The sequence below is a fragment of the Pseudomonas sp. MWU12-3103b genome (assembly GCF_023100615.1).
Classification (GTDB): Bacteria; Pseudomonadota; Gammaproteobacteria; order Pseudomonadales; family Pseudomonadaceae; genus Aquipseudomonas; species Aquipseudomonas putida_A.
Genome location: NZ_JALMEY010000001.1, coordinates 511,176 through 565,862 on the forward strand (window position 1 = coordinate 511,176; position 54,687 = coordinate 565,862).

Genomic DNA, 54,687 nt, shown 5'->3' on the forward strand with positions numbered 1-54,687 from the left:
CGCTGCTGGACATCGTGCGCTACCTGTTCGTCTCGGCGATGACCACGGTGTCGGCGGCGATCTTCCTCTACAGCCCCGACACCATCCTCGCGGCGGTGGCGGTGCTGAACATGGATGACGCCGGCAACGTCGGCGGCGCGGCGGCGATGTCGACCCTGATTCTGTTCACCTCGGCGGGCGTGTCCTTGCTGCTGGCGTGGGCTTCGCGCGGCTTGCTGCGCCGTTCCCAGGCCTGGCGGCAAACCGCGCCCGGTCACTGATTTTCCCAACCTCAACTCAAGACAGGAAAACGATCATGTTCAAGCCTATGGCCCTGGCCGCTGCTGTGCTCGCTACTTTCAGCCTGAATGCCTTCGCGGCAAAAACCGAGTTGACGGTGTACACCGCCCTCGAAGCCGAGCAACTGACCGCTTACAAAGCCGCGTTCGAGAAGGCCAACCCGGACGTCGAGATCAAGTGGGTGCGTGATTCCACCGGGATCATCACTGCCAAACTGCTGGCCGAAAAGGCCCGTCCACAGGCTGACGCGGTCTGGGGCCTGGCCGCTTCGAGCCTGGCGATCCTCGATCAGCAGGGCATGCTGCAAAGCTACGCACCGAAGGATCTGGGCAAGATCGGCGCGAACTACCGCGATGCTGCCAACCCGCCAGCCTGGGTCGGCATGGACGTGTGGGCCGCGACTATTTGCTTCAACACCGTGGAAGCCGAGAAGCAGGGCCTGAGCAAACCGGTGAGCTGGCAGGACCTGACCAAGCCTGAGTACAAGGGCAAGATCGTCATGCCGAACCCGGCGTCGTCCGGCACCGGTTTCCTCGACGTCAGCGCCTGGCTGCAAACCTTCGGTGAGAAACAGGGCTGGGCCTACATGGACGGTCTGCACCAGAACATTGGCCAGTACGTTCACTCCGGTTCCAAGCCTTGCAAATTGGCCGCTGCGGGCGAATTCCCGATCGGCATTTCCTTCGAATATCCGGCGGTACAGCTGAAACGCCAGGGCGCGCCGCTGGACATCATCCTGCCGAAAGAAGGCCTGGGCTGGGAGATCGAGGCGACTGCCGTGATCAAAGGCACCCCGCATGAAGATGCGGCGAAAAAACTCGCGGATTTCTCCGCCAGCGCCGAGGCAATGGATCTGTACAAGGAGAACTTTGCGGTTCTTGCGCAGCCGGGTATCGCCAAGCCACAGACCGAACTGCCGGCCGACTACGAGCAGCGCCTGATCAAGAACGACTTCGCCTGGGCCTCGAAGAATCGCGACGAGATCCTGACCGAATGGCGCAAGCGTTATGACGGCAAGTCCGAGAAAGTTGTCGCCAAGTAAGATCTTTATCGACTGACAGGGCCTCTTCGCGAGCAAGCCCGCTCCCACATTCGACCGAGTTCCACCGGAAGGAATGCGATCAAACTGTGGGAGCGGGCTTGCTCGCGAAGGCGGTCTCCCATTCAGGGAAAATCTCCATGACTCAACACAAAGACCTGCTGATCGTCGGCGCCGGCATCCTCGGCCTGTCCCACGCCTACGCCGCCGCCAAACGCGGCCTCAAGGTCAGCGTTTTCGAACGCACCGCCACGCCCCTCGGCGCTTCGGTGCGCAACTTTGGTCAGGCGCTGGTCACCGGTCAGCCACCGGGGCCGATGCTTGAACTGGCCAAGGCCAGCCGCGAGATCTGGGGTGACTGGGCGCAACTCGCCGGTCTGCAGATCAAGCGCAACGGCTCGTACCTGTTCGCCCGCAGCGAAGCCGAAGAACACTTGCTCGAAGCTTTCTGCAACGGCCGCGCCGTGGAGCACGGGTACAACGTCGCTTTGCTGCGTGGCGCCGCCCTGCGTGATCTGTATCACGGTCAGTTCAGCCACCACCGCGCGGCGCTGCACGGCATGGACGATCAACAGCTGTACTCGCGTGAAGCGATTCCGGCGTTGATCGACTATCTGCGCCGCGACCTCGGCGTCGAGTTTCACTTCAGTACGCTGGTGCGCGACGTCGAACCGGGGCACCTGCACAGTACCGCCGGCAGCTTCACGGCAAAGCAAATCATCGTCTGCTCCGGCCACGATTATCAGACCCTGCTGGCCGAACCGATTGCCGCGCTCGATCCGCAGATCTGCCGCCTGCAAATGCTCCGCGCCAAACCGCAGATCGAGCTGAATCTGCAACACGCCTTGCTCACCGGTTTGAGCTGCGTGCACTACGGCGCCTTCGCCGATTTGCCAGAAGCGGCGGCGGTGCAGGCGCAGATCCTGCGCGAACAACCGCACCTGCACGACAACGGCATTCACCTGCTGATCAGTCCGACGCCGTATGGCGAGCTGATCATCGGCGACTCGCACCATTACGGCAGCGATCCGTCGCCGTTCAACGCCGAGCAAGTGGACAACTGGATGCTCGAACTGGCCGAGCACACGCTGGGCTGCAAGGTGCAAGTGGTCGAGCGCTGGCAGGGCGTCTACGGTGCCCGTGGGCCGGGGCCGTTCTCATTCCTGCGCCCGGCACCGGGCTTGAGTGTGGCGCTGATGCACACCGGCGTCGGTATGAGCGTCGGTCCGGCACTGGCCGAGCGCAACGTGGCGCAATTGCTGGAGGAAATGTGATGGCGGGGCATGCGCAAGTCGTTGACCGGGTGTTTGCGCTGTATGAACGCTTTGGTGCTAGTGATTACATCGGTGAGCCGGTATCGCAGATCGAGCACATGTCCCAAGCTGCTGAACTGGCGATCGCCGAAGGCTTTGATGATGAAGTGGTGCTCGCCGCGTTCTTCCACGACATCGGTCATTTGTGTGCCGAAGGCGCAGAGAACATGGGCGGTTATGGCGTGGTCAGCCATGAGCGGCTGGGGGCGAATTATTTGCGTGAGGCGGGATTCAGTGAGCGCCTGGCGCGGCTGGTGGAATATCACGTGCAGGCCAAGCGCTATCTGACCTTGCGTGAGCCTGGGTATTTCGAGCGCCTGAGTGAAGCGAGTCGCCGCACGCTGGAATATCAGGGCGGGGTGATGACGGAGGCTGAGGCGGACATGTTTGAGCGGGATCCGTTGTGTGCGGTGAGTTTGCGGATGCGGCAGTGGGATGAGTTGGCCAAGGAGAGGGAGGTGCCGGTGATGGATTTGGGTGTGCTGAAGCGCAAGGCTGAGGTTTTGTTGTCGGCTGAGTGATTGCAACCCTCACCCCAGCCCTCTCCCGGAGGGAGAGGGAGCCGACCGTGTTGTTCTTGGGCCCTACATCGATCTGAAATATCCAGTCGAACTCAGGTTTTGAAAAGCCAGAAGATCTGCTCCCTTCCCCCTCTACCCCTTGGGGGAGAGGGCTGGGGTGAGGGGGTAGCGATCTAAAGCTCAAGCACCCGATCAACCAACGCCTCAATCTGCTCCTGCCGCTCCGCCTGATTCAACTTCGCATGCGGATTGAGTGAAGACCACTGCGGATGCGCCCGCGCCTTGCTCAGCGCATCCGGCAACTTGCCTTCGCGCCAGGTCTTGTCCTGCGGGGTGGCGACCTGAACCGCCTCCATCGCCGCATGCCCGCGCTGATCCAGCGCCAGCAACAGTTGGCGCTGCCGCAACGCCAACAGCCGCAACACCCCGTCATCCACGGTCAACTCCCGCTGGCCCCTGATCTTGCCGAGCAGGCGGCTGCCATAACTGCGCGCGGTTTGCAGCGCACCACCGGCAATCGCACCGGCCAAAGCCGCCGCACCGAGGGTAATCCCGCCCACCAGCAAATCCACGCCAGCCCCTGCCGCAGCGCCTGCCGCAATCCCTCCGCCCACCCGCACGCCGAGTTGCTTCAGGGTTTCCGGGTTGAACAGATCATCGCCCCAACGCCCATCGAGCAACGGCAGATCACTGGCCGCCGCATCCTGCGGGCGAAACGCATAGAGCTTGAGCAACGCTTCGACGCATTTCTGTTCACGCTGGCGCACGGCTTCGCGCAGTTCGCTGATCGCTTGCTGTTCCTGCTCGGCCTCGCTGACCACACTGCGTCGGCACGCGGCGCAGTCGATCAGCAATTCGGCGATCAAACGCGCCGCACTTTGTTGGCGCGCCAGGCGCTGGGCCTGTTGATCGGCGATCAAGCGCTCCAGTTGCGGACGGGCGTTTTCCAGCAACAGCGCAAGGCTTTCGTACAGGCGCCGCTCGCCATCTTCCGGCGGCGCAACGCTGTCGAAGCGCACCAGCGCATGCAGGCCGAGCCGCGCCAACGCTTCGCGCCAGTCCGGCTCGCGATGGTTGGCGCTGCTGACGAAATTCAGCACCGGCAACAGCGGCTTGCCGCAACTGGCCAGCACTTCGAGTTCGTCACGATACTTGGCCAGCACCGGTTCGCGGGCGTCGATCACATACAGACCGGCGTCGGACGCGAGTAGCTGTCGCAGCACTTTCGCCTCCTGTTCGAAACGCTGACGTGCTTCGCTGCCGTCGAGAAACCGCGCCAGTCGCGCCGGGCCGTCGAGACGTTCGCCGGGGCGCTCCAGACGCTCGAGGAAATCCAGCAGGGCGATGGCATCTTCCAGCCCCGGCGTGTCGTAAAGATCGAGCAACGGCTCGCCGTCCACCGACAACCGCGCACCCTCGACATGTCGAGTGGTGCTCGGCCGGTGCGAGACTTCGCCGAAGCCGACGTCGCGGGTCAGGGTGCGCAGCAGCGAAGTCTTGCCGACGTTGGTGTGGCCGACCACCGCGAGTTTCAACGGGGCTTTGCGGGCATCAGTCATGACCGCTCTCCAGCCAGTTCATCGGCGCGCAATCGGCGAACGGCAACTCCAGTTGTTGCAGCGCAACGTGCCAGTCGCCGAGACGGGCACTGTCCAGCGCTTCGCCGGGCGGTGCTTGCAGCAGCCAGACCCGGGTGGCGCTGGCGTTGCGCGCCAGTTCGGCGATCAGCGCGAGGCTGCCGCGATCCGGCGAGCGTCGCGGGTCGCAGGCGATCAGCAGGCGCGCCGGAGGGAAACGGCTGAGCTGTTCGAGCAGTTTGTGCCGTGATTCGCGGCTGTCGAGGATTCCGGCGTTGCTCACGGTTTTCGGCAGAGCTGGTGGCCATGGGCGCTGATCGTCGAGTTCGATGGCGACCAGCAAAGCACCCTCGCTGGCCTGTTCGCTGACGCTGCTTTCGACCCGATGCAACTGCTCCGGCGCGGCGTCGTTGATGCCGAGGCGTTCGCTGGTCGGCATCAGCCGTTCGCGCAACTGGGCGTAACCGGGCAGGTTCAAGTCCAGGGTCAGCGCGGCTTTGCCGCGATTCCAGCGCCAGAAACAAAACGCGGCCAGCAGCAGGCGCGGCAGCACGCCGTAGACCACCAGCACGCCGACCAGCCAGGTTGCCCAGGCCTGTCGTGCGCTTTCGATATCCAGCGCTGCGCCGCCGCTGGAGCGGATCATCTCCACGGTGGGCACGTTGAAGCCAAGCAGCGCCGGCAGCGCGCCGAGGGCTTGAGTCAGGTTGATGAAGGTGTCGGCGCCGAGAATCGTGGTTTCCCAGACGAAGCCGTAGCGCCGGGTCGCCATCAGCAACAGCAACAGCACCAGTGCGCTGAGCATCGCCAGCAACCACAGGCCATTGACCAGTGTGCCAAGTGCCCAGCGATTGAGTTTTTTGCGTTGCAGCATCAGCAGCAGGGCCGGTGCCAGTTGCGCAGCTTTCGCGTCACGGGCGAGTTTTTCACTGAGCCACAGCCACAAGCGCCCGAGGGTGGCGCCGTGTTCGCCGGCAAAGATCAGCCCCAGCGCCCAGCTCAGCAGCAGAATCAGGTTCAGTCCGAGCAGACTGCCCAAGGCCCAGAACACATTGACCGGCGTCTGGCTCAGCGCGGCGAAGGCCAGACCGGCGCCGCTCAGCAGCGCGAAAATCACCAGCAGCACCAGTGCCAGACGCGCGCCTTGCAGCCAGTGCTTGAGTGCTGCGCTCAGCCCGTCGCGCTCGGCCAGCCACACGGCGCGGCGCTGAATACGGCCCGGCAGATCGCCGCCGGCCGTGCGGGCCAGACGATTGGCTTCCAGATCTTCCAGGGGACCTGCGTGTTCTTCGCGCAGGCGGATGGTTTCAGTCAGCCAGAGGTTTTGCAGGGGAGTCAGTTCAGTCACGCGCCATTCCGTTGCTCGATTGAGCAGTGAGCATAACCGCTGTGGCGCTTATCGGGTCAAGCGAGGCTCTGGTATCCTCGCCGGCATGACTAAATCACTCCCCCTCAGCCTGATCGCAGCCCTCGGTGAAAACCGCGTGATCGGCGTCGACAACAGCATGCCCTGGCACCTGCCGGGGGACTTCAAATATTTCAAGGCCACGACCCTCGGCAAGCCGATCATCATGGGCCGTAAGACCTGGGACTCCCTCGGCCGTCCGCTGCCGGGCCGCTTGAACATCGTGGTCAGCCGTCAGCCGGATCTGCTGCTGGAAGGGGCGGAGGTGTATCCGTCGCTGGAAGCCGCCGTGATTCGCGCCGAGGAATGGGCGAAAGCGCAGGGTGTCGATGAATTGATGTTGATTGGCGGCGCGCAGTTGTATGCACAGGGGCTGGCGCAGGCGGATCGTTTGTATCTGACCCGAGTGGCGCTGAGCCCGGAAGGCGATGCGTGGTTTCCGGAGTTTGACCTGAACCAGTGGAAGCTGGTGTCGAACGTGCCGAATCCGGCTGAGGGCGACAAGCCCGCGTACAGCTTCGAAGTCTGGGAAAAAGCTTAAAAGCTTCGCGAGCAAGCCCGCTCCCACATTGGATTTGTGTCGATCACAGATCCAATGTGGGAGCGGGCTTGCTCGCGAAGAGGGCAGGTCAGGCAAAGAAGAATTTAAGCCTGAGCCAGCTCCGCATGCTCATCCGCATCCAGCAGTGCTTTATCGGTCTGCTGCATCACTTGGCTGGTAATCGCACCGGCGGTGATCGAACCACTCACGTTCAACGCCGTACGACCCATGTCGATCAGCGGCTCAACCGAAATCAGCAGGGCCACCAGTGACACCGGCAAGCCCATCGCCGGCAGCACGATCAGTGCGGCAAACGTCGCGCCGCCACCGACCCCGGCCACACCGGCCGAACTCAAGGTCACAATCGCCACCAGCGTCGCGATCCACAGCGGGTCCAGCGGGTTGATGCCGACGGTTGGCGCAACCATCACCGCCAACATTGCCGGGTACAGGCCGGCGCAGCCGTTCTGGCCGATGGTCGCACCGAACGAGGCGGCGAAACTGGCGATCGACTGCGGAATGCCCAGGCGACGGGTCTGCGCTTCGATGCTCAGCGGAATGCTCGCCGCGCTGGAGCGGCTGGTGAACGCGAACGTCAGCACCGGCCAGATCTTGCGGAAGAAACGCAGCGGGTTGATCCCGGCGGCCGACACCAGCAGGCCATGCACCACGAACATCAGGCCCAGACCGAGGTACGAAACCACAACGAAACTGCCGAGCTTGATGATGTCCTGCAGGTTGGAACCGGCGACCACTTTGGTCATCAGCGCCAGCACGCCGTACGGGGTCAGCTTCATCACCAGACGCACCAGACGCATCACCCAGGCTTGCAGGGTGTCGATGGCATTGATCACTTTCTGACCTTTCTCGGCATCATCCTTGAGCAGTTGCAGCGCCGCGACCCCGAGGAACGCGGCGAAGATCACCACGCTGATGATCGAGGTCGGCTTGGCCCGGGCCAGGTCGGCGAACGGGTTCTGCGGAATGAACGACAGCAGCAGCTGCGGCACATTCAGGTCGGCGACCTTGCCGGCGTAGTCGGTCTGGATGGTTTGCAGGCGGGCCATTTCCTGCGTGCCGGCGACCAGACCTTCGGCGGTGAGACCGAACAGGTTGGTCAGGCCGATACCGATCAGCGCCGCAATCGCGGTGGTAAACAGCAGGGTGCCGATGGTCAGGAAGCTGATCTTGCCTAGCGACGAGGCGTTGTGCAGACGCGCAACCGCGCTGAGGATCGAGGCGAACACCAGCGGGATCACGATCATTTGCAGCAACTGCACGTAGCCGTTGCCGACCAGATCGAACCAGCCGATCGAGGCTTTCAGTACCGGGTTGCCGGCACCGTAAACAGTGTGCAGGGCAACACCGAAGGCTACGCCGAGCACCAGCGCGAGCAGGACTTTTTTTGCCAGGCTCCAAGTGGTGTGGCGGGTTTGCGCCAGACCGAAGAGCAGGGCGAGGAACACCAGCAGATTGAGGATCAGCGGCAGATTCATGAAGACTCCGATAAGACTTGTGCCAGTCACCTTCTCGGGCAACTGCGAACCGGCAAGCCTAACAGTTTGATTTCCAATGAATTAATACCGAAATCGCAGGTTGTCCGTCGTTTTTGGAATAAGCACTTGTCGCTCTCGGCAATGCAACTGGCGTTGAGGAGACGTAAGCGGTCGCTGACAGACGAGGACTGTCACACTTATTTGTTAGCGTCGATGTCTTTCAGTCAGGGAGAAAACGCCGATGAAGTTCGCACCGAAAATGCTCGCTGTGGTTCTTGGATTGGGCTTGGCCGCTCACGCATTCGCCACCGACCTGAAGCACTGGCCGGCGGATCAGGCCAAGGCACTGGACGCGATGATCGCCGCCAATGCCAACAAGGGTAACTACGCGGTGTTCGACATGGACAACACCAGTTACCGCTACGACCTCGAAGAGTCGTTGCTGCCGTTCATGGAAAACAAGGGCCTGATCACCCGCGACAAACTCGATCCCTCCCTGAAACTGATGCCGTTCAAGGACACCGCCGACCACAAGGAAAGCCTGTTCAGTTACTACTATCGCCTGTGCGAAGTCGACGACATGGTCTGCTACCCGTGGGTGGCGCAGGTGTTCTCCGGCTTCACTCTCAAGGAACTCAAGGGCTACGTCGATGAGCTGATGGCGTCGGGCAAACCGGTGCCGGCCACTTACTACGAAGGCGATGTAGTGAAGAACATCGATGTGCAGCCGCCGAAAGTCTTCACCGGCCAGGCCGAGCTGTACAACAAGCTGATGGAGAACGGCATCGAGGTTTACGTGATGACCGCCGCCTCCGAAGAACTGGTGCGCATGGTCGCGGCCGATCCGAAGTACGGTTACAACGTCAAACCGCAGAACGTGATCGGCGTGACCACCTTGCTGAAGAACCGCGAAACCGGCGAGCTGACGACCGCACGCAAGCAGATCACCGCCGGCAAGTATGACGAGAAGGCCAACCTCGGCCTCGAACTGACCCCGTACCTGTGGACCCCGGCAACCTGGATGGCCGGCAAACACGCGGCGATTCTGACCTATATCGACGAGTGGAAAAAACCGGTGCTGGTGGGCGGCGATACCCCGAGCAGCGACGGTTACATGCTGTTCCACGATGTGGATGTGGCCAAGGGCGGCATTCACTTGTGGGTCAACCGCAAGGACAAATACATGACCCAGCTCAACGGCATGATGGCCAAGCATGCGGCGGCGCAGGCCAAGGAAGGGTTGCCGGTGACGGCGGACAAAAACTGGGTGATCGTCAAGCCTGAAGAAATCCAGTAAGCCCCCAATCCCTGTTGGAACTCAGATTCCAGAATCACTGACAGTCCCTTGTGGGAGCGGGCTTGCTCGCGAAGAGGGAGTGTCAGGCGGGAGATTTTTTGACCGGTAGACCGCTTTCGCGAGCAAGCCCGCTCCCACAGTTTTGATCTTCATTGTTTTTGGATCAGGCAAAAAAATGCCCCGCACTTTGGCGGGGCATTTTTGTTTTTGCGATTGACGCTTACAGCCCGTCGAGCATCGCCTTGTTACGCACCGCACCCTTGTCGGCGCTGGTCGCCAGCAGGGCGTAGGCCTTGAGCGCAGTGGTCACTTTGCGTGGACGTTGCTCGACCGGTTTCCAGCCTTTCTTGTCCTGTTCGACCCGGCGCGCAGCCAGTTCTTCATCGCTGACCAACAGGTTGATCGAGCGGTTCGGGATGTCGATCAGCACTTTGTCGCCGTCCTGCACCAGACCGATCGCGCCACCGGCCGCAGCCTCTGGCGAAGCGTGGCCGATCGACAGGCCGGAAGTACCGCCAGAGAAACGACCGTCGGTGAGCAACGCACAGGCTTTGCCCAGACCTTTGGACTTCAGGTACGAGGTCGGGTAGAGCATTTCCTGCATGCCCGGGCCGCCTTTCGGGCCTTCGTAGCGAATGATGACGATGTCGCCTTCCTTCACTTCGTCGGCGAGGATGCCGCGCACCGCGCTGTCCTGGCTTTCGAAGATCTTCGCGTTGCCTTCGAAGACGTGGATCGACTCGTCGACGCCGGCGGTTTTCACCACGCAACCGTCGAGAGCGATGTTGCCGTACAGCACGGCCAGGCCACCTTCTTTCGAATAGGCGTGTTCGAAGCTGCGGATGCAGCCGTTTTCACGGTCGTCGTCGAGGGTTTCCCAACGGGTCGACTGGCTGAACGCGGTCTGGGTCGGGATGCCCGCCGGGCCGGCCTTGAAGAAGTGGTGCACGGCTTCATCGTCGGTCTGGGTGATGTCCCACTTGGCGATGGCTTCTTCCATGCTGCGGCTGTGCACGGTCGGCAGGTCGGTGTGCAGCAGGCCGCCACGGGCCAGCGAACCGAGAATGCTGAAGATGCCGCCGGCGCGGTGCACGTCTTCCATGTGGTACTTCTGGATGTTCGGCGCGACCTTGCACAGTTGCGGCACGCTGCGCGAGAGACGGTCGATGTCGCGCAGATCGAAATCGATCTCGGCTTCCTGGGCAGCAGCCAGCAGGTGCAGGATGGTGTTGGTCGAACCGCCCATGGCGATGTCGAGCATCATTGCGTTCTCGAACGCCTTGAAGTTGGCGATGTTGCGCGGCAGCACGGACTCGTCGTTTTCGCCGTAGTAGCGCTTGCACAGCTCGACGATGGTGCGGCCGGCCTGCAGGAACAACTGCTCGCGGTCGCTGTGGGTCGCGAGGGTCGAACCGTTGCCCGGCAATGCCAGGCCCAGCGCTTCGGTCAGGCAGTTCATCGAGTTGGCGGTGAACATGCCGGAGCATGAACCGCAGGTCGGGCAGGCGCTGCGCTCGTACTCGGCAACCTTCTCGTCAGAAGCGCTGGAGTCGGCGGCGATCACCATGGCGTCGACGAGGTCGAGGCCGTGGGAAGCGAGTTTGGTCTTGCCGGCTTCCATCGGACCGCCGGAAACGAAGATCACCGGAATGTTCAGGCGCAGAGCGGCCATCAACATGCCCGGGGTGATCTTGTCGCAGTTGGAGATGCAGACGATGGCGTCGGCGCAGTGGGCGTTGACCATGTATTCGACAGAGTCGGCGATGATCTCGCGGCTCGGCAGCGAATAGAGCATGCCGTCGTGACCCATGGCGATGCCGTCATCCACGGCGATGGTGTTGAATTCTTTCGCTACGCCACCGGCGCGTTCGATTTCCCGGGCAACCAGTTGACCGAGGTCTTTGAGGTGCACGTGGCCCGGCACGAACTGGGTGAAGGAGTTGGCAATGGCGATGATCGGCTTCTTGAAGTCGTCATCTTTCATCCCGGTGGCGCGCCACAGTGCGCGGGCGCCGGCCATGTTGCGGCCGTGGGTGGATGTTTTCGAGCGGTAATCTGGCATGGAGCACTCCGGGCGGCTAATCAGGTATCAAAAGGGAGTGAGCTTCTATTGACGTCTGGAACACTCAGAAATGGCCGTGTGTCCCGGATGTTGCCGATGACTTTGCGGGATCGCCGCTTGCCTCAGCCTGAGCTCATAAACCCGCCGGGGGATGAATGGCGATGAATCAGCCGATTCTACACCGCTGGCGTCTGGAGGGAATGGCGCAAAGCGTTGTTCCAGTGCTGACGGTGCGTATGGCATGACGACCGGCAGGCTCAATCGCTGCCAGAGGGCGTGACGGCGCCGTTTTCGATGACGCTGGCGCGATGGCTGATCCTCTTGTTCAGCGCCAGCGCGATGCAACTGAGCAGGACAAAACAGTAGCCGAGAGTGGCTTGCAGGTTGCCTGGACTCAGGCTGATCAGCGCACTGATCAACCCGCCGCAGATGAAGATGATCGTGCTACCGGCCGAGGCCGAAGTACCGGCGTTCTCCGGGAACAGGCCCATGGCGCGTGAGGTGGCGGCCGGGCGTGCAATGGTGGTGCCGGCGGTGCAGATCAGCATCGGGATCAATACCGTGACGGGCGAGAGTGCGAAGTACTGCGACAGGAATAGCATCACCAGCCCTGCCAGCAGAATCAGGCTCAACCCGGCCACGATCTGTTGCGCAGAGCTGATGCGCCGGCTCAACAGCGTGGCGGCAATCCCGCCGGTCACATAGGCCGCACCGTAGATCAGCAGGATCAGTGAGAAGTCATAGGCTGAGAGCTGCAACTGATCCATGAAGATCAACGGCGAAATGACGATGAACGAGAAGTGGCAGGCGAACGCGAAAGCCGAGATCAGCCAGTAGCCGACGAACTCGAAATCCGCCAGCACTCGCCGGTAGGCGCTGAGGAAGTTGAGCGGTGTGCCTTTGGCGACTGGCCGACCGCCGTCCAGAAACAGCCAGGCCTTGAGCAACACCACCGCCGCCAGTGCGATGAACAGCCAGAAGCTGCCACGCCAGCCCAGGGTCGCCTGCAGAAAGGTTCCGGCCAGCGGTGATATGGAGATGAAGATCCCGGTGGCGGTCACCATCAGGATCCGCAGGCGATCGCGCTCTGCGCCCTCGAACAGATCCTGCACCAGCGCCTGTGACAGGACGAAACAGCCACAGCCGATGGCCTGCACGATGCGAAAGGCCATGAACAGCGTGTAGTCATTGGTCATTACGCAGCCGATGGCGCCGAGGATCGAGACAGCCATGCCGGCGAGCAGCAAGCCCTTGCGCCCGATGACGTCGGACAACGGCCCGATCAGCAGTTGGGCAAAGGCGATGCCCACCGCGAACAGGCTGATCGACAGGGCGATGTCGGTCGGAGTGCTGGCGAAGTGTTCGGCCAGCGCCGGGAACGACGGCAGCAGGACGTCCAGCGGAAACACCCCCAGCAGCACCATGGCCAAAAGCAGGCTGATCGCCCCGCGTCGTTGTCGGGTCGTTACCACCGTTCTTCCTTCAAGCATCGATCAGTCCTGCCTTGGCGAAAAGTTTGCGGTTGTTGGGTAGCGCGAAGAATCCGGCTTTTTCGAGTGCAGCAAGCGTAGCCGTGGCTCCGGATCGGGCACGCTGGCGGCTGGCCTGTTCGTTGGTCAGGCTGTCGAGGATTTCCTTGATCGCACCTTCGCCAATGCCAGCGCGGCGCAGGCTTTGGTGCAGCCATTGCTCGTCGACTTCGAAGAAGGTCGCCAGGGTCTCCAGCAAGGTTCTGGCCGCAAAGGCGCGCTGGCGGCTGTTCAGGGTCAACCAGAGGTAGTGAAAGACCTCGGAAAAAAAACGGCTGTGGCGCGCTTCATCAGCGAGGTGGTCGCGCAGCATGTCGTTCACGCTGCTGACCAGCGTTTCCCGACACACATCCAGCAACTCCCGGGCAATGATGGTTTCGGAGACGAAGCCGAGCAGAAACCATGCCAGCGGGCGTTTGCTCTCCGGCGTTCGGGCGATCTGACCCGTCAGACGGGTGATGCGCAGCGGCATCTGTGGACGACCGGTGAAACCATGCAGTTCGGCGATCTGTTCAGCCAGATGATGGGAGAACAGTGCGTGATAACCCTCGTCGGTATAGAGCTGCAGCGCGGCGGTTTTCATCCTTGACGGAATGTACGCGGGCAACTCGCCGTGGACGATGGTTTCCACGGCGCGGTTGACGATACGGTGTTCAAGCAGCGTGGTGTAGTCGAGAAAGTGCACCAGGTGGTTGGCAGCCAGCCGATGCATGACCCTGCTGCCTGCGGCTTCGATGGCCGGGTGGGACAGATACGGCAGGAATGCCGGCGGAAACCAGAAGCGGGTTTGCAGTTGCAATTGCAGGTCTGCCGGCAACTGGTAGTCGTGCCGGCTGGTGCGTACCGAAGCGTGGTTGTTCCAGTCGCCGAGGGTGAATCGAAGCGCCCAGGACTCTGGCGCTTCGGGCTGATCCACGGTTGATGCGCTCATTTGCGCGTCTCCTGCAACAGGTCGCGCATTTCCTGGCACATCGCCTGACCGTCGCTGGCGCCGCAGCCGACAAAGAACAACGGTTGTTCAGCGCTGCCTTCGAGTTTGAGCAGGGCTTCGACCTGGCGGTCGGCAAATGCCCCGGTCAGCCACGTTCCCAGGCCCAGCGCTGTGGCCACCAGTTGAAAGGTTTGCGACAGATGACCCGCCTCGACAAACGCCATGCGATAGGCGCGTGAGTGTTCATACTTCCACCAGAGCTTGTCGAAACGAGCGGTGATGAACAGACCCAGTGGCAGGTTATTGATGAAGTGCTGACCCGCCAGCAAATGACCCAGCGCGGGGTCGGGCAAAGGATTGACCCGGCTGAGTGCGTGTTCTGCCGGGTGATAGGCGTAGACACCCGGTTCGAGGCCCTCGATATTGCGTGCCAGAAGAAACCCTTCACAGGCATTCAATCCTCCACCCGACGGGCTGCTGCGCCGGGCACCGAGGCCTTCGGCGATGCTCTCGTCGCGGTCATTGTCGCGATGGCGAAGAAAGCCCAGCGAGAGGTACAGCAGTGTACCGACATCATTGAGGGTGATCGCTGCGCCAGTGAAAGAGCGGCAGGTTTTTCTCAGGCGCAGGACATTGCCCAAGCTGGCAACGGTCAGGGCCGCGGAGGCGGGCAGGGCGATTCGAGGTTCGTCTTGAGGTGTCGACCGATCTAGTGCAGGGGCCGGTGTAGTCAGCACCGCGTTGCAATGGTTCAGGTATTGCCTGGACCACTCGTGAATATTCTGGGGTATCTGTTCGCAGGGAATGTTCTGGGTGCCAATATGATAAATCTTCGACAATTCATCCCAGCCCCATGGCGGACTGTCTATTTTTGCAACGGTTAATATGCCCGCGTTCAGAAGTTGTGAGTCTATGATGTTACGTCTGTCGAACTGTTCCGGATTGTTGATAAGTTGTGCAAGTCGACAGGAGTAAGTCAGATCAAGTTCATGTTGGGTGTGGTCTTTATAGTTCCAGACTATTTGTCCGGGCGTGCGCGGCAATATGAATAAATAGGGATTGATATGCATGTTGTGTTCATCGCTCTGGAACGGGTCGGAAGAACGCTGGGGTGCCGGCAATCCCCAGCGTTCTGGCTCACTTAGCGGGCTTTAGGCGCAACCAGGAAGGCCAGGTTTGCGATTTGGTTGGTTTCCAGAGTAATTGCTTTCATAAGTATGAACTCCTTGTTCATTGAGAGTGAATGTCACCGTCGTGGTGACAACTTAATAATAGGTTGTAATGAATTATTGGCAAGCGATACTTGGGTAGGAAATTTCTATTAATTTTGTCGGAGTGGGCGTGCTGCAAGGGCAAACTTGTAAGTATTAGATGTTGAAATGTAATTCGCAGGGAAATGTCCTGCATGCATGTAGGAAGTTAGTTGTAGGAAAGAGGAAGAAATTCGACGACATTGCATCGCCGTAAAGCCAACGGGAAGCCCGCAGGCTCCCCGTTTCATGGGCCGATCAGCTGTTAGGCAGCAGGCGGCAGGTGATGCTCTTGATGTAGCGAGTCTCGGCGATGGCCGGGTGTACCGGGTGGTCCGGGCCCTGACCGCCGCGCTCGAGCATCTGGATGTTGCGGTCCAGGTGACGGGCGCTGGTCAGCAGGATGTTTTGCAGATCGTCCTCTGGCAGGTGCATGGAGCACGAAGCGCTGACCAGAATGCCGTCCTTGGTCAGCAGGCGCATGGCTTGCTCGTTCAGACGACGGTAGGCGCCTTCACCGTTCTTCATGTCTTTCTTGCGCTTGATGAACGCTGGCGGGTCGGCAACGATCACGTCGAAACGTTCTTCACTCGCCTTGAGTTCCTTCAACGCTTCGAAGACGTCGCCTTCGATGCAAGTCATCTTGTCGGCGAAGCCGTTCAGCGCGGCGTTACGCTCGACGCCGTCGAGGGCGAAGCCCGACGCGTCGACGCAGAACACTTCGCTGGCACCGAACGCCGCAGCCTGCACGCCCCAGCCACCGATGTAGCTATAGAGGTCGAGGACGCGTTTGCCTTTGGCGTAGGGGGCGAGGCGGGCGCGGTTCATGCGGTGGTCGTAGAACCAGCCGGTTTTCTGGCCGCCGATGACCGGTGCTTCGAATTTCACGCCGTTCTCTTCCAGGGCCACCCACTCCGGCACCAGACCGAACACGGTTTCGACGTAGCGGTTGAGGCCTTCGGCGTCACGGGCGGCGGAGTCGTTCTTGAACAGGATGCCGCTTGGCTTGAGCACTTGGGTCAGTGCAGCGATCACGTCATCTTTGTGCGCTTCCATGGTTGCCGAGGCAATCTGCACCACGAGGATGTCGCCGAAACGGTCGACCACCAGACCCGGCAGCAGGTCGGAGTCGCCGTAAACCAGGCGGTAGAACGGCTTGTCGAACAGGCGCTCGCGCAGCGACAGGGCCACGTTCAGGCGGTGTACCAGCAGCGACTTGTCCAGTGCCAGTTTGATGTCACGCGACAGCAGACGCGCGCAGATCAGGTTGTTCGGGCTCATGGCGACGATGCCCAGCGGCTTGCCGCCCGCGGCTTCGAGGATCGCCTGATCGCCGGCCTTGAAGCCGTGCAGTGGCGTGGCGGCCACATCGATTTCGTTGCTGTAGACCCACAAGTGGCCGTTGCGCAGGCGACGGTCGGCGTTGGCTTTGAGGCGCAGGCTAGGCAGGGACATGACGTCGCTCCGGAAAAAAGAGCGGGAGTATACCGTGTTGCTCGGCCCGATTGGCTGGTGAGTGGACATGTGGCAAGTCATTGCCGGTGGAAGACATTACCTGTGGCGAGGGGATTTATCCCCGATCGGCTGCGCAGCAGCCGCAAACCCCCAACGCAGTTTTCTGACTGACCGCGTAAGTCGATTTGGGACAGCTGGGCTGTCCATCGGGGATAAATCCCCTCACCACATAAATTCACTAGCCCACAGATCAGGCTGACAGGGCGCTGATCAACTCCTTGTTGAACGCTGGAATATCATCCGGCTGACGGCTGCTGATCAGGTGGCCGTCTTTGACCACTTCTTTATCCACCCAGTTGGCCCCGGCATTGACCAGGTCATCCTTGAGTGTCTTGAAACTGGTCATGGTCTTGCCATTGACCAGCCCGGCGGAAATCAGCAGCCAGCCGCCATGGCAGATCACTGCAATCGGTTTGCCGGCGGAGGCGCCGGTCTTGACCAGATGCTGGGCATCCTGGTCGATGCGGATGGTGTCGGAGTTCTGCACGCCGCCCGGCAGGACGATCGCGTCGTACTGCTCGCTGCTGGCGCCTTGAAAGGTCTGATCGACCTTGAAGTCATCCGCCGGTTTGTCGTGGTTCCAGCCTTTGACCTTGCCGGCCTCGGCCGAAAGGATGTCGACCTGGGCGCCGGCCTGCTCCAGTGCTTGCTTGGGCCCGGTCAGTTCGACCTGTTCGAAACCGTCTGTTACTAAAATGGCGACGCGTTTGCCAGTGAGGGAAGTAGCCATCGATAAGCTCCTGAGTCTGCGGGAAAATACCGCCGAGCCGGTGCTTGATTGTCCGGTCGGCCTTACAAAGTCCGAAGCCTGAGCGTGAATGAAAGTTCCTGACAATTGCCCACTGGTGTGTCTTCGTGCGGTTTTTAGAGGTTAGAATCGCCGCCTGTCCCAGAGTGTGTACTTATGTCCCAAGAGCTGACCACCGAACAGATTCAACAATCCCTGCAAGGCATCAGCGTGCCCGCGCAGCCGCAGATCATGGTGGATCTGCAGATGGAGCAGTACATGCCCGACCCGGACCTGGAGGTGATCGCCAAGCTGATCGCCCAGGATCCCGGTCTGTCCGGTTCTCTGCTGAAAATCGTCAATTCGCCGTATTACGGCCTGAGCAACAAGATCACTTCGATCCAGCGTGCGGTGAACCTTTTGGGCAGTCGGTCGATCATCAACCTGATCAACGCGCAGTCGATCAAGGGCGAGATGAACGACGACACCATCGTCACCCTCAACCGTTTCTGGGACACCGCCCAGGACGTGGCGATGACCTGCCTGACCCTGGCCAAGCGCATCGGCACTCAGGCCGGCGACGAAGCTTATGCCTTGGGGCTGTTCCACGACTGCGGCGTGCCGTTGATGCTGCAGCGCTTCCCCAATTACATGTCGGTACTGGAAAAGGCTTACGCCAATGCCAGCGCCGAATGCCGGGTGGTGGACACCGAGAACGCCGAGTTCAATACCAACCACGCCGTGGTCGGCTACTACACCGCCAAGTCGTGGCGCCTGCCGGAACACGTCAGCACGGCGATCGCCAATCACCACAATGCGCTGGCGATCTTCAGCGACGAATCCTCGCGCAACAGCCAGATGAAGAATCTGCTGGCGATCTTGAAGATGGCCGAGCACATCTGTGCGTCTTATCGGGTGCTGGGCAACCAGACCGAAGACCACGAGTGGAACAGCATTGGCCCGCTGATTCTCGATTACGTGGGCCTGTCGGACTACGATTTCGAAACCCTCAAACAGACGATCCGCGACCTCGGCGCGCATTGATTCGAGGACACCATGCCTGAACTGCCGGAAGTCGAAACCACCCGCCGGGGCATTGCTCCGCACCTGGAAGGCCAGCGCGTCAGCCGGGTGATCGTGCGGGATCGTCGGCTGCGCTGGCCGATCCCCGAAGACCTCGATGTGCGTCTTTCCGGGCAGCGCATCGTGCTGGTCGAGCGGCGGGCCAAGTATCTGTTGATCAATGCCGAAGTCGGCACGTTGATCAGTCACTTGGGCATGTCGGGCAACTTGCGGCTGGTGGAAGTCGGGTTGCCGGCGCTCAAGCATGAGCACGTCGATATCGAGCTGGAATCCGGTCTGGCGCTGCGCTACACCGATCCGCGCCGCTTCGGCGCGATGCTGTGGAGCACCGATCCGCTCAATCACGAACTGCTGATACGCCTCGGGCCGGAGCCATTGACCGATCTGTTCGACGGTGAGCGCCTGTTCCAGCTGTCGCGCGGGCGTTCGATGGCGGTCAAGCCGTTCATCATGGACAACGCGGTGGTGGTCGGCGTCGGCAACATTTACGCGACCGAAGCGCTGTTCGCCGCCGGGATCGATCCGCGCCGCGAAGCCAAAAGTATCTCCCGGGCGCGGTATCTGAAGCTGGCGATCGAGATCAAACGCATCCTCGCCGCAGCCATCGAGCGCGGCGGCACCACGTTGCGGGATTTCATCGGCGGTGACGGGCAGCCCGGCTACTTCCAGCAGGAACTGTTTGTCTATGGTCGCGGTGGTGAGCACTGCAAGGTCTGCGGTACTGGCCTGCGGGAAGTGAAGCTGGGGCAACGGGCCAGTGTGTTCTGTCCGCGCTGCCAGACCTGAGGCAAAAATCTGAAAAAGTCCTACGGTCTATAGTGAGTGGTCTCACTGTTCAGCCCGAAGGATCGTGCCATGAAGTCCTTGCAAGTCCTCTTTGCCACACTGTTGCTGTGTTCCAGCCTGGCCGTTCAGGCCGCGGAGCATGGCAGCGGTGATCCGCGCTACACCATCCAGAACCCTCCCGCCTACGCCATGATCGGCGATTTGCTGATTGCCCGACCTTTATTGGTGGTGGCAACGGTGCTGGGTGCGGGGGTGTTTGTAGTGTCATTGCCGTTTACCGCGCTGGGTGGCGGGGTAGGTGATGCGGGGCAGGCGCTGGTGGTGGATCCGGCGAAAGCGGCGTTTGTGCGGTGTCTGGGGTGTACGGGGGAGGGGTTTGAGCAGCGCGAGTGAGCTGATCAGGGTTTTGCGCTGCTGCTGATGGCCCTTTCGCGAGCAAGCTCGCTCCCACATTGGAGCGCATTTCAAATGTGGGAGCGGGCTTGCTCGCGAAGAGGCCCGGAAGAGCGCTACAAAACGTTCAGATCAGGCCTTGCCGGTAATCTTGCGGTACTTTTCCATCAACTGTTCTTCAGTCTCAGGATGCGCCTCGTCCAGCGGAATGCAATCCACCGGGCAGACCTGTTGGCACTGCGGCTCGTCGTAGTGGCCGACGCACTGGGTGCACAGGTTCGGGTCGATCACGTAGATCTCTTCGCCTTGGGAAATCGCGGCGTTCGGGCACTCGGGTTCGCAGACGTCGCAGTTGATGCAATCGTCGGTGATGATCAGGGACATGCTAACTCCAGCCGGGGCGGCAGGCCCGGGCGCTATAAATCAATGCGCGCAATTGTGCCGCATTGGCGCCCGCAGTGCACGCGGGCGCCGTTTGAACGGTCGTTACTTCTTGAAGCGCAGGGTCAGGGCATCGGCCACGGCCGGGTGCACGAACTTGCTGATATCGCCGCCCAGCGCGGCGATTTCCCGCACCAGCGTCGAGGAAATGAACGAATAACGCTCGGACGGGGTGAGAAACAGGCTCTCGACGTCCGGGGCCAACTGGCGGTTCATGTTGGCCAGCTGGAATTCGTATTCGAAGTCCGACACCGCACGCAGGCCACGCAGGAACACATTGGCGTTCTGCTCCTTGGCGAAATGCGCCAGCAGCGTCGAGAAGCCGACCACTTCGACGTTGGGCAGGTGTTTGGTGACCTCGCGAGCCAGCTCAACCCGTTGTTCCAGCGGGAACAGCGGGTTTTTCTTCGGGCTGGCGGCGACCGCAATGATCACGTGATCGAACAGGCGCGAGGCGCGTTCGACCAGATCGCCATGCCCTTTGGTAATAGGGTCGAAGGTACCTGGGTACAACACTCGGTTCATCGCGTCGTCCTGGCGGGAGTCCGTTGGGGAGTCGGATGGTATCGCAGCCGTCCCGGTCGGCCAAGTCGCCTGTTGGGTAAGAAAGCACTATAGACGACGCGATAAACCGGTTTTTTCACGGATTTCTCAGCCGATCGGCGAGGGCAGTCGCCAATTGTGCTGTCAGCCCATACACCGACAATTGCGGGTTGGCGCCAATGCTGGTGGGGAACAGCGAGCCATCGTGGATCGACAGATTGCTCAGTTGATGATGCCGGCCAAGGCTGTCGGTGACCGCGTTTTTCGGCTCTTCGCCCATCGCACAACCGCCCATCACGTGGGCACTGCCCAGGCGCGTGCGGTACAGCTCAAGGCTCAAACTGTCGATCAAAGTGCGGGCTTCGGCCAGGGTTTTCACGTAGCGCGCATCCGCGTGCATCGGCATCACGGCTTTGGCGCCGCCGGCAAACTGGATCTCGGCCATGCTGTGAAAGGCGCGGCGCAGGCCCTCCCAGGCATAAGGCGAGACTTGATAGTCGAGCACCGGCGAGCCATCACCGCGCAATTCGACACTGCCGCCGGGGCTGTCCGGATGGAAACCGTCGCGCAGCAACGCGAGCATCGCGTGGGTGTGCGGCAGGTCGGCCATGTGTTCGGCATTCTGCTGGCCGAAACCGCCGAGCAAGGTCGCGGCCAGTGCCGGTTGCAGCGGTGGCACTTCGAGTTTGTAGCCCATCGGCCCACTGGTGCCGTCCTTCCACTGGAAATGATCCGAGTAGATCGACTGCGGCGCGCCGTAGAACGGATTGATCACCTCGTCGAAACGCCCGGCGGACATGTTCACCAGATGCAGGAACGTGCGTTTGCCGAGGCGCTGATGCGGATCCGGTGCATCCGAGCGCAGCAGCAGTGCCGGGCTGTTGATGCCACCGCCGGCCAGCACGTAATGCCGGGCCTTGACCGTGATGGTGTGGCCGGTCGGCGCGACGCAACGCTCGTCCATCGCCACGCATTGCAGGCCAGTGATCTTATCGCCACTGATCAGCAGTTTTTCCGCGCGGGCCAGGTACAGCAACTCGCCGCCCTTTTCCAGGGTCGCCGGGATGGTGGTGACCAGCATCGACTGCTTGGCGTTGGTCGGGCAGCCCATGCCGCAGTAGCCGATGTTCCAGCAGCCACGCACGTTGCGCGGGATCACGTGCCAGCTGTAGCCGAGCTGTTCGCAGCCCTTGCGGATCACGTCGTTGTTGGCGTTGGGCGGGACCATCCACGGCGCGACGCCAAGACGCTGTTCCATTTTTTCGAACCACGGCGCCATCTCGGCCGGGCTGTGGCCTTTGACGTTGTGCTCCTTGGCCCAGTGCTCGAGGGTCGGCTCGGGCGTGCGGAAACTCGAGGTCCAGTTGATCAGCGTGGTGCCGCCCACCGCACGGCCCTGGAGGATGGTGATCGCGCCGTCCTTGCTCATGCGGCCGATGCCTTCCTGATAGAGACTGCTGTAGGCCTGGTCTTCGAGCATCTTGAAGTCGGCACTGGTCTTGAGCGGGCCTTCTTCGATCAGCAGCACTTTGTAGCCGGCGGCGCTGAGGATTTCTGCCGTGGTGCCGCCACCGGCACCGCTGCCGATGATCGCCACATCGGCTTGCAGCGTCAGGTCGCCGGTCAGTTGGGCGCCGTTGTAGGTTTTCCAGCCACGGGCGAGGCCTTCGCGGAACGGGTCGGGTACGGGCATTGATCAGGTTCTCTTTATTATTCTGGGAGCGGTGGTGTGGTGGCTGGCGCCTTCGCGAGCAAGCTCGCTCCCACATTGAAATGCATTCCCTTGTGGGAGCGAGCTTGCTCGCGAACGGCGCGACTCGATTTCAGACGGCAGGCGGGCCGGGGTAGCCGCAATGGCCCCAGGACTCGGCGCGGGTGTACCAGGCCATCATCACCATCTGCTGCAATGAGCTGTGGCCCATGCGCAGCAGGCTCAATGAACTGTTCTGCCAGCGCTCGAGGAAGTGGCGCATCGCCTCGGGGCTGGCGTTTTCCCAACTGCCCCAAATGCCCGTGAGCGGGCCACGGGTGACCGCCATGCCGAGCACGTCGAACAATTGCCGGGTGAGTTTGAGCATTTCCGGCGACAGGTGATCGAGGCTGTAGTCCAGCGACTTCAGGGTGCCATCCACCGCACCGGGCATTTTCTCGGCGGCCACGGCGCCTTCGAGCATCACCGGAATCAGTGCGCGCAGAAACAGCAGGTCGCCGTCGCGCAAAGTGACGAAGCCGTAGGCCGCGACACTCGATGAACAGCCACTGAGGCTGGCGCCGAGGCCGGCGGTGGCGAGAAACGCTGTGGCGCCAAGGCTGAACTTCAGCAGGCCACGGCGCGACAGGGCAGGTGTTTCGGTCAGGCTTGGGTGCATTGTTGTTATTACCCGGCGGTGACGACGATTAGCGGATGAACAGCTTCTGGATCAGTTTCTGAATCGATTTGCCGTAGGGCGGGTAAATCAGCTTCGCGGCATTGAAGCGCTGTTTGATCAGCACACCCTTGGCCTTGCTGAAGGTCAGGAAGCCTTCGTGGCCGTGGTAATGACCCATGCCCGACGGGCCGATGCCGCCGAACGGCATGTCGTCCTGCGCCACGTGCAGCAGGGTGTCGTTCAGGCACACGCCGCCGGAGTGGGTTTCGTGCAGCACGCGGTTCTGTTCGCGTTTGTCGTAGCCGAAGTAGTAAAGCGCCAGAGGACGCGGGCGCTGATTGATGTAAGCAAACGCCTGATCCAGATCCTGATACGGCACGATCGGCAGCAACGGGCCGAAGATTTCGTCCTGCATCACGGTCATCTCGTCAGTGACATTGAGCAGCAGGCTGTGCGGCATGCGCCGGCCCTGGCCCTGTTCGAACAGCGGGATCAGCAGCGCGCCCTTGCTCGTGGCGTCGCTGACATAACCGTTGAGCCGGGCCAGTTGGCGCTCGTTGATGATCGCGGTGTAGTCCGGGTTGTCGGCGAGGGTTGGATAGAAATTGTTCACCACCTGACGATAGGCTTCGACGAACGCGCCGACGCGGTCTTGCGGCACCAGCACGTAATCGGGGGCGACACAGGTCTGGCCGGCATTCAGGGTTTTACCGAAGGCGATGCGTTCGGCGGCGTCCTTGAGCGGCACGTCGCGAGAGACGATGGCCGGGGACTTGCCGCCCAGTTCGAGAGTCACCGGAGTCAGGTTTTCCGCCGCAGCGCGCATCACATGTTTGCCGATGCTGGTGGCGCCGGTGAACAGCAGGTGATCAAAACGCAGCCGGGAGAACGCCACGCCGATGTCGGCCTCGCCCAGCACCACGCAGACCAGATCTTCGGGGAAAATCCGTCCCAGCAGGGTCTTGAGCAACTGGCCGGTGGCCGGGGTCGATTCGCTGAGCTTGAGCATCACCCGGTTGCCCGCTGCCAGCGCGCCGACCAGTGGACCGATGGCCAGATACAACGGGTAGTTCCACGGGACGATGATGCCGACCACGCCAAGCGGCTGGTACACGACTTTCGCCGACGCCGGCTGAAAGGCAATGCCGACTTTGCGCCGCGACGACTTCATCCAGCCTTTGAGGTGGCGGCTGGCGTAATGGATCCCGTGCAGGCTGGGCATCAATTCGGCGAGCAGGGTTTCATCGGCGCTGCGATGACTGAAATCCGCGCTGATGGCCTCGACCAGCGCCTGCCGCTCATGGCTGAGCAAGTCGCGCAACGCCTTGAGCCATTGCTGGCGCTGATCTGCCGGTGGCATCGGGTTGGCGGCATAGGCGGCGCGCTGTGCCGCGAACAGCCGATCCAGCTCTTCCAGGGGCTGTTGCAGCGTTTGCAGATAAGCAATGTCGGCAGTCATCGTCGGCTCCGGATTTATTGTAGTGATGACGTTCTAGAGTCTATGCTCTAGAAAGTCAAATGACTTCCCGACACAGCTTTGTTTTATCCCATTCCGGTTAGGTCGTAAGATGCTCCTCACCGCACTCTGAATTAAAGCTCAAGCCATGGCCCCACGAATAAAAACCAGCGAGCGCATCGTGCAGAACAGCCTCGAACTGTTCAATCAGCAGGGCGAGCGCAGCATCAGCACCAATCACATCGCCGCCCACATGGAGATTTCTCCGGGCAATCTGTACTACCACTTCCCGAACAAGCAGGCGATCATCGCCGTGCTGTTCAGTGAGTACGAGACGCTTGTGGACAGCTTTCTGCGCCCGCCGCAGGGGCGTGCCGCCACCGTCGAAGACAAGCGCTATTACCTCAAGGAGCTGCTGTCGGCGATGTGGGGCTACCGCTTTCTGCATCGCGATCTCGAGCACCTGCTCGACAGCGACCCGGACCTGGCCGCGCGCTACCGGCGCTTTTCCCAGCGCTGCGTGATTCAGGGCATGGCGATCTACGAAGGCTTCGTCGCCGCCGGCATCCTCAAGATGGATCGGGTGCAGATCGAATCCCTGACGATCAATGCCTGGATCATCCTCACCTCGTGGGTGCGCTTTCTGTGTACCACCCGGGAAAACTCCAACCACCTCAGCGAACAGGCCATCAAGCGTGGCGTGTATCAGGTGCTGGTGCTGGAAGCCGGGTTCGTCACCGATCAGGCGCGCGAGGAGGTCAATGCCTTGTTCGACGAGTTCTACGTGCCGCTGGCCCAGGCCCTCGAGGAAGGGCGGTAACCCATTTCGAAGTCGCTCACAGGAGTCCGTTATGCCGATTGCGCAACTGCTCAGCCCGAATGCACTGGATGCCCGCAAGGAGCAGCCGGGGCTGGTGATTCTCGATTGCCGTTTTGCCCTCGAAGACCCGGACTACGGGCAGCGCAGCTATGCCGAAGGGCACATTGCCGGCGCCCGCTTCGCCGACCTTGAGCGTGACCTCAGTGGCAAGGTGGTCAAAGGCGTCACCGGACGTCACCCGTTGCCTGAGCCTGCGGCGCTGATCGAGCGTCTGCAGGCGTGGGGCATCAATGCCGACAGCGATGTGGTTTTGTACGACGACGGCCCCGGTGCCTATGCGGCCCGCGCCTGGTGGTTGCTGGCGTGGCTGGGCAAGCGCGATGGGGTGTTCATTCTCGACGGCGGGCTGAAGGCCTGGCACGCGGCGGGTCTGCCGCTGAGTCTGGATGCGCCGTCGGTCAGCCGGGGCAATTTCAGCGGTCAGCCGGACATGAAACTGCTGCTGAGCGCCGAACAATTGCACAAGCGCCTCGGTCAGCCGTCCCTGACCCTGATCGACGCCCGGGCCTTGCCGCGCTTCAAGGGTGAAGTGGAGCCGATCGATCCGATTGCCGGGCACATTCCCGGCGCGCAATGTGCGGCGTTTACCGAAAACCTCGGCAGCGACGGACGCTTCCTGCCGGCGGAGCAGCTCAAGCAGCGCTTTGCGGCGAAACTAGGTGATCGTTCGCCAACGGAACTGGTGGCTTATTGCGGCTCCGGGGTGACGGCGTGTCACAACCTGTTTGCGTTGTGCCTGGCGGGGTATCCGCTGGGTTCGCTGTATGCCGGGTCGTGGAGTGAGTGGATCAACGAGCCTTCCCGAGGCATCGCCACGGGCGAATAAAGTCACCATACCCCCAATGTGGGAGCGGGCTTGCTCGCGAAAGCGGTGTGTCAGTCAACCATGATGTCTGCTGAAACATCGCTTTCGCGAGCAAGCCCGCTCCCACAGGGGTTAATCGTCACCGATAGATTGTCGGGCACTGCGATACGCCGCCGGCCCCACGCCATACACCTGCTTGAACTGCCGGCTCAGATGACTCTGGTCGGCAAAGCCCAACTGCATGGCGACTTCCACCGGCAGGCAACCGTGCTGCAATAAACCCCGGGCCGTGGCGATTCGCTGTTGCATCAGCCAGGTGTGTGGCGGCATGCCGGTAGCGCGGCGGAACACCCGGGCGAAGTGGAAGGGCGACAGATTCACTGCGGCCGCCAGCTCTTCCAGCGACGGCGGCGCAGCGAGTTGCGCATGTAGCAGCTCCTTGGCCATCACCACCGCGCGGTGTTCTTTTCCCGGTTTGCCGTTGATCTGCACCGCCGCATGCCGCTGCAACAGCAGCATCATCATCTCGCGCCATACCGTTTGCTGTTGCAGCGCGGTGGCGGGGCTTTCCAGCAAGCGATGCAACTGACAGAAACCGTTGACCAGATCCGGGTCGCGGTACAGCGTCGCGCCAAACGCCGGCATCGGTGCGGTGGGCAGTTCCAGTTCTTCGAGCAGTGAAACGATCTTTCCGGTATCGGGATAAAACGCCCGGTACAGCCAGCCGTCCTCGGTGCCCTTGTGCCCGGTGTGCAATTCGTCCGGGTTGATCAGCACCAGCGTGCCGCTGCCGGCCAGGTGTTCGGCACCGCGATAGCGATAACGCTGGGCACCGGCCATGATCATGCCGATCACATAGCCGTCGTGGACGTGCGGGGCGAAGCGATGCTCGATGTAGCGCGCCGACAGCAACTCGACCCCGGCCAGCGGCGCGGTTTGCCAGAACCGGATCGACTCGCCCTGATCGCTCATGACGTCACACGGGCCAGCCATTGCGGGATGCGCCGTTCCAGGTAGTAACCGGGCTGGCGCAACGTGCCATCGACAAACCCGACATGCCCACCCTTGGCCTGCAGCTCGAACCGGGTGCTGGCGGACAGCTCTTCGGCCGTCGGCAAGCTGTGGGGGAACACGAACGGATCGTCAGCGGCCTGAATGATCAGGGTCGGGGTGCGGATCTCGCCGAGAAAGTAGCGACTCGACGCCCGGCGATAGTAATCCTCGGCATCGGTAAAGCCGTGCAGCGGCGCGGTGACCCGGCCGTCGAAGTCCCAGAAAGTCTGCATGTTCTCCAGCGAGCCGAGCGCCGCCAGAGCCGCCAGGCCATCCTCGCGTCCGTCATGCTGGAACTGGCGTTGCTTGTTCTTGATGTAGGCGACCATCTCGCGCATGAAGTGCGCCTGATAAACCTTGGAAAATCCCTTGCCAATGCGGTCTGCACACTGATCAAGACGAAACGGCACCGACACCGCCACTGCACCGAGCACGCCGCTGTCGCTGCCGGTCTCGCCCAGATGCTTGAGCAACACATTGCCGCCGAGGGAATAACCAACCGCATACAGCGGCGCCAGCGGGCGCTTGGCGCGCAGGTGTCTGATGGCTTCGGCGAGGTCTTCGCTGGCGCCGGAGTGGTAACTGCGCGGCAACAGATTCGGTTCGCCGGAGCAGCCGCGCCAGTTCAGCGCGACACTGGCCCAGCCTTGCGTGGCGAGTGCTGCCTGAATCCCGGCGACGTAAGGCGAATTTGAAGAGCCGGTCAGCCCATGCAGCACCAGCACCAGCGGCGCCTCGGCGCTGTGCGGGCCATGCCAGTCGAGGTCGAGGAAATCTCCGTCGTCCAGCCACAGGCGTTCACGCTCGCGATCAAGGTGGACGGTTTTGCGCCACAGCGGCCCCCACAAGGTTTGCAGGTGCGGATTGCCGAGGCCGAAGGCGGGGGTGAAGCGTTCAGTTTCCAGAGGGCACACACCTTTTGTGGCGAGGGAGCTTGCTCCCGCTGGGGCGCGAAGCGGCCCTTTTTGGGGACTGCTGCGCAGTCCAGCGGGAGCAAGCTCCCTCGCCACAGGGTTGTTCAATACGTTCAGTTGACTGCCATACGTTGCCACAACGCGTAGTACACCCGCCCGGATTTCTGCTCGCGGTGCAGGCGCCAGTTGCCCGGCAGACCCAGCGTCGAAGGCGCGGTCTCGCTTTCAGTGTAGATCCACGAATCCGGCGCCAGCCATTGGCGCTCTTCCAGCAGGGTGCAAACGGCCGGCAGCAGGTTCTGGTTGAACGGCGGATCGAGGAACACCAGGTCGAACGGCGTGGCGACCTGGGTTTCCAGATAGCGCAGCGCATCGGCGGTCTGCACCTGACCATTGGTGCAGCGCAGGGTGCCGAGGTGTTCCTTCAGGCTCGATACCGCTACGTGGCTGGCATCCAGCGCCTGACCCATGGCTGCGCCACGCGACAGTGCTTCAAGAAACAGCGCGCCGCTGCCGGCGAACGGATCCAGCACCTTGGCCCCGGCCACATGCGGCGCGAGCCAGTTGAACAGGGTTTCGCGCACGCGATCCGGCGTCGGGCGCAGGCCGGGGGCATCGGGGAAGCTCAGTTTGCGGCTGCGCCATTCGCCGCCGATGATGCGCAGCTGGTTCACACCATTGTGGACGTTCTGCGCAGGTTTTTTAGGGCGAGTAGCCATTAATGCTCCGGAACCCCGAGCGGTTGCTCGGCAGGTTTATCAGATGGGGCCGGTAACGGCTTTTGCGGCACGGTCGGGCCAGCGCTGACGATGACCAGTTTGTCCGTGCTCAGGTGTTTGTTCATCGCGTCTTTGACTTGCTCGACAGTCAGGCTCTGGGACTGACGCATGAAGTCATCCAGATAGCTCAACGGCAGATTATAGAAGCCCATGGCGCCCAGTTGGCCGACGATATCGGCGTTGCTTGCGGTGGACAGCGGGAAGCTGCCGGCCAGTTCGCGTTTGGCGTCGTCGAGTTCTTTCTGGGTCGGGCCGGTCTTCAGATAATCGGCGAGCACGTCCTGCACCAGTTTCAGCGTGCCTTCGCTCATTTCCGCGCGGGTTTGCAGGTTGATCATGAACGGGCCGCGAGCCTGCATCGGGCTGAAACCCGAGTACACGCCATAGGTCAGGCCGCGCTTCTCGCGCACTTCGCTCATCAGGCGGGTGCCGAAACCGCCGCCACCGAGGATCTGGTTACCCATCGACAGCGCCGCGTAATCCGGGTCGTCACGGTCGATGCCCAGCTGCGCGAGCAACAGGTTGGTCTGCTTCGACGGGAACTCGATGTGATTGACACTGGCTTTCGGTTCCTGCGGCTGGGCGATTTTCGACAATGCCGGGCCTTTAGGCAGGGCGCCGGAGACCTGATTGGCAATCGCCTCGGCTTCGGCGCGAGACAAGTCACCGACCAGCGCGATCACCACGTTGCCCGCGGCGTAGGCCTTGGCGTGGAATTCACGCAGTTGCGCCAGAGTGATCTTCGGCACGCTCTGCGCATTGCCGTCACTGGAGTGCGCGTATGGGTGATCGCCGTACAAACGCTTCATCAGCTCGAGGCTGGCGAGTTTGCCGGGGTTCTGTTTCTGGTATTCGAAACCGGCGAGCATCTGGTTCTTGATGCGCGCAAAGGAATCGGCCGGGAAGGTCGGTTTGCCCACCACTTCTGAGAACAGCTTCAGCGCCGGCTCGCGCTGGTCGGCGGCGCTCAGACTGCGCAGCGAAGCCAGCGCCATGTCCTTGTAGGCACCATTGCCGAAATCCGCACCGAGGCCTTCGAAGCCTTGGGCGATGGCGCCAACGTCCTTGCCGGCCACGCCTTCGTTGAGCATGGCGTTGGTCAGGACTGCCAGGCCCGGTGCATTGCCGTCCTGACTGCTGCCGGCGGCGAAGATCAGGCGCATGTCGAACATCGGCAGCTCATGGGCTTCGACGAACAGCACCTTGGCGCCTTCGGCGGTGTTCCAGGTCTGCACGTCGAGCTTGCGGCTGGCCGGGGCCTTGCCGTCGAGTTCGGCCAGCGATTGCAGCTTCTGGCTGGTCTTGGCGTTGTCCAGTGCTTCGCTGGCGTCGGTTTTGACACCGGGCATCAGATAGAACGCGGCGGAGCCGATGACCGCCACAGCGATCAGACCAAGCAACAGGCGTGGGGATTTGCGCTCACTCATGAGTCGTCTCCAGTGGCAGGACATGGGCGACGCTGAGACGTTCGCGGGTGAAATACAGCTTGGCGGCGTTCTGGATGTCTTGCGGGGTCACGCTTTCCAGATCGGTGAGTTCGGTGTCCATCAACTTCCACGACAGACCGACCGTTTCCAGTTGGCCGATGGCGGTGGCCTGACTGGTGATCGAATCGCGTTCGAACACCAGACCAGCGATCACTTGTGCCCGCACGCGCTCGAGTTCTTCGGCGGACGGTGCGGTGGTTTTCAGCTGTTCCAGCAGTTTCCACAGACCGGCTTCAGCTTGCGCCATGGTCTTTTTCTTCTGCGTGTTCGGCGTCGCCGACAGGGTGAACAGGCTGTCGCCACGGGTGTAGGCGTCGTAGCTCGACGAACCGCCCGAGACCAACTCTTCACCGCGCTCCAGTTGCGTCGGGATGCGCCCGCTGTAACCGCCGTCGAGCAGAGCCGAGATCAGGCGCAGGGCGTTGACCGAGCGCTTGTCTTCAGCGGTGGCGATGCTGGGCACGTTGAAACCGAGCATCAGGCTGGGCAGTTGAGTCTGCACATGCAGGGTGATCTGGCGCTCACCCGGCTCGGCCAGTTCCAGCGGTTTCTTCGCCGGTGGCACGTCGCGCTTGGCAATCGGCCCGAAGTAGCGTTGGGCGAGGGTCTTCACTTCATCGGGGGTGACGTCGCCGACCACTACCAGCGTGGCGTTGTTTGGCACATACCAGGACTGATACCAGTGGCGCAGCTCTTCGACCTTCATCCGATCGAGGTCGGCCATCCAGCCGATGGTCGGTGTGTGGTAGCCGCTGGCCGGGTAAGCCATAGCCTTGTAACGCTCGTAAGCCTTGGACATCGGCTTGTCGTCGGTGCGCAGGCGACGCTCTTCCTTGATGACTTCGATTTCCTTGGCGAACTCGTCAGCTGGCAGGCGCAGATTGGCCATGCGGTCGGCTTCCAGTTCGAAGGCCACGCCCAAACGGTCGCGGGCCAGCACCTGGTAATACGCGGTGAAATCGTCGCTGGTGAAGGCGTTTTCTTCGGCGCCCAGGTCGCGCAGGATCAACGAGGCTTCGCCGGGGCCGACTTTCTCGCTGCCCTTGAACATCATGTGCTCGAGCGCGTGGGACAGGCCGGTCTGGCCCGGAGTTTCGTAGCTGGAACCGACCTTGTACCAGACCTGCGACACCACCACCGGCGCGCGATGGTCTTCGCGCACGACGACCTTCAGGCCATTGTCGAGGGTGAATTCGTGGGTCGGTTGCGGGTCGGCCGCCAAGGCCGAAAGGGGCAGGCAGACTGTGCTGAGCAGCAGGCCTGCAGCGCGGCGGGCTAGAGCATTCATTCGTTTTTTAACCTGTTGGGCTGCCCGCTTGGTCTTAGCGTCGGCGGGCGAGAGGGTGCTAGGATACTGATCCGTTTTACCGGCGACCACGCCTATCAGGTTTTCAGGCCTGATGCGGTTGTATAGGTTGGCGGCAGAAAGCTGCGGTTTATCGACTAGACTTCGCTTTTTCGCCGATTTTGCCGGTTTAGTCCTTCGTTAATACGAATCTTTGGGGTGCCGCTGGCGCCTCGACAAAATGTTGCGCGTGAACAAGCTGGATGAAACACAGTCTGTTCTGCATCGAATATTTATTTGCCGGGGCGCCCTTATGGCGCGTCGCTACCGTGAGATAGCCGTCCTCCATGTTTGGTTCCAACGACGACAAGAAGACCCCAGCTGCGGCTGGCGAGAAGAAAAGCCTGTTCGGATGGCTGCGTAAGAAACCGCAGGAACCCGTCGTCGAACAGCCGCCCGCGATTCCTGAACCGGCTCCGACGCCAGCGCCTGCTATAGAAGAAGAGCCGGCGCCGATCGTGCTGCCAATTGCCGAGCCGGTGCTGCAACCGGTCGAGCCCGAGCCCGAATCTGAAACCCCGGTGGCGGCCGAGCTGCCATTGACTCCGGCGGCCGAGCCGTGGCTGACCTTGCCGGTGGCGGAAGAGCCGGTGGCTTTGGTCGAAGAGGCTGCGCCGCATGTGACGCCGCCGATTCCTGCACCTGCCGCGTTCGTCCCTGAAGTCGCTCCGGCGCCAGTGGTTGAGCCGGTTGTCGAGCCTGCGCCGGCTGTTCCCGAGCCAGTGACCCCGGTGGTCGTCGCCCCTGTTGCGCCGGTCGCTCAGCAGCCCGAGCCTGCACCTGCACCTGCACCTGCACCTGCACCTGCACCGGTCGTCGCTGCTCCGGTGGTGCCGGTAGAAGTGGTTGCTGAAACGCCAGTGGAAGCCCCGCGCAGCGAAGAAACCAAAGTCGGCTTCTTCGCCCGCCTCAAGCAAGGCCTGTCGAAAACCAGCGCCAGCATCGGCGAGGGTATGGCCAGCCTGTTTCTCGGCCGTAAAACCATTGATGACGACCTGCTCGATGAGCTGGAAACCCGACTGCTGACCGCCGATGTCGGTGTCGAAGCCACCACGCAGATCATCCAGCGCCTGACCCAGAAGGTCGCCCGCAAAGAATTGGCCGACGCCGACGCGCTGTACAAGTCGTTGCAGGCCGAGCTGGCGGCGATGCTCAAGCCGGTCGAGCAGCCGCTGAAAATTGCCTCGCAGAACAAGCCGTTCGTGATTCTGGTGGTCGGCGTCAATGGCGCTGGCAAGACCACCACCATTGGCAAACTGGCGAAGAAGCTGCAACTGGAAGGCAAGAAAGTCATGCTCGCCGCCGGTGACACCTTCCGTGCCGCCGCCGTTGAGCAGCTGCAGGTCTGGGGCGAGCGCAACAAGATCCCGGTGATCGCCCAGCACACTGGCGCCGACTCTGCTTCGGTGATCTTCGACGCCGTGCAGGCCGCAAAGGCCCGTGGCATTGACGTGCTGATCGCCGACACCGCCGGTCGTCTGCACACCAAAGACAACCTGATGGAAGAGCTGAAGAAAGTTCGCCGGGTGATCGGCAAGCTCGACGCCGACGCACCGCACGAAGTGCTGCTGGTACTTGATGCCGGCACCGGTCAGAACGCGATCAACCAGGCCAAGCAATTCAACCAGACCGTCGAACTGACCGGCCTGGCGCTGACCAAGCTCGACGGTACCGCCAAGGGCGGGGTGATTTTCGCCCTGGCCAAGCAGTTTGGCCTGCCGATCCGCTACATCGGCGTCGGTGAAGGCATCGACGATCTGCGTACCTTTGAAGCCGAACCCTTTGTCCAGGCACTGTTTGCCGAACGGGAGCGTTCATGATTCGTTTCGAACAGGTCGGTAAACGCTACCCGAACGGTCACGTCGGCTTGCATGAGCTGAGCTTTCGAGTCCGTCGTGGCGAGTTTCTGTTTGTCACCGGTCACTCCGGTGCCGGTAAGTCCACGCTGTTGCGCCTGTTGCTGGCGATGGAGCGTCCGACCAGCGGCAAACTGCTGCTGGCCGGGCAGGACCTGAGCACCATCAGCAACGCGCAGATTCCGTTCCTGCGTCGGCAGATCGGCGTGGTGTTCCAGAATCACCAGTTGCTGTTCGATCGCACGGTGTTCAACAACGTCGCGCTGCCGCTGCAGATTCTCGGCCTGTCCAAGGCCGAGATCGCCAAGCGCGTGGATTCGGCGCTGGAGCGCGTGGCGCTGTCGGATAAAACCGATCTGTACCCGGGCGACCTGTCCACCGGTCAGCAACAGCGCGTCGGCATCGCCCGCGCCATCGTCCACCGTCCAGCCCTGCTGCTGGCGGACGAACCGACCGGTAACCTCGACCCGCGTCTGGCGGCCGAGATCATGGGCGTGTTCGAAGACATCAACCGGCTGGGCACCAGCGTGCTGATCGCCAGTCACGACCTGGCCCTGATTGCGCGCATGCGCCACCGCATGCTGACCCTGCAACGCGGCCGACTGATCGGCGACGGGGAGGCCGGCGTATGAGTGCGACACGCAGTCCGAAGGTTTCCGAGCGCGTGGCCCCGAAGGCCGCCGACCCGCAACCGCCAAAGAAGAAAAAACACGACGATGACGACGGCCCGGACTTTTCCACGCTGTTGCGTTCGTGGATCGAAAGTCACCGCGCCAGCCTGCTCGACAGCCTGCGGCGCCTCGGCAAGCAGCCGATCGGCAGCTTCTTTACCTGCATGGTGATGGCCGTGGCGTTGAGCTTGCCGATGGGCCTGTCGCTGCTGATCAACAACGTCGAGCGTCTCGGTGGTTCGTGGCAGCGTGCGGCGCAGATTTCGCTGTACCTGCAACTGGACGCCACGCCCGCGCAGGGTGAATCATTGCGCGAGCAGATCAAAGGCATGCCTGGCGTGGCTGATGCCGAATATGTCGGTCGTGATCAGGCGCTGGAAGAGTTTCAGCAGCAGTCCGGTCTGGGCGAAGCCCTGCGCGAGCTGCCGGAGAACCCGCTGCCGGGGGTGGTGCTGGTGACCCCGAACGAGGTCGACAAGCCGACTCTGGAAGCATTAAGACAAAAACTTTCCGAGCTGCCGAAGGTACAACAGGCGCAACTTGATCTAGTCTGGGTCGAGCGTCTGGCCGCCATCCTCAAGCTCGGTGACCGTTTTGTCTTCGGTCTGACGGTGCTTTTGGTGTCTGCATTACTTTTGGTGATAGGCAATACCATTCGTCTTCATATTGAAAACCGCCGCACAGAGATAGAAGTAATTAAACTCGTCGGCGGCACTGACAGTTATGTGCGTCGCCCCTTCCTTTATATGGGCGCGTTGTATGGCTTCGGTGCGGGGGTTCTGTCCTGGGGTGTGCTGGCGTTCGGCCTGAACTGGCTGAACGACGCGGTGGTTGGGCTGGCCGGCTTGTACGGCAGTGATTTCGCGCTGGCCGGAGTGCCAGTTGCCGACGGTCTGTCGCTCTTGCTTGGCGCGGTGCTGTTGGGTTATATCGGTGCATGGATTGCAGTCGCACGTCATCTCAGGGAGCTGGCGCCGAAGTAGAATCTTTTTTGCGCGTGATTGACCTTGCGGTTTTTTTGGGAACTTGTACTTGAATTCCCGGTCAATTTTTCGCAGTGCCGAGAGGCACGAGTATGTAAGTGGGAGGTTTTTTCGCATGACCAATTCTTTGCAACCTGCGTACGCGTTGGTTCCGGGTGCGAACCTGGAAGCCTATGTGCACACCGTCAACAGCATTCCATTGCTGACGCCGGAGCAGGAGCGTGAACTGGCCGAGAGTCTCTACTATGAGCAGGATCTGGGGGCGGCTCGGCAGATGGTGCTCGCCCACCTGCGATTTGTCGTACACATTGCCCGTAGCTATTCCGGCTACGGTCTGGCTCAGGCTGACCTGATCCAGGAAGGCAACGTCGGTCTGATGAAGGCTGTTAAACGCTTCAACCCGGAAATGGGTGTGCGTCTGGTGTCGTTCGCCGTGCACTGGATCAAGGCGGAAATTCACGAATTCATCCTGCGCAACTGGCGCATTGTGAAGGTCGCGACCACCAAGGCCCAGCGCAAGCTGTTCTTCAACCTGCGCAGCCAGAAGAAACGTCTGGCGTGGCTGAACAACGAGGAAGTCCACCGTGTGGCGGAAAGCCTTGGCGTCGAACCACGTGAAGTGCGCGAGATGGAAAGTCGCCTGACTGGCCATGACATGGCCTTCGACCCGGCTGCAGAAGCTGACGACGACAGCGCTTTTCAGTCGCCGGCCAACTACCTGGAAGACCACCGGTACGACCCGGCGCGTCAACTGGAAGATGCCGACTGGAGCGACAACTCCAACCACAACCTGCACGAAGCGCTGGAAGTGCTGGACGAACGTAGCCGCGACATCCTCTACCAGCGCTGGCTGGCAGAAGAGAAAGCCACGCTGCACGACCTGGCGCAGAAGTACAACGTGTCGGCCGAGCGAATCCGTCAGCTCGAGAAGAGCGCGATGAACAAGCTCAAATTGTCGATTGCCGCCTAACCGGTGCCTCGGCAAACAAAAAACGCCCCGATCAGCGATGATCGGGGCGTTTTCATTTCTGTTTCAACACAAATCCCTGTGGGAGCGGGCTTGCTCGCGAAGGCGTCGTGTCAGTCACCGACAATGCTGGCTGACCCACCGCCTTCGCGAGCAAGCCCGCTCCCACAGTGATTGATGGTGTCTGAATGATTGAATGTGGTTATTCGGCCCAAGGCGCCCGACGCGAATCATCAAGCCCTAGCAGATAGCTGGTCCCGCCCAACTGACTCATCTGCTGGCGAATCCACCCGGCCCGGCGCGATACATAAGCCGTAGGATGGCTGGCGCTCCACACTCGCGGGTTGGGCAGCACCGCCGCCAGATAACTCGCCTGCTGCCGCGACAGTGACTTGGCGCTCACACCAAAGTGATGACGTGCTGCGGCTTCGGCACCAAACACCCCGTCGTCCCACTCGACGCTGTTCAGGTAAACCTCAAGAATCCGCTGCTTGGGCCACAACACCTCGATCAGTGCGGTAAACCAGGCTTCCAGGCCTTTGCGCAGATAGCTGCGACCGGACCACAGAAACAGGTTCTTCGACACTTGTTGGCTCAAGGTGCTGGCACCGCGAATCGAACCGCCGAGTTCGTTGTGGGCCAGCGCAGCCTGAATCGCGCCGAAGTCAAAACCCCAGTGCTCGGGAAACTTCTGATCTTCGCCGGCCATGACCGCGACCTTGAGGTCGTCGGAGATCTCGTCCCACGGCTTCCAGGTGCGCTGCAGGTCAATCGGCTCGCCGTCGACCCAGGATTCGATCTTGCGCTCGACCATCAGCGCCGTGCCCGGCGGTGGCACGAAGCGAAACAGCAACACCAGCAATACACTGCCGCCCGCGAACCAGAGCAGGGCCTTCGTGAGACGACGCAAAAGTGAACGCAGCATAGAGATGGCTTGGCCGAACCGATAGAGCGGGCCATTATACAGACCCTGCCGAACGAGTCTGACTGGAGTTCCACATGCTGCGTGGCTTTCTGATGCTGGCCGCTTTCTTTGGTTTTACCGGTGTGGGCCTTGGCGCTTTCGCCGCGCATGGCCTGAAAAGCCGCCTGACCCCCGAGTATCTGGCGATTTTCCACACCGGCGTGACCTATCAACTGGTGCACACCCTGGCGCTGTTCGGCGTTGCGCTGCTGGCCACGCAGATTCAGGGACGGCTGGTGACCTGGGCTGGTATCTCGTTCGCCGTCGGCATCCTGTTGTTCTCGGGCAGTCTGTATGTGCTGACCACCACAGGCATCAGCAAGCTCGGCATCATCACTCCGTTCGGCGGTCTGGCGTTTCTGGTTGGCTGGCTGTGTCTTGGACTTGCCGCCTGGCGCCTGCAGTAAACCGCTTGACGCTTGGTGCTGACCTTTAGGTCATGATCGGGCTAGAATGCCACCCCCTAAAAATGATGGCGGCCAGGCGCATGCGCATTCAGTTGAACGGCGAATCCCTTGAACTGCCCGACGGTGAAACCGTTGCGGCCCTGATTGCCCGTATGGACCTGACCGGTCGCCGGGTGGCAGTCGAACTCAATCTGGATATCGTCCCGCGCAGCCAGCATGCCGACACCATCCTCAACGACGGCGACAACGTCGAAGTGGTGCACGCCATCGGCGGCGGCTGATCGCCGGCCCGCAAGGGCACAGAATTCTGCAAGACCCTCACCCCTAAAGAGGATTCCCCATGAGCATCGTTCGCAGCGACAAGCCTTTTGTTCTGGCCGGTCGTACTTACCAGTCGCGTTTGCTGGTCGGTACCGGCAAGTACCGTGACATGGAAGAAACCCGTCAGGCCATCGAGGCCTCGGGTGCCGAGATCGTCACCTTCGCCGTGCGCCGTACCAACCTCGGCCAGATCGAAGGCGAGCCGAACCTGCTCGAAGTGCTGTCGCCGGATCGCTACACCTTCCTGCCGAACACCGCCGGTTGCTACGACGCTATCGAGGCCGTGCGCACTTGCCGCCTGGCCCGTGAGCTGCTCGATGGTCACAACCTGGTGAAGCTGGAAGTGCTGGCCGACCAGAAAACCCTGTTCCCCAACGTGATCGAAACCCTCAAGGCGGCGGAAACGCTGGTCAAGGAAGGCTTCGACGTGATGGTTTACACCAGTGATGACCCGATCATCGCTCGCCAACTGGCGGAAATCGGCTGCATCGCGGTCATGCCGCTGGCCGGTCTGATCGGTTCCGGTCTGGGGATCTGCAACCCGTACAACCTGCAGATCATCCTCGAAGAAGCCAAGATTCCGGTGCTGGTGGATGCCGGTGTCGGTACCGCCTCCGACGCCACCATCGCCATGGAACTGGGCTGTGACGCGGTGCTGATGAACTCGGCCATCGCCCATGCTCAGCAACCGGTGATGATGGCCCAAGCCATGCAACACGCGATCGTCGCAGGCCGCTTGGCCTACCTCGCCGGCCGCATGCCGAAAAAACTCTATGCCAGCGCCTCTTCGCCGCTGGATGGTCTGATCAAGTAAGAGCCATTGATGACTGAATCGAACGACACGCCTATCCAGACGGAAGAGGGCGACGAGCGCCAACACCGCCGCATCAAGAGCTTCGTGATGCGCGCCGGGCGCATGACCGAAGGCCAGCAACGGGGTCTGGACCAGGGCGCGCCGCTGTACGTGCTGCCGCTGGCCGACGCGCCGGTGGATTACGATCAAGTGTTCGGCCGTTCGGCACCGCGCTCGCTGGAGATCGGTTTCGGCATGGGCCACTCGCTGCTGGAAATGGCTGCGGCGGCGCCGGATCAGGACTTCATCGGTGTTGAAGTGCACCGTCCGGGTGTCGGCGCGCTGCTCAACGGCGTGCTGACTCAGGGCCTGACCAACCTGCGGGTCTACGATTGCGACGCGATTGAAGTGCTCAACCGCTGCATCGCCGACAACAGCCTTGATCGCCTGATGCTGTTCTTCCCGGATCCATGGCACAAGAGCCGTCACCACAAGCGTCGCATCGTTCAGGCGTCCTTCGCCGAGCTGGTGCGCAGCAAGCTGAAGGTCGGCGGCATCCTGCACATGGCCACCGACTGGGAACCGTACGCCGAGTACATGCTGGAAGTGATGAACGTCGCCCCGGGCTACCGCAACCTCGCCGAAGACGGCAAATGCGTACCGCGCCCGGCCGAACGGCCGATCACCAAGTTCGAACGCCGCGGCGAACGTCTTGGGCATGGCGTGTGGGATCTGAAGTTCGAGAAAATCGCTTAAGCAACATGCAATAAAAACGGTGGGAGCGAGCTTGCTCGCGAATGCGATGGATCATTCAACGCTGAGTTGACTGACACTACGCCTTCGCGAGCAAGCTCGCTCCCACAGTTGTTTTGGGTGTTCGAGGAATTACAGGGTAGAGATGAAGCGCACCGGTACATGCTCTGTCAGCCAAACGCCGTTTTCGGCCTGATAGAACTTCAAACCCTGTTCTTCCATCTGCCGTGCGGCGACTTGCAGAATCACCACGGTGCCATAGCGCTGCCCGACGGCCGAAGCGGTGTCGATGTCTTGGGAAAGGTGCACGTGATGGCGTGATCCCGGGATCAGGCCTTGTTCTTTGATTGACTCAAGAAAGCGCGTCGCTGTGCCGTGATACAGCGTTTGCGGTGGCTGTTTCTGCTCGAACTGCAAATCCACGCTTTTCGTTGAGTGGCCCTGAACCGCACGAATCAGTTGGCCGTCCTCGGAAATCGAGAAGCGCTTCTTGTCGCTACTTGTCACGACCGCTTCAATCAGTTCGCGATCCAGTTTGCGACCGTCACGCGCAGCACCGTTGATCAGTTCTTCGATATTTGCCCAGCCTTCAGAGTCCAGCGTCAGACCGATCGCCTGAGGTTCGTGGCGCAATACGAAGCTGAGAAATTTGCTTGTCTCGTCCAAATTTTTTTTGCTCATGAACTTCCCTGTCATTGCGATCAACTGTGGGAGCGGGCTTGCTCGCGAAAGCGGTGAACCATTCAACGTTGATGTTGACTGATATCACGCCTTCGCGAGCAAGCCCGCTCCCACAGTTGTTTTTGGTGATGGCTGAAAGTCAGCGGCGGTCAGCGACTACGCCGATAAGCACCAGCACCACCAGCAGCACCGGTGCCAGGCTGTAGTTGTTGAACTGGCTCAGGCCCTTGACCACCCACGGCGTCGCATAGATCAGTGCGGCGCCGCTGCCGATCACGCACAGCAGGGCCATCAGTGGTACGCGCAGGGCACCGGCGATGCTGCCCAGACGCTGCTCGACCCAGCCCTTGAAGTCGGCGCCGAACAGCACCAGCAGGCAGCCCACCAGCGCCAGGGCGATTTCCGAGAGGTTGCTGCGGCTCCAGCGGGACACGGTGGCGAGCAGATCGAGTATCAAATCCATGCGGTTTTCCTTGGGGCGGCCGTTAGGGCTCAGCTCAGAAATTTCTGCAGCAAGTCGTTGAGAAACAGTTGTCCGCGCTCGGTGGCCGCCAGACGTGACGGTTCGACCTGCATCAGGCCACTTTGTTCGGCCTCGCGGCGGTGTTCGGCGAGACTTTCCAGCGGCAGGCCGGTGCGTTCGGGATACAGGCGTGATTCCACCCCGGCAGTCAGGCGCAAAGCGTTCATCAGGAACTCGAACGGCATCTCGTCGTTGGTCAGGACTTTCTCGCCGGCCTGGAAACTCTTGGCGGGGTTGAGATAGTCCTTCGGCAGGCGTGTCTTCCAGGTGCGGACGATGCGCCCGTCCGGATGACTGAGCTTGCCGTGGGCGCCAGCACCGATGCCGATGAAGTCGCCGAAACTCCAGTAATTGAGGTTGTGCCGCGCCGGCCGCCCGGGCTGGGCATAGGCCGAGACTTCGTATTGCGCGTAACCGTGCGCGGCGAGCAGCGCTTGCCCGGCTTCTTGAATGTCCCACAGCGTGTCGTCTTCCGGCAGCACCGGCGGCTGGTTCCAGAACACCGTGTTCGGCTCCAGTGTCAGCTGATACCAGGAGATGTGCGTCGGTTTCAGTTCGATGGCCTGACGCAGGTCGCTCAAGGCATCGTCCAGCGACTGATCGGGCAGGCCGTGCATCAAGTCGAGGTTGAAGTTATCGAAGCCGGCCTGGCGCGCCATACCCGCCGCGCGCACCGCTTCGTCACCGTTGTGGATACGCCCGAGGGCTTCGAGTTTCTGCTGCTGGAAGCTCTGGATGCCGATCGACAGGCGATTGATCCCCAGCTTGCGGTACGCAACGAACTTCTCTTGCTCGAAGGTGCCGGGATTGGCTTCCAGGGTGATCTCGATGTCGTGGGCGAACGGGATGCGCTGCTCGACGCCTTTGAGCAAGCGCCCGAGGGCTTGCGGGCTGAACAGGCTCGGCGTCCCGCCACCGAAGAAGATCGAACTGATTTCACGGCCATGCACCGCGTGCAGGTCCTGATCGAGGTCAGCCAGCAACGCGTCGACGTATTCCTCTTCTGGCAGCACCGGGCTGGCAGTGTGCGAGTTGAAATCGCAATACGGACATTTGCGCACACACCACGGAATGTGGATGTACAGCGCCAGAGGCGGTAGCGTAGGCAGCGGCGCCCGAGGCGAAGAGGCGGCGCCGCCGATGATCAGCGACGACGCGGGGTGGCTGTGGGTCATTTCAGGCCCAGACGCTGGCGCAGCAGATCCATTGCACGGGCGCGGTGGCTGATCTGGTTCTTGTCGGCCGGGCTCAGTTCGGCGCTGGACACGTCTCGCTCCGGCACCCAGAACAGCGGGTCGTAGCCGAAACCGTGCTCGCCGCTGGCGGCGGTCAGGATGCGCCCGTGCCACAGGCCTTCGCAGAGGATCGGCAGCGGATCATCGGCATGCCGCACCAGTGCCAGCACGCAGACGAACTGCGCGCCGCGCTCGGCTTGCGGCACGTCTTTGAGGGCCTCGAGCAGTTTGGCGTTGTTCGCCGCGTCGCCCTTGCCGTCGGCATAGCGCGCCGAGTAGATGCCCGGGGCGCCGCCGAGGAAATCCACCGCCAGACCGGAATCGTCGGCCAGCGCCGGCAGGCCGGAGATGCGCGCGGCATTGCGCGCCTTGAGGATCGCGTTCTCGACGAACGACAGACCGGTTTCCTCCGGTTCGACCTTGCTCCATTCGCCGATCGAGCGCAGTTGCACCGAGTCGCCGAGCATGGCCTGGAGTTCCTTGAGTTTGCCGGCGTTATGGCTGGCCAGTACGAGTTGCGTGAGGTTCATCATTCGCCGGGGAAAAGTTCTTGGTTGAAGTTGATGGTGTTGATCTTGTCACCGTTCTGCACCTTGATTTCAAAGGTGCGGGTTTCCTGCTGCTCCACCGGGTACTGGGCGATGTAGTAGATCGCACCCTGTTCGGTGACCTGGCGGAAGTTCAGCGGCACGCTCTGGCTGGTCAGGTCTTTGACCGTGCCGGTGACGTTGGCGATCAGCGGTTTGCCGTCCTTGATCACCGAGACGTTGATCACGCCCTGGTTCTTGCTGCGGATCAGCTCGGCTGCTTTGGCGATGTCGGGTGTCAGGAAGGTCGAGTTGAAAGTGTTGTAGTGCACGGTAACGTCGCCGAACACTTCCTTGCGTTCGCCCTTGATGGCATCGGCGGCCACCGCCGACAGACTCAGGCAGGCGGCCAATAGCACAGTAATCAAGCGACCCATGATCGTTCTCCTCGAAATGTCGTGGTTCAGACCGCGACCCGATGATCTGCAAGCACCGGGCTGCTGACGCGGTAGATACCAATCTCACCTAACAGATTAGGCCATAGCTTACTGGCCCACCCGTGACGGTGCTGTTGATCCACGGCAAGCCGATCAATGACCTTCGCATCACGTTCGCGACAAAGTTCTTCAAAGTCTTCGAAGGTGCAGAAGTGAATGTTCGGCGTGTTGTACCAGGTGTACGGCAGAAATTCCGACACCGGCATCCGGCCCTTGCTCGCCAGGTACCAGCGGCAGCGCCAGTGCCCGAAGTTGGGGAAGGTGATGATGCACTGACGACCGACCCGCAGCATCTCGTCAAGGATCTTGTCCGGGTAGTGCACGGCTTGCAGGGCCTGGGTCATGACGACGATGTCGAAACTGTTGCTGGCGAAGTTGCCCAGCCCCTTGTCCAGGTCCTGCTCGATGACGTTGATACCCTTGGCCACGCACTCGGCGATGTTGTCGGCGTCGTTTTCCAGGCCATAACCGGTGACGTTCTTGTTGTCGCGCAGCCAGGTCAGCAGTTCGCCGTCGCCGCAACCGAGGTCGAGCACGCGGCTGCCGGCGGGGATCCATTCCTGGATGATTTCCAGATCAGCTCTCATGGCTTGTTCACACCGTAATTCGGTTCATGTAATTGCCGAACGCCTGCAAATAGCGCGGGATCGGAATCAGGAAGGCGTCGTGGCCCTGGGGTGCATCGATTTCCAGATAGCTGACGTCTTTGCGTGCCGCCATCAGCGCGTCCACCAGTTCTCGCGAGCGAGCCGGGGAGAAGCGCCAGTCGGTGGTGAACGACATCACGCAGAACTTGGCGGTGGCGTTTTCGAAAGTTTTCGCCAGGTTATCGTCGAAGTTCGCCGCCGGATCGAAGTAATCCAGTGCCTTGGTCATCAACAGATAAGTGTTGGCATCGAAGCGCCCGGAGAACTCTTCGCCCTGATAGCGCAGGTAGCTTTCGACCTGGAACTCGACACTGTGGAAGTCGTAGTTGAGTTTTTCGCTCTTCAGGCCACGGCCGAATTTCTCGCCCATCGAGTCGTCGGACAGGTAGGTGATGTGCCCGACCATCCGCGCCAGCATCAGCCCGCGCTTGGGGATCACGCCCGCTTCCTGGAACGAACCGCCGTGGAACTCGGGGTCGGTGAGGATCGCCTGGCGCGCCACTTCGTTGAAGGCGATGTTCTGCGCCGACAGCTTGGGGGCCGAGGCGATGGCCAGGCAGTGGCGCACGCGATCCGGGTAGGTGATGGTCCATTGCAACGCCTGCATGCCGCCGAGGCTGCCGCCGATGACGGCGGCGAACTGGCGAATGCCGAGCAGGTCAGCCAGACGCGCCTGACTGTGCACCCAGTCTTCGACGGTGAGCACCGGGAAATCTGCGCCGAATGGCTTGCCGGTCTCCGGGTTGATACTGCTCGGGCCGGTGGAGCCGTTGCAGCCGCCCAGATTGTTCAGGCTGACCACGAAGAACTTGTTGGTGTCGATCGGTTTGCCGGGGCCGATGCAACTGTCCCACCAACCGGGCTTGCGGTCGTCGGGGCTGTGATAGCCGGCAGCGTGATGATGACCAGACAAGGCGTGGCAGATCAGCACGGCGTTGCTCGCCTGTGCGTTCAGCGTGCCGTAGGTTTCGTAGATCAGGTCGTAGGCAGGCAGCGAACGGCCACAGGCCAGAGCCAGAGGTTCACTGAAGTGCGCCGTTTGCGGCGTCACCAGACCAACAGAATCGGGGGGAAAGGCAGCTGGCATCGACCCTGCTCTCGTTGAAATGAGGCGTAAGTCTAAAGACCGGGGGGGTTAGCGGCAAGCGGCCCTCACCCTAGCCCTCTCCCAGAGGTAGAGGGGACCGACCGAGGTGTTCTTTTGAGCTACACCGACCTGATCTATCCGGGCTGAACTCAGTTTCTGAAAACACCCTGGATCGGCTCCCTCTCCAGGGGGAGAGGGCTGGGGTGAGGGGTACAGGCGCCGCAAAACTCAAGACAAGCGCCCAAACAACCCTGGCAACTCCGGCAGCTTCTTCGGCGCACAGATCTTCACCCGTTTCTGCCGGTTCAACTCGCCACTGAGCAAACTGACCTGACTCTTGGACACCCCAAACGCCTTGGCCAGAAAGCCCATCAGATACGCATTGGCCTTGCCCTCGACCGGCGGCGCGGTGAGGCGGATCTTCAGGCGGTCACCGTGCAGCCCGGCGAAATCATCGCTGCGGGCTGCCGGTTGCAGATGACATTCGAGGATCAGATCGTCGCCGTCCCAGCGAAACCAGCTCACATCAGCAGGCGCAGGATTTCCGGCATCATGGTCATTGCCGCCAGATTGTTGATCACCAGCATGTCGATCAGCTTCAGCGCCAGAAAGGCGAAGATCGGCGACAGGTCGAGACCGCCGAGGTTCGGCAGGATGCGGCGGAACGGTGCCAGCGCCGGCTCGCAGATCTGGTTCACCAGTTCAGCGCCCGGGTTGTGGCTGCCCGGAGCGACCCACGACAGGATCACGCTGATGATCAGGGCGAAGAAGAAGATCTTCAGGAACAGCGCGGTGACGCCGATGATCGACCAGATGAACAGTTGCAGCGGGTTGCCGGTGGTGCCGTAGGTCAGCAGCAGTGTCAGGGCCATCAGGGCCAGTTGCACCAGAATCGCCAGCACCAGCGAAGACATGTCGAGGCCGAAGATGCTCGGGATGATCCGGCGCAGTGGCTTGAGCAGTGGCTGGGTAGCCTTGACCACGAACTGGCACAGCGGGTTGTAGAAGTTTGCGCGCACCAGTTGCAGGACGAAGCGCAACAGCACGATCAGCAGGTACAGGCTGCCGAGGGTTTGCAGCACGTAAACCGCTGCGGTGTTCAATCCAATCATGTAAGGCTCCTTATTTGCCCAGTTGTTCGGCCATTTCGGCCGAGCGGTGCGCGGCGGCGCCGAGTGCTTTTTCTACCAGGGCTTCGAAGCCGTTAGCCTGGAATGATTTGATCGCGGCCTCTGTGGTGCCATTTGGCGAGGTCACGCGGCGGCGCAGCTCGGCAGCGTCGACATCGCTGGATACCGCCATGTGCGCGGCGCCCAGAGCCGTTTGCAGGGTCAGTTGCTCGGCGATTTCCTTTGGCAGGCCGAGTTTGACGCCAGCGGCGGTCATCGCTTCGATCAGCAGGAAGAAGTACGCCGGGCCGGAACCGGAGACGGCGGTCACCGCATCGAGTTGCTGCTCTTCGTCCAGCCACAGCGCGATACCCACGGCGGACAGCAGCTCTTCAGCCTGCTGACGCTGCTCGGCGGTCACTTCGCTGGTGGCATACAGACCGCTGACGCCCTGACGCAACAGCGCCGGGGTGTTCGGCATGCAGCGCACGATCGGCTGCTCGCCAAGCCACGCAGTCATGCTCGCGCAGGTGATGCCGGCGGCGATCGACACCACCAGTTGCTGCGATTTCAGACTTGGGCGGATGGCTTCGCACACGGCTTTCATCGCCTGTGGCTTGACCGCCAGTACGATCACGTCGACGCCGTCGATCGCCTGGGCGTTGTCGGCGAAGGTTTCGATGCCGTGTTCGGCGCTGACGCGCGTTCGGGTTTCTTCGCCCGGATCGCTGGCGCGGATGTGGCTGGCTTGCAGACCCTTGGCCCGCAGGCCGCCGATCAGGCTGGCGGCCATGTTGCCGGCACCGATAAAGGCAATGCGTGTGTTGCTCATGTCAGGTCCTTTTTCAGATGGCTGTCGGTCATTGCTGACCGTAATCTCTGGCGCCAAACAGCGCGGTACCGATCCGCACCCACGTGGCGCCTTGGGCGATGGCCGACTCGAGGTCGTGGCTCATGCCCATGGAAAGTGTGTCGAGCGGCAGATTCAGGCTGGCCTGCAAACGTTGCACGGCAGCAAAAGCGGCATCTTGTTCGGCGCGATCTTCGGTCGGCTCGGGAATCGCCATCAGCCCGCGCAGTTTCAATCGGGGCAGGGCGCTGATGGCCTCGGCCAGCGCCGGCAGGTCGGCCGGGGTGCAGCCGGACTTGCTGGCCTCACCACTGACGTTGACCTGAATGCAGATGTTCAGCGGCGGCAGCTCGGTCGGGCGCTGCTCGGACAGGCGTTGGGCGATTTTCAGGCGATCCACGGAGTGCACCCAGTCGAAATGCTCGGCGATGGCGCGAGTCTTGTTCGATTGAATGGGGCCGATGAAGTGCCAGATCAAGGGCAGGTCGGCCAGTTCGAGCTGTTTGCCCAGGGCTTCCTGCAGATAGTTCTCGCCAAAGTCACGCAGGCCGGCGGCGTAGGCTTCACGCAGGTCCTGCGCCGGTTTGGTCTTGCTCACGGCCAGCAACTGAATGCTGTGTTCATCGCGGTTTGCAGCTTTGGCCGCTGCCTGGATACGCGAACTAACCTGAAGAATGTTGTCTGCTATCGTGGACATCAAGAGGCGCCGGCGGTCTGAAGGTTCGCGGCATTCTACTGGAATTGAGGGACGCTATGGATATCACTGAACTGCTGGCGTTCAGCGCCAAACAGGGCGCTTCCGACCTGCACCTGTCGGCCGGTCTGCCGCCGATGATCCGCGTCGATGGCGATGTGCGGCGGATCAATCTGCCGGCGCTGGATCACAAGCAAGTGCACGAATTGATCTACGACATCATGAACGACACCCAGCGGGTCGACTTCGAGAAACACCTCGAAACGGATTTCTCGTTCGAAGTCCCCGGCGTGGCGCGCTTTCGGGTCAACGCGTTCAACCAGAACCGGGGCGCCGGCGCGGTGTTCCGCACCATTCCCTCGAAAGTGCTGAGCATGGAAGACCTCGGCATGGGCGACGTCTTTCGCAAGATCACCGATGCGCCGCGCGGGCTGGTGCTGGTGACCGGGCCGACCGGGTCCGGCAAATCCACCACGTTGGCGGCGATGATCGATTACCTCAACACCCATCGTCACCACCACATCCTCACCATCGAAGACCCGATCGAGTTCGTCCACGAATCGCGCAAATGCCTGATCAATCAGCGCGAAGTCCATCGCGATACCCGCAGCTTCGCCACGGCGCTGCGCTCGGCACTGCGCGAAGACCCGGACGTGATTCTGGTGGGCGAGATGCGCGACCTGGAAACCATTCGCCTCGCACTGACTGCCGCTGAGACCGGGCATCTGGTATTCGGCACGCTGCACACGACGTCCGCCGCCAAGACCATCGACCGTGTTGTCGATGTGTTCCCCGGGGACGAGAAGTCCATGGTCCGCTCGATGCTTTCGGAGTCGTTGCTGGCCGTGGTGTCGCAGACGCTGATCAAGAAGATCGGCGGCGGGCGGGTCGCGGCCCACGAGATCATGCTGGGAACGTCGGCGATCCGGAACCTGATCCGCGAGGACAAGGTGGCGCAAATGTATTCGGCGATTCAGACCGGAGGGTCGTTGGGGATGCAGACACTCGACATGTGCCTGAAGGAGCTGGTGACCAAGGGCCTGATCAGCCGCGAGCATGCGCGGGAAAAGGCGCGTACGCCGGATAATTTCTGAGAGAGGCTTGTGTTGCTTTCACTGGCCTCTTCGCGAGCAAACCCGCTCCCACATTCGAATGCATTCCAATGTGGGAGCGGGCTTGCTCGCGAAGGGGTCAGTACTGCTTGAGCAGATTCCGGATCAGTCGACTCAGCGCTGAACCACACGCATCTGTTTGCCAGCCGGTTCTTTCGGCAGCACACGCTTGGCAACCACGTAATGCTGTTCCCAGTACGGCTTGTTCAGCGTATCGATGCTCACCGCTTTGCCACGGCGTGGTGCGTGGATGAAGCGGTCGTTGCCCAGGTAGATGGCAACGTGGTTGACCCGACGGCTCTTGATGTTGAAGAAAATCAGGTCGCCCGGCTTCAGATCCTTGCGTTCGACTTTTTCGCCATGCCCGCTGGCCATCGCGTTGGAGGTGCGTGGCAGGTCGAACGTGGCGTCGTTGAACGCATATTTCACCAGCCCGCTGCAGTCGAAGCCTTTACTTGGGCTGCTGCCGCCCCAACGGTAGGGAGTACCGAGGACGTTCACCGCACGGCTCAGGACGTTGCTGCTTTCCTTGTTGGCCATCGGTGGCACCAGCTTGCCGTGATTCTTGCTGGCGAGCGTGGTGTGTTTCGTTTGTTTGCTGCTCTTGCTCGAAGGAGCCGAAGCATGGGATTTAGGGGTGAAACCGTTAACGTTGGGAAGACGTTGCTCACGATTGGTGGCGTGGGCGGCCAGTGGCATTAATAGGCAAATAGTTAGCCATGTCTTGAAAAATGGTCGCATTAGGCGTGGCTCTTATGTGTTAGCGCGCAACTTTATAACAGCTTTTTTGTCCCTTCCGAGGCCGTTGGTCGATTCCATCGGAGGGCAACGGAACCAAACAAGCGGCAAACCGACGCAATTGTCGGACAGAAGTCCGGTGCTATAAGGCTTTGACGGACGACACGGTAACATTTGCCGTACGTCGGCTACATGTAAAAAAGTCACAAAGAATTAAAGAAAATTTATCTATCGAGTGAATCGAGGTCTTCATGATCCGCTATCAGCAGGTTGCTGCACCGCAGGATACGCACAGCAAAATCATCGGTTATCTGCTGTGGATTTTTGGTTTCACCGGCGCTCACCGCTTCTATTACGGCAAACCGGTGACCGGGACGATCTGGTTCTTCACCTTCGGTCTGCTGGGCATTGGCTGGCTGATCGACGTGTTCCTGATCCCGGCAATGGATCGCGAGGCGGATCTGCGCTTCACCGCAGGGCCGATCGAATACAACGTGGCGTGGATTCTGCTGACGTTCCTGGGCGTGTTCGGCGTGCACCGGATGTACCAGGGCAAGTGGATCAGCGGGTTGCTGTATCTGCTGACCGGCGGGTTGTTCTTTATTGGCGTGCTGTATGACTTCTGGACGCTGAATGATCAGGTGTCGGTGCGCAACGCGCAGAATCGCGGCGCCTTTCAGTAACCTGTGGCGAGGGGATTTATCCCCGATGGGGCGCGTAGCGGCCCTAAAACATTCAACCGCGGAGGAACTGAATCACCGCGGTTGTAGATTGAGGGCTGCTGCGCAGCCCATCGGGGATAAATCCCCTCGCCACAATGTCCCTCAGCAGCCGGTTAGGCCTGGTGACTGATCCGCCCATCCACCAAGGTGTAGCGAACCACACCCGGCAGGGTGTGCCCAAGGAACGGGCAGTTCTCGCCCTTCGACAGCCAGCCTTCACCGGCCACGGTGGACGCCTTCGGATCGAACAGCACGATATCCGCCGCACCGCCCACCGCCAGTTTGCCCGCCGGCAGACGCAGCGCGTCCGCAGGCCCGGCACTCAGGCGCGCCAGCAGGGTCGGCAGATCCAGCAAACCATCCTCAACCAGCGTCATCGCCAGCGGCAGCAGCAATTCCACACTGCTGATGCCCGGCTCGGTCGCGCCGAACGGTGCCAGTTTGGCGTCGCGTTCGTGCGGCTGGTGATGGCTGGAGATCGCCGAAATCACCCCGGACTTCACCGCTTCACGCAGGCCGTCGCGGTCGGCGCGGGTGCGCAGCGGCGGTTGCACGTGATACAGGCTGCTGAAGTCGATCAGCGCTTCATCGGTGAGGATCAACTGATACAGCGCGACATCCGCCGTCACCTTCAAACCACGGGCCTGCGCCTGAGCGATCAGGGCCACGCCGCGCGCGCTGGTCAGTTGGCTGAAGTGCGCGCGCACGCCGGTCTGCTCGACCAGCAGCAGATCGCGAGCCAGAGCCACGGTTTCCGCGGTTTCCGGAATCCCCGGCAGGCCGAGGAAACTGGCGACCGCGCCTTCATGGGCCAGACCGCCATCCGCCAGATCGTGATCCTGCGAATTGAAAATCACTGTCAGGTCGAAGGTCGCCGCGTATTCCAGCGCCCGGCACAGGGTGCGGGTGTTGCGGAAACTCTCCAGACCGTTGCCGAACGCCACACACCCGGCGTCGCGCAGCGCCACCAGTTCTGCCAGCTGCTCGCCATCCAGCCCTTTGCTCAGCGCGCCAATCGGAAACACCTTGGTGTTGCCGGCCTCGCGGGCGCGGTCGAGGATCAGTTCGGCCACGGCCGAAGTGTCGAGCACCGGTTTGGTCTTCGGTGGGCAGCACAGGCTGGTCACGCCGCCAGCCGCCGCCGCGCGGGTTTCGCTGGCGATGCTGCCTTTGCGGCTGTAGCCCGGCTCGCGCAGAGCCACGTTAAGGTCGACCAGGCCCGGTGCTGCAACCAGACCGCTGGCGTCGATGGTTTCCACAGCGGTGAAACCGGCCGGTGCGGCGCCGAGGGCGACGATCTTGCAGGCTTCAACGTGGATGTCGGTGATTTGATCCAGGCCGCTGCTTGGATCGATGACGCGGGCGCCGAGAATGCTGAGCTTCACTGGGCGTTCTCCTGCTCGAATTGACGTTGCGCTGTTTGCCCGCTCATGGCCATCGACAGCACGGCCATGCGGATGGCGATGCCGTAGGTGACTTGATTGAGGATCACCGAGTGCGGGCCGTCGGCCACCGCGGACTCAATCTCTACCCCACGGTTGATCGGCCCTGGGTGCATGACGATGCAATCGGGTTTGGCCCCGGCCAGACGCGCGGTGGTCAGGCCGAACAGGCGGTAGAACTCGCCTTCGCTCGGCAGCAGGCCGCCGGTCATGCGCTCGCGCTGCAGGCGCAGCATGATCACCACGTCGACGTCTTTCAGGCCTTCGTTCATGTCGGTGTAGACCTTGACGCCGTACTGCTCGATGCCGATCGGCAGCAGGGTCTTCGGCGCGATCACGCGGATGTCCGGGCAGCCGAGGGTCTTCAGGGCGAGCATGTTCGAGCGCGCCACTCGCGAGTGCAGGATGTCGCCGACGATCGCCACCGAGAGGTTTTCGAAACCGCCCTTGTGCCGACGGATGGTGAGCATGTCGAGCATGCCCTGGGTCGGGTGCGCGTGCCGGCCGTCGCCGCCGTTGATGATCGCCACCTGCGGGCAGACATGCTCGGCGATGAAGTGTGCGGCGCCGGAATCACCGTGGCGCACGACGAACATGTCGGCGGCCATGGCTTCGAGGTTGCGCAGGGTGTCGAGCAGGGTTTCACCTTTGCTGGCCGACGAGGTCGACACGTTCAGGGTGATCACGTCCGCCGACAGCCGCTGGGCCGCCAGTTCGAAGGTGGTGCGGGTGCGGGTGGAGTTTTCGAAGAACACGTTGCACACGGTCTTGCCGCGCAGCAACGGGACCTTCTTCACCGCCCGGGCACCGACTTCGAGGAACGAGTCGGCAGTGTCGAGGATTTCCGTCAGCAACTCGCGGCGCAGGCCGTCGAGCGAGAGGAAGTGGCGCAGCTGGCCCTGATCATTGAGCTGCAGCGGGCGCTTGGTATCTAGAGGCGTCATCGCGAGGGGGACTCTCAATAAGGGCGGGTTAGGAATTCAGGTCTTGCAGTTCGAGCGTCAGCGGCTCCGGGCCGGACAGCTTGACCCGCTCATTGGCGGCCAGCGACAGCGTCGCGCCGACCACGTTGGGGCGGATCGGCAGCTCGCCGGCGTCCAGGTCGAGCAGGCAGACCAGGGTCACGCTGGCCGGGCGGCCGTAGTCGAACAGTTCGTTCATGGCGGCGCGGATGGTCCGGCCGCTCATCAATACGTCATCGATCAGCACCAGGTGCTGGCCTTCGATCTCGAAGGGCAGGGCCGAGGGGCGCACTTGCGGGTGCAGGCCGTTCTGGCTGAAGTCGTCGCGGTAGAAGGAAACATCCAGCGTGCCCAACGGTGCGTCGCTGGCCAATTCCTTGAGCAGGGCCTGCGCGACCCAGATGCCGCCGGTGCGAATGCCGATGTAACGCGGTTCGCTGATATCACGCTGTGCAAGGTGCGCCTTGAGGCGGGTCGCCATCTGGCTGATCAGATCGGCGGGATTGGGCAGGCTCATGGATGCTCCTTCGTGATTCCGAGCCGCGTCCTGCCGGACGTGGCTGGGTTTATAACCAAAAGAAAAGCGCCGAAGCGCTTGTCAGGATTCAAACAATGCAGTGTTTTCATCGAGCCAGCCCTGCAACAGCAGGGCGGCGGCGATGGCGTCCACCGGGTTGTCGCGGTAACTGCCTTTCTGCCCGCCACGCACCAGTCGCTCACCCTTGGCTTCAAAGGTGGTCAGGCGTTCGTCGTGGGTATAGAAGGGCACATTGAAACGGCCATTGAGACGGCGGGCGAATTTCTCCGCGCGCAGGCACATCTCGCTGGGCGTACCGTCCATGTTCAGCGGCAGGCCGACCACCACGGCGTCGGGTTTCCATTCCTTGAACAGCGCTTCGACCTGATTCCAGTCGGGCACGCCGTTCTGCGCTTTCAGGGTGCACAGCTCGCGGGCCTGGCCGGTAATCACCTGGCCGACCGCAACGCCGATCTGTTTGGTGCCGTAGTCGAAGCCGAGAATCAGGCGCAGGGCCATCAGGCGTGCCCTGCCTGGCTGGTCAGCAGGCTGAGGTTGATCCCCAGGTGCCGGGCCGCCGCCTCAAGACGCAGTTCGCTGCTGGTGTTGAACAGGATGTCGGCGTCGTACGGGCAGGTCAGCCAGGCGTTGTCGGCCAGCTCGGCCTCCAGTTGCCCGGCTTCCCAACCGGCATAACCAAGGGTGATTACGCTTTTCGCCGGGCCTACGCCGTCGGCGATGGCGAACAGCACGTCCTGCGAGGTGGACAGCGCCAGATCCCCGTCCAGCTCGACGGTGGCCTGAAAGGTTTTGCCCGCCGGGTGCAGGACGAAACCGCGATCGGTCTGCACCGGGCCACCAATGAAGATCGGCACATGCTGGCACAGCGCTGGCGGATCGATGTCCGGGCGCAATTGTTCGAGAATGTCAGCCAGATTCAGCTCTTGCGGTCGATTGACCACCAGCCCCATGGCGCCATTGGCCGTGTGCTCGACGATGTAGGTCAAGGTGTGGGCAAAGTTCGGGTCGGCCATGTGTGGCATGGCGATCAGGAAGTGATGCTTGAGGTAGCTGGGGCTGACGTTTTTCATGAGCGATAGTGTGGCGTTCAAGGGGCGAACTGACAAGCTGAGGATCAGAGAACAACGCAGATCCATTGTTGAAGCTGAACCTTTGTGGTGAGGGGATTTATCCCCGATGGGGCGCGAAGCGGCCCTGAATCCATTGACGTGATATGCCTGACATACCGCGCATGCTGGTTTTGCGACTGCTTCGCAGCCGATCGGGGATAAATCCCCTCACCACAAAAAACCTGTATGCCGGCGGTCAGTTGCTGGAGAGCTTGTCGCCCCGGGCGAATTTCCAGGTGCGGATGATTTCCAGTCGGTCGATATCCGACAGATCGCCGGTAAACGGTGCAAACGGTGCCGCCAGCCGGACGATGCGCTGCGCCGCCTGATCCAGCAACGGCTGGCCGGACGATTCCAGCACCAGCACTTCATACAGCGAGCCGTCGCGGTTGATCGAGACCATCAGCCGCAGGTTGCCGTAGATCTGCTTGCGCCGAGCTTCCTCGGGGTAATTGAGGTTGCCGATGCGCTCGACTTTCTTGCGCCAGTCATCCTTGTACCAGGCGCCCTTGTCGCGCATGGTCGAGGCCGCGCTCAAGCGGTGAATCCGCGGGCGCTTGGCATACAGCTGTTGTTCGTTGGCCAGTTCCGCTTCGAGGCTGGCGATGTCGCTGGACAGCTGCGAACTGTCAAAGGTCGGCGCATTGACCGCAGGTTTGGTCTCGGTTTTGGTTTCTTCTTTC

Annotated in this window: 59 protein-coding genes (2 of these 59 running past the window's edge); 21 read left to right on the forward strand and 38 right to left on the reverse strand. The window is 61.6% G+C overall.

Going from position 1 to position 54,687, the window contains the following annotated elements; all coding sequences use genetic code 11:
- The 4 genes from M0808_RS02350 to M0808_RS02365 all read left to right on the forward strand — a co-directional run.
- Positions 1 to 260 carry the end of a putative 2-aminoethylphosphonate ABC transporter permease subunit gene (locus M0808_RS02350; protein ID WP_247839747.1) on the forward strand. Its footprint begins 1,465 nt before the window's first position, so 260 of the gene's 1,725 nt are visible here — the last part of the coding sequence; its start codon lies off the left edge, out of view; its stop codon occupies positions 258 to 260.
- A 35-nt stretch (positions 261 to 295) separates the two neighbouring features.
- Positions 296 to 1,321, forward strand: a complete 1,026-nt coding sequence (locus M0808_RS02355) for a putative 2-aminoethylphosphonate ABC transporter substrate-binding protein (RefSeq protein ID WP_003229178.1) — start codon at positions 296 to 298, stop codon at positions 1,319 to 1,321.
- Between the two features lie 137 nt (positions 1,322 to 1,458).
- On the forward strand, positions 1,459 to 2,592 hold the full coding sequence (locus tag M0808_RS02360; protein ID WP_247839749.1) for a TIGR03364 family FAD-dependent oxidoreductase: 1,134 nt from the start codon (positions 1,459 to 1,461) through the stop codon (positions 2,590 to 2,592).
- Positions 2,592 to 3,152: a phosphonate degradation HD-domain oxygenase gene (locus M0808_RS02365; protein WP_247839751.1), complete on the forward strand. Its 561-nt coding sequence runs from the start codon at positions 2,592 to 2,594 to the stop codon at positions 3,150 to 3,152. Before M0808_RS02360 ends, M0808_RS02365 begins: the two co-directional genes overlap by 1 nt.
- A gap of 173 nt (positions 3,153 to 3,325) precedes the next feature.
- On the opposite strand, the gene M0808_RS02370 is transcribed toward M0808_RS02365, so the two are convergent.
- Both M0808_RS02370 and M0808_RS02375 read right to left on the reverse strand, forming a co-directional pair.
- Complete coding sequence (locus M0808_RS02370) at positions 3,326 to 4,711, reverse strand: GTPase/DUF3482 domain-containing protein (protein ID WP_247839753.1); 1,386 nt, start codon at positions 4,709 to 4,711, stop codon at positions 3,326 to 3,328.
- Positions 4,704 to 6,077, reverse strand: coding sequence for a DUF2868 domain-containing protein (locus M0808_RS02375; protein WP_123585761.1), 1,374 nt, complete (start codon positions 6,075 to 6,077; stop codon positions 4,704 to 4,706). Before M0808_RS02375 ends, M0808_RS02370 begins: the two co-directional genes overlap by 8 nt.
- 85 nt (positions 6,078 to 6,162) lie before the next feature.
- Between M0808_RS02375 and M0808_RS02380 the strand changes: the two genes are divergently transcribed.
- Positions 6,163 to 6,675, forward strand: coding sequence for a dihydrofolate reductase (locus M0808_RS02380; RefSeq protein ID WP_247839755.1), 513 nt, complete (start codon positions 6,163 to 6,165; stop codon positions 6,673 to 6,675).
- A 104-nt stretch (positions 6,676 to 6,779) separates the two neighbouring features.
- Here the strand turns inward: M0808_RS02380 and M0808_RS02385 are convergent, their stop codons facing one another.
- The gene (locus tag M0808_RS02385) at positions 6,780 to 8,171 is read right to left on the reverse strand and encodes an L-cystine transporter (protein WP_097088937.1); all 1,392 of its coding nucleotides are present in this window, start codon (positions 8,169 to 8,171) and stop codon (positions 6,780 to 6,782) included.
- A gap of 241 nt (positions 8,172 to 8,412) precedes the next feature.
- Between M0808_RS02385 and M0808_RS02390 the strand changes: the two genes are divergently transcribed.
- On the forward strand, positions 8,413 to 9,468 hold the full coding sequence (locus M0808_RS02390; protein WP_097088939.1) for a phosphorylcholine phosphatase: 1,056 nt from the start codon (positions 8,413 to 8,415) through the stop codon (positions 9,466 to 9,468).
- Positions 9,469 to 9,688: 220 nt separating this feature from the next.
- Here the strand turns inward: M0808_RS02390 and ilvD are convergent, their stop codons facing one another.
- The 6 genes from ilvD to M0808_RS02420 all read right to left on the reverse strand — a co-directional run bounded on the left by ilvD (position 9,689) and on the right by M0808_RS02420 (position 17,485).
- Positions 9,689 to 11,530, reverse strand: coding sequence for a dihydroxy-acid dehydratase (gene ilvD / locus M0808_RS02395; protein ID WP_086792292.1), 1,842 nt, complete (start codon positions 11,528 to 11,530; stop codon positions 9,689 to 9,691).
- 257 nt (positions 11,531 to 11,787) lie between these two features.
- On the reverse strand, positions 11,788 to 13,020 hold the full coding sequence (locus M0808_RS02400; RefSeq protein ID WP_247839757.1) for an MFS transporter: 1,233 nt from the start codon (positions 13,018 to 13,020) through the stop codon (positions 11,788 to 11,790).
- Positions 13,013 to 13,990 carry a diiron oxygenase gene (locus M0808_RS02405; protein WP_247839758.1) on the reverse strand — a complete coding sequence of 326 codons (978 nt, stop codon included), beginning with the start codon at positions 13,988 to 13,990 and terminating at the stop codon, positions 13,013 to 13,015. The genes M0808_RS02400 and M0808_RS02405 overlap by 8 nt, the downstream gene beginning before the upstream one ends.
- Complete coding sequence (locus M0808_RS02410) at positions 13,987 to 15,060, reverse strand: SagB family peptide dehydrogenase (protein ID WP_247839760.1); 1,074 nt, start codon at positions 15,058 to 15,060, stop codon at positions 13,987 to 13,989. Before M0808_RS02410 ends, M0808_RS02405 begins: the two co-directional genes overlap by 4 nt.
- Positions 15,061 to 15,498: 438 nt before the next feature.
- A complete protein-coding gene (locus tag M0808_RS02415) occupies positions 15,499 to 16,695 on the reverse strand; it encodes a class I SAM-dependent rRNA methyltransferase (protein ID WP_047596614.1) in 1,197 nt (398 codons plus the stop codon).
- Between the two features lie 250 nt (positions 16,696 to 16,945).
- On the reverse strand, positions 16,946 to 17,485 hold the full coding sequence (locus M0808_RS02420) for a type 1 glutamine amidotransferase domain-containing protein (RefSeq protein ID WP_247839762.1): 540 nt from the start codon (positions 17,483 to 17,485) through the stop codon (positions 16,946 to 16,948).
- 228 nt (positions 17,486 to 17,713) lie between these two features.
- Here M0808_RS02420 and M0808_RS02425 point away from each other — a divergent pair, with 228 nt between their 5' ends.
- The 3 genes from M0808_RS02425 (at position 17,714) to M0808_RS02435 (ending at position 19,744) form a co-directional block, all read left to right on the forward strand.
- Complete coding sequence (locus M0808_RS02425; RefSeq protein ID WP_171061892.1) at positions 17,714 to 18,526, forward strand: HDOD domain-containing protein; 813 nt, start codon at positions 17,714 to 17,716, stop codon at positions 18,524 to 18,526.
- 12 nt (positions 18,527 to 18,538) lie between these two features.
- The gene (gene mutM / locus M0808_RS02430; RefSeq protein WP_003229159.1) at positions 18,539 to 19,351 is read left to right on the forward strand and encodes a bifunctional DNA-formamidopyrimidine glycosylase/DNA-(apurinic or apyrimidinic site) lyase; all 813 of its coding nucleotides are present in this window, start codon (positions 18,539 to 18,541) and stop codon (positions 19,349 to 19,351) included.
- 69 nt (positions 19,352 to 19,420) lie between these two features.
- Positions 19,421 to 19,744 (forward strand): hypothetical protein, encoded by a 324-nt coding sequence (locus M0808_RS02435; RefSeq protein WP_027610558.1) that lies wholly within the window; start codon positions 19,421 to 19,423, stop codon positions 19,742 to 19,744.
- A 132-nt stretch (positions 19,745 to 19,876) separates the two neighbouring features.
- Here the strand turns inward: M0808_RS02435 and M0808_RS02440 are convergent, their stop codons facing one another.
- The 5 genes from M0808_RS02440 to M0808_RS02460 all read right to left on the reverse strand — a co-directional run bounded on the left by M0808_RS02440 (position 19,877) and on the right by M0808_RS02460 (position 24,556).
- Positions 19,877 to 20,128, reverse strand: coding sequence for a YfhL family 4Fe-4S dicluster ferredoxin (locus M0808_RS02440; protein WP_003195146.1), 252 nt, complete (start codon positions 20,126 to 20,128; stop codon positions 19,877 to 19,879).
- A gap of 102 nt (positions 20,129 to 20,230) precedes the next feature.
- Entirely contained in the window at positions 20,231 to 20,710 is a 480-nt protein-coding gene (gene coaD / locus M0808_RS02445) for a pantetheine-phosphate adenylyltransferase (protein WP_003229157.1), read from the reverse strand.
- A 115-nt stretch (positions 20,711 to 20,825) separates the two neighbouring features.
- Entirely contained in the window at positions 20,826 to 22,421 is a 1,596-nt protein-coding gene (locus M0808_RS02450) for a GMC family oxidoreductase (RefSeq protein WP_247839764.1), read from the reverse strand.
- Between the two features lie 130 nt (positions 22,422 to 22,551).
- A complete protein-coding gene (locus M0808_RS02455; RefSeq protein WP_247839766.1) occupies positions 22,552 to 23,097 on the reverse strand; it encodes a twin-arginine translocation pathway signal protein in 546 nt (181 codons plus the stop codon).
- Between the two features lie 28 nt (positions 23,098 to 23,125).
- On the reverse strand, positions 23,126 to 24,556 hold the full coding sequence (locus M0808_RS02460; RefSeq protein ID WP_247839768.1) for a coniferyl aldehyde dehydrogenase: 1,431 nt from the start codon (positions 24,554 to 24,556) through the stop codon (positions 23,126 to 23,128).
- A gap of 145 nt (positions 24,557 to 24,701) precedes the next feature.
- Here M0808_RS02460 and M0808_RS02465 point away from each other — a divergent pair, with 145 nt between their 5' ends.
- Positions 24,702 to 25,373, forward strand: coding sequence for a TetR/AcrR family transcriptional regulator (locus M0808_RS02465; RefSeq protein WP_027610562.1), 672 nt, complete (start codon positions 24,702 to 24,704; stop codon positions 25,371 to 25,373).
- A gap of 31 nt (positions 25,374 to 25,404) precedes the next feature.
- Positions 25,405 to 26,259 (forward strand): sulfurtransferase, encoded by an 855-nt coding sequence (locus M0808_RS02470; protein ID WP_225136675.1) that lies wholly within the window; start codon positions 25,405 to 25,407, stop codon positions 26,257 to 26,259.
- Positions 26,260 to 26,370: 111 nt separating this feature from the next.
- Here the strand turns inward: M0808_RS02470 and M0808_RS02475 are convergent, their stop codons facing one another.
- From M0808_RS02475 to M0808_RS02495, 5 genes are all read right to left on the reverse strand, one after another.
- Positions 26,371 to 27,210 (reverse strand): AraC family transcriptional regulator, encoded by an 840-nt coding sequence (locus M0808_RS02475; RefSeq protein WP_247839957.1) that lies wholly within the window; start codon positions 27,208 to 27,210, stop codon positions 26,371 to 26,373.
- The gene (locus tag M0808_RS02480) at positions 27,207 to 28,205 is read right to left on the reverse strand and encodes a hydrolase (RefSeq protein WP_247839770.1); all 999 of its coding nucleotides are present in this window, start codon (positions 28,203 to 28,205) and stop codon (positions 27,207 to 27,209) included. Before M0808_RS02480 ends, M0808_RS02475 begins: the two co-directional genes overlap by 4 nt.
- 113 nt (positions 28,206 to 28,318) lie before the next feature.
- Entirely contained in the window at positions 28,319 to 28,924 is a 606-nt protein-coding gene (gene rsmD, locus M0808_RS02485; RefSeq protein ID WP_096795767.1) for a 16S rRNA (guanine(966)-N(2))-methyltransferase RsmD, read from the reverse strand.
- Positions 28,924 to 30,411, reverse strand: coding sequence for a pitrilysin family protein (locus M0808_RS02490; RefSeq protein WP_223006969.1), 1,488 nt, complete (start codon positions 30,409 to 30,411; stop codon positions 28,924 to 28,926). Before M0808_RS02490 ends, rsmD begins: the two co-directional genes overlap by 1 nt.
- Positions 30,404 to 31,759 carry a pitrilysin family protein gene (locus tag M0808_RS02495; RefSeq protein WP_247839772.1) on the reverse strand — a complete coding sequence of 452 codons (1,356 nt, stop codon included), beginning with the start codon at positions 31,757 to 31,759 and terminating at the stop codon, positions 30,404 to 30,406. The genes M0808_RS02490 and M0808_RS02495 overlap by 8 nt, the downstream gene beginning before the upstream one ends.
- 344 nt (positions 31,760 to 32,103) lie before the next feature.
- Between M0808_RS02495 and ftsY the strand changes: the two genes are divergently transcribed.
- The 4 genes from ftsY to rpoH all read left to right on the forward strand — a co-directional run bounded on the left by ftsY (position 32,104) and on the right by rpoH (position 36,296).
- Positions 32,104 to 33,636 (forward strand): signal recognition particle-docking protein FtsY, encoded by a 1,533-nt coding sequence (ftsY, locus tag M0808_RS02500; RefSeq protein WP_135296764.1) that lies wholly within the window; start codon positions 32,104 to 32,106, stop codon positions 33,634 to 33,636.
- Positions 33,633 to 34,304, forward strand: a complete 672-nt coding sequence (gene ftsE / locus M0808_RS02505; RefSeq protein ID WP_003229148.1) for a cell division ATP-binding protein FtsE — start codon at positions 33,633 to 33,635, stop codon at positions 34,302 to 34,304. The genes ftsY and ftsE overlap by 4 nt, the downstream gene beginning before the upstream one ends.
- On the forward strand, positions 34,301 to 35,326 hold the full coding sequence (ftsX, locus tag M0808_RS02510; RefSeq protein ID WP_007964135.1) for a permease-like cell division protein FtsX: 1,026 nt from the start codon (positions 34,301 to 34,303) through the stop codon (positions 35,324 to 35,326). The genes ftsE and ftsX overlap by 4 nt, the downstream gene beginning before the upstream one ends.
- Positions 35,327 to 35,441: 115 nt before the next feature.
- The gene (gene rpoH / locus M0808_RS02515) at positions 35,442 to 36,296 is read left to right on the forward strand and encodes an RNA polymerase sigma factor RpoH (RefSeq protein WP_003229146.1); all 855 of its coding nucleotides are present in this window, start codon (positions 35,442 to 35,444) and stop codon (positions 36,294 to 36,296) included.
- Between the two features lie 199 nt (positions 36,297 to 36,495).
- Here rpoH and mtgA read toward each other — a convergent pair whose 3' ends face one another.
- The gene (mtgA, locus tag M0808_RS02520; protein ID WP_134784878.1) at positions 36,496 to 37,218 is read right to left on the reverse strand and encodes a monofunctional biosynthetic peptidoglycan transglycosylase; all 723 of its coding nucleotides are present in this window, start codon (positions 37,216 to 37,218) and stop codon (positions 36,496 to 36,498) included.
- A 74-nt stretch (positions 37,219 to 37,292) separates the two neighbouring features.
- Here mtgA and M0808_RS02525 point away from each other — a divergent pair, with 74 nt between their 5' ends.
- The 4 genes from M0808_RS02525 to trmB all read left to right on the forward strand — a co-directional run bounded on the left by M0808_RS02525 (position 37,293) and on the right by trmB (position 39,534).
- Entirely contained in the window at positions 37,293 to 37,664 is a 372-nt protein-coding gene (locus tag M0808_RS02525; RefSeq protein WP_003229144.1) for a DUF423 domain-containing protein, read from the forward strand.
- Positions 37,665 to 37,744: 80 nt separating this feature from the next.
- On the forward strand, positions 37,745 to 37,945 hold the full coding sequence (thiS, locus tag M0808_RS02530) for a sulfur carrier protein ThiS (protein WP_167734067.1): 201 nt from the start codon (positions 37,745 to 37,747) through the stop codon (positions 37,943 to 37,945).
- 59 nt (positions 37,946 to 38,004) lie between these two features.
- On the forward strand, positions 38,005 to 38,799 hold the full coding sequence (locus M0808_RS02535; protein ID WP_007964131.1) for a thiazole synthase: 795 nt from the start codon (positions 38,005 to 38,007) through the stop codon (positions 38,797 to 38,799).
- A gap of 9 nt (positions 38,800 to 38,808) precedes the next feature.
- Positions 38,809 to 39,534, forward strand: coding sequence for a tRNA (guanosine(46)-N7)-methyltransferase TrmB (trmB, locus tag M0808_RS02540; RefSeq protein ID WP_027610572.1), 726 nt, complete (start codon positions 38,809 to 38,811; stop codon positions 39,532 to 39,534).
- Between the two features lie 129 nt (positions 39,535 to 39,663).
- Here the strand turns inward: trmB and M0808_RS02545 are convergent, their stop codons facing one another.
- The 11 genes from M0808_RS02545 to M0808_RS02595 all read right to left on the reverse strand — a co-directional run bounded on the left by M0808_RS02545 (position 39,664) and on the right by M0808_RS02595 (position 47,384).
- Positions 39,664 to 40,212, reverse strand: coding sequence for an RNA 2'-phosphotransferase (locus M0808_RS02545; protein ID WP_247839774.1), 549 nt, complete (start codon positions 40,210 to 40,212; stop codon positions 39,664 to 39,666).
- A 139-nt stretch (positions 40,213 to 40,351) separates the two neighbouring features.
- Positions 40,352 to 40,675, reverse strand: coding sequence for a DUF3392 domain-containing protein (locus M0808_RS02550; RefSeq protein ID WP_003229134.1), 324 nt, complete (start codon positions 40,673 to 40,675; stop codon positions 40,352 to 40,354).
- 29 nt (positions 40,676 to 40,704) lie between these two features.
- Positions 40,705 to 41,910, reverse strand: a complete 1,206-nt coding sequence (gene hemW / locus M0808_RS02555; RefSeq protein WP_247839776.1) for a radical SAM family heme chaperone HemW — start codon at positions 41,908 to 41,910, stop codon at positions 40,705 to 40,707.
- A complete protein-coding gene (rdgB, locus tag M0808_RS02560) occupies positions 41,907 to 42,503 on the reverse strand; it encodes an RdgB/HAM1 family non-canonical purine NTP pyrophosphatase (RefSeq protein ID WP_134784874.1) in 597 nt (198 codons plus the stop codon). Before rdgB ends, hemW begins: the two co-directional genes overlap by 4 nt.
- Positions 42,500 to 42,934, reverse strand: a complete 435-nt coding sequence (locus tag M0808_RS02565) for a DUF4426 domain-containing protein (RefSeq protein ID WP_027610575.1) — start codon at positions 42,932 to 42,934, stop codon at positions 42,500 to 42,502. Before M0808_RS02565 ends, rdgB begins: the two co-directional genes overlap by 4 nt.
- 26 nt (positions 42,935 to 42,960) lie before the next feature.
- A complete protein-coding gene (gene metW / locus M0808_RS02570; RefSeq protein ID WP_003229126.1) occupies positions 42,961 to 43,581 on the reverse strand; it encodes a methionine biosynthesis protein MetW in 621 nt (206 codons plus the stop codon).
- A gap of 7 nt (positions 43,582 to 43,588) precedes the next feature.
- Entirely contained in the window at positions 43,589 to 44,728 is a 1,140-nt protein-coding gene (locus M0808_RS02575) for a homoserine O-acetyltransferase (RefSeq protein WP_003229124.1), read from the reverse strand.
- Between the two features lie 228 nt (positions 44,729 to 44,956).
- On the reverse strand, positions 44,957 to 45,253 hold the full coding sequence (locus M0808_RS02580; protein ID WP_135296759.1) for a DUF167 domain-containing protein: 297 nt from the start codon (positions 45,251 to 45,253) through the stop codon (positions 44,957 to 44,959).
- Positions 45,250 to 45,840: a YggT family protein gene (locus M0808_RS02585; RefSeq protein WP_007964117.1), complete on the reverse strand. Its 591-nt coding sequence runs from the start codon at positions 45,838 to 45,840 to the stop codon at positions 45,250 to 45,252. The genes M0808_RS02580 and M0808_RS02585 overlap by 4 nt, the downstream gene beginning before the upstream one ends.
- 10 nt (positions 45,841 to 45,850) lie before the next feature.
- The gene (gene proC, locus M0808_RS02590) at positions 45,851 to 46,669 is read right to left on the reverse strand and encodes a pyrroline-5-carboxylate reductase (RefSeq protein ID WP_223006965.1); all 819 of its coding nucleotides are present in this window, start codon (positions 46,667 to 46,669) and stop codon (positions 45,851 to 45,853) included.
- A gap of 28 nt (positions 46,670 to 46,697) precedes the next feature.
- Positions 46,698 to 47,384, reverse strand: coding sequence for a YggS family pyridoxal phosphate-dependent enzyme (locus M0808_RS02595; RefSeq protein ID WP_096795759.1), 687 nt, complete (start codon positions 47,382 to 47,384; stop codon positions 46,698 to 46,700).
- Positions 47,385 to 47,440: 56 nt separating this feature from the next.
- Here M0808_RS02595 and M0808_RS02600 point away from each other — a divergent pair, with 56 nt between their 5' ends.
- Complete coding sequence (locus M0808_RS02600; protein ID WP_003229114.1) at positions 47,441 to 48,475, forward strand: PilT/PilU family type 4a pilus ATPase; 1,035 nt, start codon at positions 47,441 to 47,443, stop codon at positions 48,473 to 48,475.
- A gap of 132 nt (positions 48,476 to 48,607) precedes the next feature.
- Here the strand turns inward: M0808_RS02600 and M0808_RS02605 are convergent, their stop codons facing one another.
- Positions 48,608 to 49,234: a C40 family peptidase gene (locus tag M0808_RS02605; protein WP_003229112.1), complete on the reverse strand. Its 627-nt coding sequence runs from the start codon at positions 49,232 to 49,234 to the stop codon at positions 48,608 to 48,610.
- A gap of 248 nt (positions 49,235 to 49,482) precedes the next feature.
- On the opposite strand from M0808_RS02605, the gene M0808_RS02610 reads away from it, so the two are divergent.
- Positions 49,483 to 49,914 (forward strand): TM2 domain-containing protein, encoded by a 432-nt coding sequence (locus M0808_RS02610; RefSeq protein WP_247839778.1) that lies wholly within the window; start codon positions 49,483 to 49,485, stop codon positions 49,912 to 49,914.
- Between the two features lie 152 nt (positions 49,915 to 50,066).
- Here the strand turns inward: M0808_RS02610 and M0808_RS02615 are convergent, their stop codons facing one another.
- The 6 genes from M0808_RS02615 to M0808_RS02640 form a co-directional block, all read right to left on the reverse strand.
- On the reverse strand, positions 50,067 to 51,338 hold the full coding sequence (locus tag M0808_RS02615; protein ID WP_098966064.1) for a dihydroorotase: 1,272 nt from the start codon (positions 51,336 to 51,338) through the stop codon (positions 50,067 to 50,069).
- Positions 51,335 to 52,339: an aspartate carbamoyltransferase catalytic subunit gene (locus tag M0808_RS02620; RefSeq protein WP_003229107.1), complete on the reverse strand. Its 1,005-nt coding sequence runs from the start codon at positions 52,337 to 52,339 to the stop codon at positions 51,335 to 51,337. Before M0808_RS02620 ends, M0808_RS02615 begins: the two co-directional genes overlap by 4 nt.
- 28 nt (positions 52,340 to 52,367) lie before the next feature.
- Positions 52,368 to 52,874 carry a bifunctional pyr operon transcriptional regulator/uracil phosphoribosyltransferase PyrR gene (gene pyrR, locus M0808_RS02625; protein ID WP_027610583.1) on the reverse strand — a complete coding sequence of 169 codons (507 nt, stop codon included), beginning with the start codon at positions 52,872 to 52,874 and terminating at the stop codon, positions 52,368 to 52,370.
- Positions 52,875 to 52,955: 81 nt separating this feature from the next.
- Positions 52,956 to 53,393: a Holliday junction resolvase RuvX gene (ruvX, locus tag M0808_RS02630; RefSeq protein ID WP_003229101.1), complete on the reverse strand. Its 438-nt coding sequence runs from the start codon at positions 53,391 to 53,393 to the stop codon at positions 52,956 to 52,958.
- The gene (locus M0808_RS02635) at positions 53,393 to 53,965 is read right to left on the reverse strand and encodes a YqgE/AlgH family protein (RefSeq protein WP_097088974.1); all 573 of its coding nucleotides are present in this window, start codon (positions 53,963 to 53,965) and stop codon (positions 53,393 to 53,395) included. Before M0808_RS02635 ends, ruvX begins: the two co-directional genes overlap by 1 nt.
- Positions 53,966 to 54,200: 235 nt before the next feature.
- Positions 54,201 to 54,687, reverse strand: partial view of an energy transducer TonB gene (locus M0808_RS02640; RefSeq protein WP_007964106.1) — the 3' portion only. Its footprint extends 413 nt past the window's final position; only the last 487 of its 900 coding nucleotides appear in the window; its start codon lies beyond the right edge, outside the window; it ends in the stop codon at positions 54,201 to 54,203.

Coding starts and splice junctions, on each gene's coding strand:
- M0808_RS02355 (WP_003229178.1), top strand. CDS start 296: ATGTTCAAGCCTATGGCCCTGGCCGCTGCTGTGCTCGCTACTTTCAGC.
- M0808_RS02360 (WP_247839749.1), top strand. CDS start 1,459: ATGACTCAACACAAAGACCTGCTGATCGTCGGCGCCGGCATCCTCGGC.
- M0808_RS02365 (WP_247839751.1), top strand. CDS start 2,592: ATGGCGGGGCATGCGCAAGTCGTTGACCGGGTGTTTGCGCTGTATGAA.
- M0808_RS02370 (WP_247839753.1), bottom strand. CDS start 4,711: ATGACTGATGCCCGCAAAGCCCCGTTGAAACTCGCGGTGGTCGGCCAC.
- M0808_RS02380 (WP_247839755.1), top strand. CDS start 6,163: ATGACTAAATCACTCCCCCTCAGCCTGATCGCAGCCCTCGGTGAAAAC.
- M0808_RS02385 (WP_097088937.1), bottom strand. CDS start 8,171: ATGAATCTGCCGCTGATCCTCAATCTGCTGGTGTTCCTCGCCCTGCTC.
- M0808_RS02390 (WP_097088939.1), top strand. CDS start 8,413: ATGAAGTTCGCACCGAAAATGCTCGCTGTGGTTCTTGGATTGGGCTTG.
- ilvD (WP_086792292.1), bottom strand. CDS start 11,530: ATGCCAGATTACCGCTCGAAAACATCCACCCACGGCCGCAACATGGCC.
- M0808_RS02400 (WP_247839757.1), bottom strand. CDS start 13,020: ATGCTTGAAGGAAGAACGGTGGTAACGACCCGACAACGACGCGGGGCG.
- M0808_RS02405 (WP_247839758.1), bottom strand. CDS start 13,990: ATGAGCGCATCAACCGTGGATCAGCCCGAAGCGCCAGAGTCCTGGGCG.
- M0808_RS02410 (WP_247839760.1), bottom strand. CDS start 15,060: ATGCATATCAATCCCTATTTATTCATATTGCCGCGCACGCCCGGACAA.
- M0808_RS02415 (WP_047596614.1), bottom strand. CDS start 16,695: ATGTCCCTGCCTAGCCTGCGCCTCAAAGCCAACGCCGACCGTCGCCTG.
- M0808_RS02420 (WP_247839762.1), bottom strand. CDS start 17,485: ATGGCTACTTCCCTCACTGGCAAACGCGTCGCCATTTTAGTAACAGAC.
- mutM (WP_003229159.1), top strand. CDS start 18,539: ATGCCTGAACTGCCGGAAGTCGAAACCACCCGCCGGGGCATTGCTCCG.
- M0808_RS02435 (WP_027610558.1), top strand. CDS start 19,421: ATGAAGTCCTTGCAAGTCCTCTTTGCCACACTGTTGCTGTGTTCCAGC.
- M0808_RS02440 (WP_003195146.1), bottom strand. CDS start 20,128: ATGTCCCTGATCATCACCGACGATTGCATCAACTGCGACGTCTGCGAA.
- coaD (WP_003229157.1), bottom strand. CDS start 20,710: ATGAACCGAGTGTTGTACCCAGGTACCTTCGACCCTATTACCAAAGGG.
- M0808_RS02450 (WP_247839764.1), bottom strand. CDS start 22,421: ATGCCCGTACCCGACCCGTTCCGCGAAGGCCTCGCCCGTGGCTGGAAA.
- M0808_RS02455 (WP_247839766.1), bottom strand. CDS start 23,097: ATGCACCCAAGCCTGACCGAAACACCTGCCCTGTCGCGCCGTGGCCTG.
- M0808_RS02460 (WP_247839768.1), bottom strand. CDS start 24,556: ATGACTGCCGACATTGCTTATCTGCAAACGCTGCAACAGCCCCTGGAA.
- M0808_RS02465 (WP_027610562.1), top strand. CDS start 24,702: ATGGCCCCACGAATAAAAACCAGCGAGCGCATCGTGCAGAACAGCCTC.
- M0808_RS02470 (WP_225136675.1), top strand. CDS start 25,405: ATGCCGATTGCGCAACTGCTCAGCCCGAATGCACTGGATGCCCGCAAG.
- M0808_RS02475 (WP_247839957.1), bottom strand. CDS start 27,210: ATGAGCGATCAGGGCGAGTCGATCCGGTTCTGGCAAACCGCGCCGCTG.
- rsmD (WP_096795767.1), bottom strand. CDS start 28,924: ATGGCTACTCGCCCTAAAAAACCTGCGCAGAACGTCCACAATGGTGTG.
- M0808_RS02490 (WP_223006969.1), bottom strand. CDS start 30,411: ATGAGTGAGCGCAAATCCCCACGCCTGTTGCTTGGTCTGATCGCTGTG.
- M0808_RS02495 (WP_247839772.1), bottom strand. CDS start 31,759: ATGAATGCTCTAGCCCGCCGCGCTGCAGGCCTGCTGCTCAGCACAGTC.
- ftsY (WP_135296764.1), top strand. CDS start 32,104: ATGTTTGGTTCCAACGACGACAAGAAGACCCCAGCTGCGGCTGGCGAG.
- ftsE (WP_003229148.1), top strand. CDS start 33,633: ATGATTCGTTTCGAACAGGTCGGTAAACGCTACCCGAACGGTCACGTC.
- ftsX (WP_007964135.1), top strand. CDS start 34,301: ATGAGTGCGACACGCAGTCCGAAGGTTTCCGAGCGCGTGGCCCCGAAG.
- rpoH (WP_003229146.1), top strand. CDS start 35,442: ATGACCAATTCTTTGCAACCTGCGTACGCGTTGGTTCCGGGTGCGAAC.
- mtgA (WP_134784878.1), bottom strand. CDS start 37,218: ATGCTGCGTTCACTTTTGCGTCGTCTCACGAAGGCCCTGCTCTGGTTC.
- M0808_RS02525 (WP_003229144.1), top strand. CDS start 37,293: ATGCTGCGTGGCTTTCTGATGCTGGCCGCTTTCTTTGGTTTTACCGGT.
- thiS (WP_167734067.1), top strand. CDS start 37,745: ATGCGCATTCAGTTGAACGGCGAATCCCTTGAACTGCCCGACGGTGAA.
- M0808_RS02535 (WP_007964131.1), top strand. CDS start 38,005: ATGAGCATCGTTCGCAGCGACAAGCCTTTTGTTCTGGCCGGTCGTACT.
- trmB (WP_027610572.1), top strand. CDS start 38,809: ATGACTGAATCGAACGACACGCCTATCCAGACGGAAGAGGGCGACGAG.
- M0808_RS02545 (WP_247839774.1), bottom strand. CDS start 40,212: ATGAGCAAAAAAAATTTGGACGAGACAAGCAAATTTCTCAGCTTCGTA.
- M0808_RS02550 (WP_003229134.1), bottom strand. CDS start 40,675: ATGGATTTGATACTCGATCTGCTCGCCACCGTGTCCCGCTGGAGCCGC.
- hemW (WP_247839776.1), bottom strand. CDS start 41,910: ATGACCCACAGCCACCCCGCGTCGTCGCTGATCATCGGCGGCGCCGCC.
- rdgB (WP_134784874.1), bottom strand. CDS start 42,503: ATGATGAACCTCACGCAACTCGTACTGGCCAGCCATAACGCCGGCAAA.
- M0808_RS02565 (WP_027610575.1), bottom strand. CDS start 42,934: ATGGGTCGCTTGATTACTGTGCTATTGGCCGCCTGCCTGAGTCTGTCG.
- metW (WP_003229126.1), bottom strand. CDS start 43,581: ATGAGAGCTGATCTGGAAATCATCCAGGAATGGATCCCCGCCGGCAGC.
- M0808_RS02575 (WP_003229124.1), bottom strand. CDS start 44,728: ATGCCAGCTGCCTTTCCCCCCGATTCTGTTGGTCTGGTGACGCCGCAA.
- M0808_RS02585 (WP_007964117.1), bottom strand. CDS start 45,840: ATGATTGGATTGAACACCGCAGCGGTTTACGTGCTGCAAACCCTCGGC.
- proC (WP_223006965.1), bottom strand. CDS start 46,669: ATGAGCAACACACGCATTGCCTTTATCGGTGCCGGCAACATGGCCGCC.
- M0808_RS02595 (WP_096795759.1), bottom strand. CDS start 47,384: ATGTCCACGATAGCAGACAACATTCTTCAGGTTAGTTCGCGTATCCAG.
- M0808_RS02600 (WP_003229114.1), top strand. CDS start 47,441: ATGGATATCACTGAACTGCTGGCGTTCAGCGCCAAACAGGGCGCTTCC.
- M0808_RS02605 (WP_003229112.1), bottom strand. CDS start 49,234: ATGCGACCATTTTTCAAGACATGGCTAACTATTTGCCTATTAATGCCA.
- M0808_RS02610 (WP_247839778.1), top strand. CDS start 49,483: ATGATCCGCTATCAGCAGGTTGCTGCACCGCAGGATACGCACAGCAAA.
- M0808_RS02620 (WP_003229107.1), bottom strand. CDS start 52,339: ATGACGCCTCTAGATACCAAGCGCCCGCTGCAGCTCAATGATCAGGGC.
- pyrR (WP_027610583.1), bottom strand. CDS start 52,874: ATGAGCCTGCCCAATCCCGCCGATCTGATCAGCCAGATGGCGACCCGC.
- ruvX (WP_003229101.1), bottom strand. CDS start 53,393: ATGGCCCTGCGCCTGATTCTCGGCTTCGACTACGGCACCAAACAGATC.
- M0808_RS02635 (WP_097088974.1), bottom strand. CDS start 53,965: ATGAAAAACGTCAGCCCCAGCTACCTCAAGCATCACTTCCTGATCGCC.